Genomic DNA, 57,671 nt, shown 5'->3' with positions numbered 1-57,671 from the left:
ATTTACGTGCAGCAGCAGCGCTTATTCTTGCTGGTTTAGTTGCAGATGGCTATACACAAGTAACTGAGTTAAAATACCTTGATCGTGGCTATAATAATTTCCACGGCAAACTACAAGCGCTTGGTGCTGATGTGGAACGTGTAGATGATTCCAAAATCGATGTAACAAACTTAGCGTCTTTATTCTAAATTTAAATGTTAAAAACCGTATCTTCTTGATGCGGTTTTTTTATTTGTCATGAAAAATTCCGCATTGCTATAAAATATACATTTCAGCCGCACATAAATTATGCTATAATTCAGAATGAGATGTAAAATTAGGTGTACACCACGAAAGGAGTTAAAATGTAAATGGCAAAAGATGTTGGTATCGATTTAGGTACAGCCAATGTATTAATTCATGTTAAAGGAAGAGGAATCGTCGTTAATGAACCTGCAGTTGTCGCTATTAACAATAAAACTGGACAAGTTTTAGCCGTTGGGACTGAAGCAAGAGATATGGTTGGTAGAACTCCAGGAGACATTACGGCAATTAAACCTATGAAAGATGGGGTTATTGCTGACTTTGATATTGTGCAAGAAATGTTGCGTTTCTTCATACAAAAGTTAAATTTAAAAACTTTTTTTTCACGGCCACGTATTTTAATTTGTTGTCCAACAAATATAACTTCTGTCGAACAAAAAGCAATTCGCGAAGTTGCTGAAAAAAGTGGTGGAAAACAAGTGTTCTTAGAAGAAGAACCTAAAGTTGCTGCTATTGGAGCGGGTATGGAGATTTTTGAGCCTTCCGGTAATATGATTATTGATATTGGTGGAGGTACTGCGGATGTTGCTGTATTGTCTATGGGTGATATTGTAACTAGTCAATCAGTAAAAGTCGCTGGAAACAAATGGGACGCAGATATTTTAAATTATGTTAAACGTAAATATAACTTACTTATTGGTGAAAGAACGGCTGAAAATATTAAAGTAACAATCGGTACTGCATGTCAAGGAGCGAAAGAAGAGAAAATGGAAATTCGTGGTAGAGATTTAGTGAGTGGCTTACCGAAAACAATTTCTATTACAAGTTCTGAAGTGGAGGAAGCGATTCACGATTCATTACACCTAATGGTCCTAGCTGCTAAACAAGTGTTGGAACAAACACCTCCAGAGCTTTCAGCGGATATTATTGATAGAGGAATCATCATGACTGGTGGTGGATCTTTATTACATGGTTTAGATGAATTAATGTCCGAACAGCTAAAGGTCCCAGTTTTAATTACTGAGAATCCTTTAGATGTAGTGGCACTTGGTACCGGCATTTTACTTGACTCACTTACAAATAAAAAGCGTAATAGATTCTAAATGTGAATTTTGGGGGATGTATATGTTAGATATTAAGAAAATCAAAGAGATTTTGCCTCATCGTTATCCATTTTTGTTAGTAGATAGAGTTATTTCTGTTGAAGAAGGCAAAAAAGTTACCGCTATTAAGAATGTAACAGCAAATGAAGAATTTTTTAACGGGCACTTTCCTGAGTATCCTGTAATGCCAGGAGTTTTAATAGTGGAAGCTCTAGCGCAAACTAGTGGAATTGCAATGATGCAGAGTGAAGCAAATAAAGGTAAAATTGGTTTATTTGCTGGAATTGATGGTTGCCGATTTAAACGTCAAGTTGTTCCGGGGGACCAACTCTTGCTTGAGGCTGAAATAACTCGGATGAGGGGCGCGATTGCAAAAGCAAAAGTCAAAGCAACTGTAGAAGGCGATTTGGTTTGTGAAGCTGAAATTATGTTTGCCTTATCAGACCTACCTAAATAAAAAGATTAGCACTGAGGTCCAAATGGGTTTTAGTGCTTTTTTCATGTTCTCAGAATAACATTGGTTAAAAATTTTTTCAAAGTACTAAAATGATGCTTTGGATGTCATTAACTACATAAAATGATGTTTTTCTTTTAGAGGAAATAATCTTTTGGAAGGTTTCTACCTAGTGAAAATACAGTTTTAGCTATTTTACAATAAACTTTTTATCTAATACAATCGCTTTACATCAAAAGAAAGAGGCGATTATATGATTAATCAAGTAACTTTAGTAGGCAGATTAACTAAGGAACCAGAATTGAAATGGACCGCGGAAGACAGGGCTGTTTTGAATTTAACCTTGGCTTTAAATCGGTTTGGTAAAAATAAAAGAGTTGATAATGATGCTGACTTTATTCAATGTGTTATTTGGGGTAAAAGAGCAGAGGCCACTGCAGAGTTCTGTGCTAAAGGACAATTAGTAGGAGTAGTTGGCGAACTACAATCTCGGAATTATTTAAATAAAGAAGAACAGAAAATTTATATTACGGAAGTTTTAGTTCATCAGATTCGGTATTTATCAAGTCGAAATAAAGATGAAAGAGTAGTTAATATACCTCAAGAAGAGGATGAATGATGTAATACTTTGTTATAAAGAGCCATATTTCATAATGAATTTTAAAAATCCCACCCCAAAAAACAACAAAATCAATAAATTATCAGCTCAATTTGTAATGGAAAAATTTTCCAATTTTAGTTACTTCGCACATTTAATTCATTAAGTGAACAATCAGGAAACCTTTTATTAATTGACTAAATCCCCACGGCGAGTTAGGCTAGATTGATTTTCACAGAAAATACAACCAGTAGCAATAGAAATCAGACAATAAAGGCAATTTACAAATATTGCAGGAAAACGGATACTATTTGAAAGTGTGTCATACATGCTTAATTTTTCAGTAACCAAGCTGATAGTTTCGTATGGTACGATTATCCTCGAAAGTTATCAAGGAGGGAAAATAATTACATGAAGAAGACAGTAGTAGCCATTGCGGCTGGTTTAATTATTGCAGGATCTGGTTCAACTCAAGCTTTTGCAGCTGAGTATAAAGTGCAAGATGGTGATTCACTATGGAAAATATCAAATGAAAATAATGTCTCTATAAAACAATTGAAAGAAGATAACAATTTGAGTTCTGACATTATTTTTCCGAACCAAACATTGCAAGTAAATAGTAGTGAGAAAAAATCCACTACTAATAACAATTCTGAATACACAGTTGTTGCAGGAGATACACTTGGACATATCGCTGTTGATAAAGGTGTAACAGTTAATCAACTTAAATCGTGGAATAATCTTTCTTCAGATTTAATATTAGTAGGTCAAAAATTATCTATTGGTAATAAAGCTTCAGCAAGTGAAAGTAATGCTTCAGAAAACAATTCAACAGCAAATAATTCAGCCAATAATAAAGTAACAGAACAACCGAAAGAAGAAAAGGCGGCTCCAACAACTCAAAAATCAACTTCTTCTAATGAAGCATCTTCAAACAGTTCTTCAGCACAAGGTAATGTTTCAAAAGAGTTAACGGTAACTGCGACAGCATATAGTAAAGCTGAACCTGGCATGGGCCACATGACAGCGACAGGGATTGATTTAAATGATAATTCAAGAGTAATTGCAGTTGATCCATCTGTTATTCCTTTAGGTTCAAAAGTTTATGTTGAAGGATACGGACAAGCAATTGCAGCTGATACTGGTGGTGCAATTAAAGGTAATAAAATTGATGTACATTTAAACTCAGTACAAGAAGCTAACAACTGGGGCGTAAAACAAGTTAAAGTACAAATTTTAGATTAATTCATTCCATATAGAAAGACTGTGAATGGCGTAATGCTATTTGCAGTCTTTTTTATAGATTAAAAATAGGAAGCATCCTTGTTTTATGATAAACTTATACATAATAAAGTTTTTTAGGAGATACATATGAAAAAGAAGGAAATTTCAATTTTAAATATACCTTTCTATAATACGACGCAAGCAGGATTTGTGGAGGAGCTATACATGGCCGCGAAGAACGGGGAGCGTCGGTTTGTTGTAACGGCTAATCCAGAAATTGTTATGCATGCTCGTACTGATAAGGAGTTCGAAGCAATATTAGGGCAAGCTGATTATATTGTACCCGATGGTATTGGGATTATAATGGCTTCAGAAAAACTTGGAGAGCCTTTAAAAGAACGGGTTACTGGTTATGACACGATGGTTGGTCTATTAAATAAGCCACTAAGTTGTTATTTTTTAGGAGCAAAACCGGAAATTAGTGAGGTTGTAGAGGCCAAAGTGCGGGAAAAATTTCCACAGGCAGTTGTTTGTGGTGTTCATCATGGTTACTTTGATGTATTAGAAAGTGAAGCAATTGCTAAGGAAATACTCGTAGCACAACCAGATGTGATTTTTGTCGCTCTAGGTTCACCTGCTCAAGAAAAATGGATTTTGTCTCAGATTGCTAATTTTACTAAAGGCATTTTTATTGGTGTAGGTGGAAGTTTTGATGTCTTAACAGATAGTGTAAAGCGCGCGCCAAAAATATGGATAAAATTAAGGTTAGAATGGGTATACAGGCTCCTTTCTAATCCTTCAAGATGGAGACGTTTTTTTGCAATACCTCAATTTATGCTTGTTATTAGAAAAGAGCGCAAGCGTTTGAAAAAGGGTGAGTAAATGTATTTTCAAGAAGCGAGACTAATTCATGCAGAACTTCCTCTTATTGCACCATTTAAAACAAGTTATGGTGAGCTAAACAGTAAAGATTTTTATATTATTGAGTTAGTGAATGAGGAGGGTATACGTGGTTATGGAGAGTTGGAAGCTTTTCCGTTACCTGACTATACAGAAGAGACTTTGGGCACTGCTATTTCTATTATTAAACAGCATTTGTTGCCAATCCTTGCGCAGAAAGAAATACGAACTCCTGAAGAGGTTAACCAGATGTTTAGCTGGATTCAAGGAAATGAAATGGCGAAAGCGGCTGTGGAGCTTGCTGTTTGGGATGCTTTTGCAAAAAATGAGAAGCTCTCATTAGCTAAAATGATTGGCGCAAAGAAGGACTCGATTGCGGTTGGCGTGAGCATTGGTGTGCAGCATAGTGCGGAAGCGTTAGTCCAGTTAGTTAGTCAATATATGGATGAAGGCTACGAAAGAGTGAAGTTGAAAATCGCACCTAAGAAAGATATTCAATTTGTTAAAGCTGTTCGAGAAAAATTTCCTAATCTAAGCTTGATGGCTGATGCGAATTCAGCGTATAATAGAGAAGATTTCTTGTTGTTAAAAGAATTAGATCACTTTAATTTAGAAATGATTGAGCAACCATTTGGAACTAAGGATTTTGTGGAGCATGCTTGGTTGCAAAAAAAATTAAAAACGCGTATTTGTTTGGACGAGAATATTAGGTCATTAGATGATTTGAAACAGGCTCATATGTTAGGAAGTTGTCAGGCAGTTAATTTAAAATTAGCGCGCGTTGGTGGTATGTCTGAGGCTCTTAAGATAGCGAGGTATTGTAGCGATAATAATTTGCTTGTCTGGTGTGGCGGCATGCTTGAAGCTGGTATAGGTAGGGCTCACAATATTGCACTTGCTGCTAGAGCGGAATTTACTTTCCCAGGAGATATTTCTGCATCAAATCGTTATTTTAATGAAGATATTGTTTCGCCAGCATTTGTATTAAATCAAGGAAAACTCACTGTGCCAACTGGTCAAGGGGTTGGAGTTGCTTTAGATTTAGATGTGCTACAAAAATATACTAAATCAACAGAAAGAATTTTGCTAAATAAAGGATGGAGCTGAAAAAATATTGCTAATATGGAGTATATTGATTAGCTTTGCAGTTGGTATCATTATGGTGCCGATAATTAGGAAGTTTGCTTTCCGAATTAATGCGGTTGATACACCGCGTGAAAGACACAAACATACAAAAACTACAGCCACTTTAGGTGGATTAGCTATTTTTATAAGTTTTTCGGTAGGGATGATCTTAGCCCCAATAGATAAATCAGGTTTCTTGCCAATTTATTTCGGAGCATTAATTATTATTGCGACAGGCTTTATAGATGATATATTTGATTTATCACCAAAATGGAAAATGTTAGGACAGATTTTAGCTGCTCTTTGCGTAACTGTCTGGGGAGACATTACTATTAACTTTATTAACGTCCCATTCTACGGACAAGTAGATTTTGGGTATTTTGCGATTCCATTATCGATTATTTGGATTGTTGCAATTGTGAATGCGTTAAACTTAATTGATGGATTAGATGGTCTCGCTGGTGGTATTTCTATTATTGCTTTAATGACCATTGCAGGTATGGCTTTGCTTTTGAAAGATGTTTTTGTTGCGCCGGTTGCGTTAATTCTTGTAGCAGCAGTTGCGGCTTTCTTGATTTATAATTTCCCGCCTGCTAGTATTTTTATGGGAGACACTGGAGCGTTATTCCTTGGTTATATGATTGCTGTTTTATCACTTATGGGTTTTAAAAACGTTACTTTCATCTCATTGTTAGTACCACTTATTATTTTAGGTGTACCTTTGTCAGATACTTTTTTTGCTATTGTAAGAAGACTAAAAGAGCGGATACCGATATCTTCAGCGGATAGATCTCATATTCACCATAGGCTGATGGCGCTAGGATTTACAGAGAAACAGACGGTGTTACTAATCTATTGTATGGCATTACTATTCTCCATGACGGGCTTCGTATTTTCGTTTTCCACTACTTGGGGAGCAATGTTATTACTGTTATTATTAATTTTTAGTATTGAGATTATTGTTGAATTTATTGGGTTAATTGGTGAGGATTACCGACCAATCTTAAATTTACTTCAAAAAATACATCGAAAACGAAAATAAAAAGACCAACAACTATTTATTAGTTGTTGGTCTTTTTTTAATTAGAAGTGCTAGTTGTGTTAGAACTTTCGTCTGAATACGGTGCTGCACCAGGGAATGGTTGTTTAATTCCAAGTTCATCAGCAAATTCATTCGAAATACTTTGCACAGAGCTTTCATCAAGTTTGTAGTAATAAATACCGTCCATTGGGTTGCTATCCCCTTTTAAGTTAAGGGATTTAATATCAATTTTATTTGTCATTCCATATTTTGCGATAGAAAGCATTTGATTGAAAGTTAAGTTGGTTTTCATGTTATCTCCAACAACTTCAATGATATCGGAATATTTGCTTACAGAAGAAATGGATGTTGCTTCGCTTACAATAGATTTAATGATTAGTTGTTGACGTTTGCCACGTTCGATATCACTATCGATGTGTCGTGTACGAGCTAGTGCTAAAGCTTGCTCAGCGTTAAGGTGTTGAGGACCTTTTTTTAGAGTGATTGCACCGGCGTTGTCTTTAGAATCTTGCTCAGTGAAGTCCACTGGAACATCTACATCAATTCCGTCTAAAGCATCCACAATTTTTAAGAATGCATCAAAGTCAAAACGAACATAATAATCAATTGGAATCTTAAATTCTTCTTCTACGGTTTTCATTGTAAGTTCTGGACCACCGTAAGCATGAGCTGCGTTAATTTTCGTGTATTTATCAATGTCTTTGGCGGAATCTTCAATATGAACATAAGAATCACGCGGAATACTAGTCATCTCTATGCGTGAATCTTTGACATTAAATGTTGCTAAGATTAGTGAATCGCTTCGAGGGTTACCATTTTCGGCCCGTGTAGAGCTGGTATCAACACCAATAATTAAAATAGAAAAACTATCTTTTATAGGTTCAATGTCATTTGTTCGAAGTGTAGAGGCTTTTCCGTTCCTTACATTATCATAAGAGTTATCTGCTGCGAGTTTTGTTTTACTAAAAAGATAAGTGCCGTATCCGACACCTGCAAGTACTAAGCACATTACAGGAATTAGAATCCAGAATAAAATTTTTCTTCTACGTTTGTATTTCTTGCTGCTTCTTCGGCTATCATCAGTGCCTTTACTCATATATTAATTCTCCTTATAGTCACTTTTCTAAGTTTTATTGTATCATTTGTTGCATTAAAGAATGTTACGCCCGATTTACGGTTTCTTTAATTTTTAAACTTTGATGTTATTATACAGAAATTACTCGAAAAAAAATACAAAAAAGATGATATCTTTCAAAAATGTAATATTTGTCCTATTTCAGTAGCATTCGATAATTACTGATTTCACAAATCCTACCAGAATGTAAATCTAGTTCTTGCCCAGTTGTGGTAAGCTCAAAACCAAGCTTTTTCAGTAGTTTGATTGAAGCTACATTATCTGGTAGAACTTTTGCTGTAAGCACTTTATAGGGAAGATAGGGCTTTACAGTGGTTAAAAATGTTGTCAAAATTTCAAACATAAAACCTTGGCGCCAATGACTTTTTGCTAGTTCATAGCCAATTTCGATTGTCTGGTTCGTTTTGTTAATATCATTAATTCCAAGCGAACCAATTGCATGTAAAGAATCATCAGTTGTGAAAATGGTGTATCTGCAAGCATTTGGTTCATTTTCAATTGCTTGAATCATTTCTTCTGCTTGAAGAATAGTAGAGAATTTTTCGATGTTCATAAACTGAGCTACCTCATCATCAGACCAAATATCAAATAATGTAGTAGCATCTGCAATAGAGGTTTTTTTTAATATAGTTCGTTTAGTAAGAATAGTATCTGGTAATTGGATAAATACGTTTGTGGACATACTAAGTGACATCCTTTTCTCTATATTTTTGTGGTCCTTCTTTATATTCAAGTTGTCCATTTGAAATCTCAGTGATCCAGTTGAAAAAATCTTGCAGTTCGTCGTTATCAACAAAAATATGAAGTACTACTTTTTCAGTGAACTCTTTTTTGTCGATTTGATATGCTTTTAGTTCAAGCGCATTTTCGATTTTTCCTAAAAGTGGATAAGCAAAAGAGCATTCAACAATAGTGGCTAGTTTGCATTCGACAATACCGATTGCTTGAATAGCTTCACTAACAGCATTACCATATGCGCGGACTAGGCCGCCTGCACCTAGTTTTGTTCCTCCAAAATAACGAGTAACTACAACAGCAACATTTTTTAAAGACTTCTTTTTTAAGACCTCTAGCATTGGAACGCCAGCTGTTCCACTTGGTTCTCCGTCGTCATGCGCTTTTTGATATTGGTCATTTTCTCCTATAATATAAGCAGAACAATTATGGGTAGCATCACGATGCTCTTTTTTGATTTCTTGAATAAAGGTTTGTGCTTCAGTTTCTGTTGTAGCTCGCTTAATGTGGCAGATAAAGCGGGACTTTTCAATAATTATTTCGTGTTTTCCATCGCTATGGATGGTTAAATAATGATCCAACATAAGGAACCTCCATAAGTTGATGCATTTAGCCTGCTTTTATTTTATCCGAAAGCAAAGCGATTGTATAGATATTTTTCTAAGTGCAGTGGGTGAAGTGACGGCAAATTCGTGTTATAATAAAAACTACTATTACTTTAGACTGGTTTTCAATTACATTTTATAGGCATATAGGAGTAATTTTCTTGGGCTATACAGTATAATCAAGGTATAGTTTGTGTTGAAAATAGGTAAGTTTGAGTAAATAGTACTTAAAAGAGAAATGTTTAATTGCCAATTTTATGGCAGGGATTATAAGGTTAAGCGGTTTTGCTACTTAAAAAGGATGATGTTTTCGATTGCAAAGAGGCTTGGTGAAATTAGATAAGTGAAGGAGGAGTAGTCATTATGGCACTCAAAATCATGATTGTAGATGATCATCAGTTGTTTCGCGAAGGTATCAAGCGAATTTTAGAGTTGGAAGATTCTTTTGAGGTCGTAGCGGAAGCTGAAAATGGTAAAAATATCGTAGCAAAAGTTCGCGAATATAAACCAGATATTGTTTTAATGGATATTAATATGCCAACTGTCAACGGACTAGATGCAACTGAAATGCTAGTACGTCAATTTCCTAGCATCAAAGTAATCGTCTTGACTATTCATGATACAGATGAATATGTAACAGAAGCGCTTAGAGCTGGAGCAGTCGGTTATTTATTAAAAGAAATGGATGCCCATGAACTTGTAGAAGCTGTAAAAATTGTTGATAATGGAGGCGCGTATATTCATCCACGTGTAGCGATTAAATTAATTCGTGAATACCGCCATTTAGCAAGCACTAACACTTCTCAAGGTGTTTATGGCTACCAACAACCTGAAGTCAAAATGCCACTACACATCTTAACGCATAGAGAGTGCGAGGTATTGCAACTTCTTACCGATGGAAAAAGTAACCGCGGAATTGGGGAGACACTTTTCATTAGTGAAAAAACAGTAAAAAACCATGTAAGTAGTATTTTACAAAAAATGAAAGTGAATGATAGGACTCAAGCGGTGGTAACGGCAATCAAGCACGGCTGGGTATATATTCGCTAAAGAAATATCAGGGGGACTATATGAACGAAAAAATAGCAGTGGTTACTGACAGCACAACTTATTTGCCAAATGAAGTGAAAGAGCAGCTACGAATTAATGTCGTGCCACTTTCTGTAATAATTGACGGAAAATCTTATCGTGAAGGTGAGGAGTTATCTGCGGCTGATTTTTACAGAAAAGTAAAAGAAGCTGAGAATTTCCCAACTTCCTCTCAACCTGCCCCAGGAGATTTCATTCACTTGTTCGAACAGCTGAAAGAACAAGGTTTTGATACTGTAATTAGTATTCATCTATCAAGCGGTATTAGTGGAACGTTTCAGAATGCGGCTTCAGCAGGAGAGTTAATTGAGGGGCTAAATGTCGTCGCTTATGATTCTGAGCTTTCTTGCATGGCGCAAGGAATGTTTGTAGTTAAAGCAGCTGAAATGGCTTTGGCAAATGAGCCGCTGGACCAGATTATCCAAAAACTAGATAAAATAAAACAGGCACAAGATGCTTATTTTATGGTAGATGATTTAAATAATTTACAGCGTGGCGGCCGTTTGAATGGAGCACAAGCCCTTGTTGGTAGCTTGCTTCAAATTAAACCGATTCTTCATTTTAATGATAAACAAATTGTCCTCTTTGAAAAGGTTAGAACGCAAAAAAAGGCATTGAAACGAATTGAAGATATTCTTCAAAAAGCCGTTCAAAACAAAACGGCAGAAAAAGCTTATGTCATTCATGGCAATGATCTAGCGAAGGGTGAAGCATGGCTTGCACAACTAGAAGCGAAATTCCCAGAAGTAACATTTGAATTAAGTTATTTTGGTCCAGTCATTGGAACTCACTTGGGTGAAGGTGCGCTTGGCTTAACTTGGTCAATAAAATAAAAAATCTCCAGCTAAAAGCTGGAGATTTTTTTCATGGAGACTAAATTTGTTTTTTCAGTAGTTTTGGATGGCAAAAATACTCGTTTTCGTCTAAAAGAAATACTTGTTTTGTTTATAAGTATGCGGTCGAAAACAAGGATTTCGTTTCTGCAATAAAAAAAGAAAAAGTGTATAACTAAGGGGAGGTGAATACAGATGGACATCTTCCCGGGAAGGCTTTATCAAGAACGTGAAATAGAGAGTAAAGAGGGCTTAAGAGAAGTAGTAGCAATAGAATCAAACAAATGCTTTCGATGTGGAAATACGGATGTGCAGTTATTTGGCAAAATGTCCTGTGCATTATGTAAGAGAGAGGATTGTATTTATTGCAGAAATTGCATTGTGATGGGACGAGTAAATAGTTGCCAAAAATTATACTATCAACATGCTAGGTTATTACTAGAGACAAAGGAAGTATTATTGAGGTGGGAAGGAGCTTTGTCAGCGGGACAGCGAAAAGCATCCAACGCGATAGTCGTTAATTTAAAAGCAAAAACGGATATGTTGCTATGGGCAGTTGCCGGATCTGGAAAAACGGAGATGATGTTTGAAGGAATGGACTGGGCTTTGCGACAAGGCTTTAGAATTTGTGTTGCTTCTCCGAGAGTGGATGTTTGTTTAGAGCTTCTTCCACGTTTAAAAGAAGCTTTCCCTAGCATAGATATTGTTTGTCTATATGGAGACTCAAAAGATAACTACCAAGGAGAGCAGTTCGTGATAGCGACGACCCATCAGCTTATTCGCTTTTATGAAGCGTTTCAAGTTATTTTTATTGATGAAGTAGATGCATTTCCTTATGCGAAAGATCCTTTTTTAGAATATGCCGTTATGAAAGCCAGAACAAAAGAAGGTTCAACAATAATAATCACAGCAACCCCAGAGAAAAAGTGGCAAGAAGAGTGTGTAAGAGGAAAACGTAATTTTGTGAAAATTCCCGGACGATATCACCGAAAGAAACTGCCTGTGCCGAGAACGTGCTGGATTGGCCCGTGGAAAAAGAATCTAGCTAAAGGGAAAATAACTCCTAAGCTTATCCAGTGGATGAATGATGTGAAGAAGAAAGATCAGCCGGCTTTAATTTTCTTTCCAGAAATTGATGCTATGAATAAATTTGCAAATGCACTTGAAAATAAAGGCTATGCCAGCCCAGTGACAGTTCATTCAGCCGATGAATTGCGTAAAGAGAAAGTGGAATGGCTACGAAAAGGGAAAATCAAGCTGTTATTAACAACTACAATTTTAGAGAGAGGTGTTACTTTTACAGATGTGCAAGTAGCGGTGTTTGGAAGTGAAGCTCGTATTTTTACGGAAGCTGCTTTAGTTCAAATTTCAGGAAGGGCAGGTAGGAAATTATCTCATCCGACTGGAGACGTTTGCTTTTTTCATTACGGTAAAACAATAGAAATGAAGCAAGCTATCTCCCACATTCAAAAAATGAATCAACAAGGAGTGATAGAAGGGATGCTAGATGACTAATTGCTTACTTTGTTTTCAACCAGTTAGGCAAAGCGCCAGTTGGGAAATAAGTTGGTTATTTGAACCTTTGCCAATTTGTTGTGATGCATGCTTAGCGGGATTTGAAAAACTAACTGGCTTACTATGTAAAAATTGTAGTAAAGAATCCTTAGATGATGTCTGCGAGGATTGCCGAAGTAGAACACATTTTTTAGATAGTAATAAATCCATTTATCGTTACAATGATTTCGCCAAAGACTATATGAAGAAGTTTAAATTTCAAGGGGATTATGAAATAGGGGCTATTTTCAAAAAGGAATTAAGGAACTTTCTATCAGAAAAGAAAGAGAAGATTGTACCAATTCCAGTAAGCGAGATGCGGAAAGTAGAACGTGGATTTAATCAAACAACCGCAATATTAAAACAATCTGGCATCCTATATGAAGAGCTTTTAGCCAAAAAGCATACAGAAAAGCAATCTAAAAAAACAAAGAGGGAACGATTAGCATCTGAACAAACATTTTACTTTTCTGGAAAAGAAATTTATGAGTCAACAGAAGTAATATTATTTGATGATATTTACACCACAGGAAGCACACTTAACCTAGCAGCGCAAATCTTAAAAGAAGCCGGAGTGTACAAGGTGAGTGCGCTAACGATATTCAGATAGATGATATTTATCTTCTAAAAGAGGTTTGCGGAAGCGGTATTAGTGGAATAAAATACTAAATAAAGATAAGTGAATGTAAGCTTCTTAGCTCTTTGTGCAAATGTTTGCAAAACACATCGTTTTCACGTAGACTAAGGGTAAGAAGAATACTCTTCTTTATCGTTATTTTGTTTTATTTCAAAGGAGGAATTGCTATGCTTAAGTACAACATTCGTGGAGAAAATATTGAAGTAACAGAACCGATCCGAGATTATGTTGAAAAGAAAATCGATAAATTAGAACGATATTTTACGGAGACTCCAGACGCTAACGTTCATGTTAATTTAAAAGTATATTCCGATAAAAATGCGAAAGTTGAAGTGACCATTCCGCTCCCAAATCTTGTGCTACGTGCAGAAGAAACAAGTGGAGATTTATATGCTAGCATCGACTTAATTGTAGATAAATTAGAAAGACAAATTCGCAAACATAAAACAAAAGTAAACCGCAAGTTCCGTGACAAAGGGGCAGAAAGAGATTATTTTGCTTATTCTGATGTTAACGGCAGCACACCACCAGAAGAAAATGAAGGAGATTTTGATCTTGAAATTGTAAGAACAAAACAATTTTCATTAAAACCGATGGATAGTGAAGAAGCTGTTTTACAAATGAATTTGCTGGGTCATAGTTTCTATGTTTACACTGATGCGGAAACAAACGGTACCAATATTGTTTATTCTCGTAAAGACGGCAAATATGGTTTGATTGAAACAAATTAATTTAAAATAATAATTAACAGATGGGGGCCAATCTTGGTCTCCATTTTTTTACTCTTAGATGAAGAATTTATGGCATTTTGATAATTTTATTGATTAAAAAGAGATAACCAGTTGTATATTTTAGTTAATAAGTGATAGAATTAGTTTGTATATTTAAGTGAAGATAATTCCTGAAAGTTATTATAGATGAAACTGCGCGATGACAGCGAAAACAGTAGAGGAGAATTTAAATGGCTGGACTATTGAAAAAGATTTTTGAATCAGGAAAAAAAGATGTTAAATATTTGGAGAGAAAAGCAGATGAGATTATTGCTTTAGCGGATGAAACTGCTGCTCTTTCGGATGATGCTCTACGTGAAAAAACAGTAGAGTTTAAAGAGCGTGTTCAAAAAGGTGAAACACTGGATGACTTATTGGTAGAAGCATTTGCTGTTGCCAGAGAAGGTGCGAAGCGTGCGCTAGGATTGTATCCATTTAAAGTTCAATTAATGGGTGGGATTGTTCTCCACGAAGGTAACATTGCAGAGATGAAAACTGGTGAAGGTAAAACGTTAACAGCGGCACTACCAGTTTATTTAAACGCGCTTTCTGGTGAAGGTGTGCATGTTGTTACAGTCAACGAATACTTAGCTCATCGTGATGCTGAAGAAATGGGCGTTTTATACAATTTCCTTGGACTTTCTGTAGGGCTAAACCTAAATGCTTTATCGAGCACAGAAAAACGAGAAGCTTATGCATGTGATATTACGTATAGCACAAATAATGAATTAGGATTTGACTATTTACGTGATAATATGGTTGTTTACAAAGAAGAAATGGTACAACGTCCGCTAGCTTTTGCTGTTATCGATGAAGTCGATTCCATTTTGGTCGATGAAGCGAGAACACCATTAATTATTTCTGGTGAAGCAGAAAAATCGACTATTCTATATGTGCGTGCAAATACTTTTGTCCGTACTCTTACAGAAGAGGAAGATTATACAGTTGATATTAAAACAAAATCTGTTCAATTAACCGAAGATGGTATGACAAAAGGAGAAAACTACTTTGATGTAGAGAACCTTTTTGATTTGGAAAATACCGTAATTTTACATCATATTGCTCAAGCGTTAAAAGCTAACTATACAATGAGCCTAGATGTCGATTATGTTGTTCAAGATGATGAAGTATTAATCGTTGACCAATTCACTGGTCGTATTATGAAAGGTCGTCGTTTCAGTGAAGGTTTACACCAAGCGCTTGAAGCAAAAGAAGGCGTAACTATTCAAAACGAATCCAAAACAATGGCGACAATTACATTCCAAAACTATTTCCGTATGTATAAAAAACTTGCAGGGATGACGGGTACTGCAAAAACGGAAGAAGAAGAGTTCCGCGATATTTATAATATGCGCGTTATTGAAATCCCAACTAATAAAGTAATTATTCGTGATGACCGTCCTGATTTAATTTACACAACGATTGAAGCGAAATTTAATGCAGTGGTAGAAGATATTGCCGAACGTCATGCAAAAGGACAACCCGTATTAGTCGGTACAGTTGCGATTGAAACATCCGAACTTATTTCTAGCAAATTAAAACGCAAAGGAATTAAGCATGATGTACTAAACGCGAAGCAACATGAACGTGAAGCTGATATCATTAAACATGCAGGTGAACGTGGCGCGGTAGTAATCGCAACCAACATGGCTGGTCGTGGTACGGATATCAAACTTGGTGAGGGTACGATTGAAGCTGGAGGTTTAGCAGTTATTGGTACAGAACGTCATGAATCACGTCGTATAGATAACCAATTACGTGGTCGTTCTGGACGTCAAGGAGACCCTGGTGTGACTCAATTTTATCTTTCTATGGAAGATGAATTGATGCGTCGTTTCGGTTCAGACAATATGAAATCAATGATGGAACGCTTTGGTATGGCAGAAGATGCTATCCAAAGTAAAATGGTTAGTCGTGCAGTTGAATCCGCACAAAGACGTGTGGAAGGAAATAACTTTGATTCCCGGAAACAAGTTTTACAATATGATGATGTACTTCGCCAACAACGGGAAGTTATCTATAAACAGCGTTATGAAGTAATTAATGCAGAAAACAGTTTGCGTGAAATTATTGAACAAATGATTCAACGAACGGTCAACTTTATCGTTTCTAGTAATGCATCAAGCCATGAACCTGAAGAAGCTTGGAATCTACAAGGAATTATCGACTATGTGGATGCGAACTTACTTCCTGAAGGCACTATCACACTAGAAGATCTACAAAATAGAACAAGCGAAGATATTCAAAATTTAATTTTAGATAAAATCAAAGCGGCTTACGACGAAAAAGAAACACTACTACCTCCAGAAGAATTTAACGAATTCGAAAAAGTAGTATTGCTTCGTGTTGTTGATACTAAATGGGTTGATCATATTGATGCCATGGATCATTTACGTGACGGTATTCATTTACGTGCATACGGTCAAATTGATCCGCTTCGTGAGTATCAATCAGAAGGCTTTGAAATGTTTGAAGCAATGGTATCGTCCATCGATGAAGATGTTGCTCGTTATATTATGAAAGCAGAAATTCGCCAAAACCTTGAACGTGAGCAAGTTGCCAAAGGGGAAGCAATTAATCCTGCTGAAGGTAAACCAGAAGCGAAACGCCAACCAATCCGCAAAGATCAACACATTGGACGTAATGATCCATGCCCATGTGGTAGCGGCAAAAAATATAAAAATTGTCACGGTAAAGAAGCATAGATTGAAACAATTTAAAAAGCGCCTGAAAGACGGCGCTTTTTGCTATGAAAGTTTATAAGTAAATTTAAAAAAGGTGGAATTAGAATGGAATTAGCAGAAATTCGTAATGAATTAGAAAAAACAGCGCAGCAAATCAAAGACTTTAGGGGGTCTCTTTGACTTAGACAGTATGGAAGTTCGAATCGCTGAGCTAGAAGACCAAATGTTAGATCCGAATTTTTGGAATGACCAACAAGCGGCACAGAAAGTAATTAATGAGTCAAACGGATATAAAGAAACATACCAAGCTTTTCATGCGCTAGAAGAAGAACAAGAAAGTATGGAAATTAGTCTAGAATTATTAAAAGAAGAAGCAGATGAAGATTTACAAGAAGAATTAGAAAAAGATATTAAAGCTTACATGGCGACTATTAGTGAGTTTGAATTAAAACTGATGCTAAGTGATCCATATGACAAAAATAATGCTATTTTAGAACTTCATCCAGGTGCTGGTGGTACAGAATCACAAGACTGGGGTTCGATGTTACTTCGTATGTATCAACGTTGGTCTGAGAAGAAAGGCTTTAAAGTAGAGATGCTTGATTACCAAGCAGGGGACGAAGCTGGAATAAAAAGTGTCACGTTACTTATAAAAGGCCACAATGCTTACGGCTATTTAAAAGCGGAAAAAGGGGTGCATCGTCTAGTGCGTATTTCGCCATTTGACTCATCCGGCAGACGTCATACATCATTCGTTTCCGTGGATGTAATGCCTGAATTAGATGATGATATTGAAATTGAAGTACGTACAGAAGACTTGAAAATTGATACGTACCGCGCAACTGGTGCAGGTGGACAACATATCAATACAACTGACTCAGCTGTTAGGATGACACATATTCCATCCGGCATCGTTGTAACGTGCCAATCTGAGCGTTCTCAGCTTAAAAACCGTGAACAGGCAATGAAAATGTTAAAAACAAAATTATACCAAAAAGAACAAGAGGAAAAAGAACGCGAGCTAGCAGAAATTCGAGGAGAACAAAAAGAAATTGGTTGGGGAAGCCAAATTCGTTCCTATGTTTTCCACCCTTACTCCATGGTGAAAGATCATCGCACAAATTACGAAACCGGTAATATTCAAGCGGTAATGGATGGAGACTTAGATGAATTTATCAATGCATATTTGCGTTCTAGGATTGGATAAAAGAGATGGCAAATAAAAGAAAGAAACAACCGTTATCCCCAGTTGTTTCTAAATTAATTGAGTATATTTATGTCATTATAGGTGCAGCTCTCATCGCACTTGCTTTTAATGTTTTACTACTCCCGAATCACGTTGCTTCTGGCGGAGTGAGCGGGATAAGTACGATCATTAACTATTTAACAGGTTGGAATCCTGCTTTTATTCAGTGGGCATTTAATATTCCTTTATTTCTAGCGGGATTATTCTTTTTAGGCTATCAATTCGGGTTGAAAACTTTTGTCGGCACGATGCTTTTACCGTTCTTTGTGTATTTAACGCAAGGCTTGGAGCCATGGACGCATGAACCTCTTGTAGCTGCTTTGTTTGGCGGCGTACTTGTAGGAATGGGACTTGGAATCGTTTTTCGAGGCAAAGCATCTACTGGTGGCACGGATGTCGCTGCACAAATTTTGCATAAGTATTCTCATCTAACATTGGGAATTTGTGTGGCTTTGATTGATGGATTCGTTGTTATTTCGGCAATGTTTGTTTTTGACATTGAATCAGGGCTGTACGCACTTGTCGGATTATTCGCTACAAGTAAAACAATTGATTTGGTACAAGTTGGTTTAAATCAATCCAAAACAGTCTTTATTATTTCTGAAAATCAAGAAGCAATCCGCCAAGCAATTCTGTTTAAAATTGACCGAGGCATTACTCGGCTCTCCGCAAAAGGTGGATATACAGAGGATGACAAGCAAATTTTATTATGTGTGATTGCGCAAAGTGAATTTTCAAGGTTAAAAGAAGTTATAAAAGAAATAGACCCAGAGGCTTTTGTGGTTGTAATGAGCGCAAGTGAAGTAATGGGTGAAGGTTTTACTTCATAAAAAAGTACCATTTCCTAACTTTTTTAGTCAGGAAATGGTACTTTTTTTAAGTTTTCAGGCCCGCTTTTTGACAATTTGATGACAGGCGAGTTTAGCCTAGTTGCAGACCTCGAGCTATTTTAACTAGATTGGTCTATTCCGCTAGCTAGAACTGTAATGATTTTTAATGTACCTGTAATGTTATTTAGGGTAAAAACAAGTTACAATGTTAGCAGTAGAAAAGACCAATGTGGGTTCTTTTTTATTTTGTCTTAATAACACTAGACCGCAGACATATATATAAATTGGAAATCAACGTAATAATCGTATTTCCTATTACAATAATCGAGATATTGTCACACCCTGAAATATAATTGTAATGCAATTAACCTATAGATGAAAAACTGTCATGGTATAATTAAGCTTATGTTGTGAGTTTAAATTCGTACCTACAAACAACTCATCTTCATGGTTACCATGCATTACCTAAAATGTAACTCAGTAGAAAGGCATAGTAAGGTGATAAAATGATATTAATGGAAGATGTTTATAAGAAATACCCTAACGGCATAACAGCTGCCAATGGACTCAACATTAACATTGGCGAAGGGGAATTTGTTTATGTAGTAGGCCCGAGTGGTGCTGGTAAATCTACCTTCATCAAAATGATTTACAGAGAAGAACGAGCGACAAAAGGCAAAATCATCGTAGACAAATTTGATTTGATTAATATGAAAAATCGTGAAATCCCATATCTTCGTCGTAACGTAGGCGTGGTATTCCAAGATTACAAATTACTTCAAAGCAAAACAGTTTATGAAAACATTGCTTATGCGATGGAAGTGGTTGAAACAGAGCCATCCGTAATTAAAGAACGTGTTATGGAAGTACTAGATTTAGTCAACCTTAAGCATAAAGTAAGAATGTTGCCGGATGAACTTTCCGGTGGTGAGCAACAGCGGATATCCATTGCCCGCTCCATTGCAAATATGCCTAAAGTATTAATAGCAGATGAACCGACCGGTAACCTAGATCCTGATACTTCATGGGAAATCATGAATATCCTTGAAGAAATAAGCAATCGCGGAACAACCATCGTGATGGCAACCCACAACAAAGAAATTGTTAACACATTGAAACACCGGGTAGTCGCTATCGAGAATGGAAGAATTGTTCGAGATGAGCAGCAAGGAGAATATGGCTATGAAATTTAGGACTGTAGGAAGACATATAAGAGAAAGTTTTAAGAGCCTTTACCGGAATGGTTGGATGACCTTTGCAGCAGCGAGTGCAGTAACAGTAACACTTATCTTAGTCAGCGTGTTTTTTGCAATATTGATCAACATGAACAAGCTTGCAACGGATGTAGAAAACAATGTACAAATTAACGTACATATTTCTCTAAGCGCAGACAAGAAACAGCAGCAAGAACTTGAGAAAAACATTGAGAAGATTGATGGAGTTGATAGTGTCAGCTTTTCTTCTAAGGATGACGAATTGAAGAAATTAGTTGGTGCGTACGGCAAAAACTTCGAATTGTTTAAACAAGATAATCCACTATACGATGTGTTTGTTGTAGAGGCTAAAGAGCCCACACAAACAAAGACTATTGCTAAAAAAGTAGAAAAATTACAGTACGTAGATAATGTAGAATATGGTGAGAAAACAGTCGATAAATTGTTTGATACCTTGAAATGGGGACGATATGCTGGTATTATACTAAGCATTGGGTTGTTACTAACAGCGATGTTCTTAATATCAAACACAATCAAGATTGCAATTTTCTCCCGTCGAAGAGAAATAGAAATAATGAAATTAGTAGGAGCGACCAACTGGTTCATACGCTGGCCTTTCGTTTTAGAAGGTGCTTGGCTAGGATTAATTGGCTCGATTGTACCAGTTGTGTTAACATTTATAGGCTATGTTAATATTTACAACTTGGTGAATCCGAAGTTAGTGACAAGCTCACTATCACTTCTGCCTCCAACACCATTCGCTTATCAAATTAGTGGCTTGATTATTGCAATCGGCGTACTAATCGGGATTTGGGGAAGCGTAATATCTATCCGCAGATTCTTGAAAGTCTAACTCAGAAAATTACTTAAATCGAAATAAAAATAATTTAAAAGAAAAAGCTAGGGAGCTTTTTAGGAGGTAAACTTTTTGAAAAAGAATACGTTTATTGCGATTTCACTCGCAGCAGTTATCAGTTTGACGCCAGCTTTTACGACTAATGTTTTCGCGGACGTGAATACAGACATTCAAAACCAAGATAAAAAAATTAACGACATCAAGTCTAAAAAAACAGATTTACAATCAGATCTTTCTGGTTTAGTAGCAGACCTTGAGAAAGCTCAAGAAAAAGCTAAATCTCTACAAGGAGAATTTGATAAAACAGGCAAAGAACTAAAAAAACTTAATGAAGATATTAAAAGTATCAATGAACGTATTAAAGAACGCGAAACTGTTTTAAAAGAACGTGCTCGTGCGATGCAAAAAACTTCTAATTCTAATGCTTATCTTGAAGTTATCTTAGATGCAGAAAATCTTTCTGACTTAGTTGGTCGTGTTTCTGCAGTTAACCAATTAGTTGATTCTGATAAATCTATTTTAGAAGATCAACAAAATGATGAAAAAGCTTTAAAAACAAAACAAACTGCTGTTAAGAAAAAACAAGAAGATCAAGCAACAGCAATTCATGAATATGAAGCACAACAAAATAAAATCGAAGCACAAAAAGCTGAAAAAGAAGCAATCGTTGCTCAACTAGCTTCTGATCAAGCAAGTGCTGAAAATGCAAAAGCTGGTCTTGTAAGTGAACGTGATAAAGCAGCTAAAGAAGCTACAGCACGTGCGACAGCTTTACGTGAAGCAACATCTTCAAACGTTGGACAAGAATCAAGTAGTTCAGCTACTTCTACATCAAGTGGAAAATCTAATACAACGAAAAATGTTGCATCAAATGATAACAATTCAGCACCAAGCGCAGCAACACCATCTAGTGGCGGATACTCAGCAATGATTGCTGCAGCTAACGCACAACTTGGAAAACCTTATAGCCTTGGAGCAACTGGACCAAGCGCATTTGACTGTTCAGGATTTACTTCTTATGCTTTCCGTGCAGCTGGTGTTTCTCTTCCAAGAACATCTGGTGGACAATATGCAGCAGCATCTAAAATCAGCGCTAGCCAAGCAAAACCAGGTGACTTAGTATTCTTTAACTATGGTAGCGGAATTGCTCACGTTGGAATTTATGTTGGTGGCGGTCAAATGATTAACGCTCAAAACAATGGCGTTAAATATGACAACATCACTAGCGGTTACTGGGCTAAATATCTTGTAGGATATGGCCGCGTAGCTAACTTCTAATTATTATTGAAAAGTTAAAAAGCACCTTTGTCGTTTTAAACAAAGGTGCTTTTTTATATGGTATGGTAAAGGGAATTATGAAGTTCCTAGTCAAATAGAGAATAGAAAAGGAGCTTAAAATGTTAAAAAAATATGGGGTAGTAACGATTCTTAGCCTATTGGTTATTTCCGCGCCACTAACTGGTGCGCACGCGGATACTATCAATGATATGCAAAAGCGCCAAAATGAAATTGAACAAAAAAAATCAGAACTAGATAAAAATATAGACTCGAAAAACTCGGAATTAAATCATTTAGAAAGTGCTGAAAAAGACGCTGCAAAAGAATTAGAATCACTTATGAAAAGTCTTGATGCCACTAACAAGAAATTAAAAGAGCAGGAAGATAAAGTGAGCTCTGAAAACGAGAAACTAAAGAAATTGCAAAAAGAAATGGAAAAACTGCGCAATGATATTCGCGATCGTCAAAAAGTACTTGATAATCGAGCGCGTGCTATCCAAACAACTGGAACAGCCACTTCTTATTTAGATATGATTTTTGAAGCAGATGATTTTAAAGAACTTGTTGACCGCGTGACAGTTGTATCCGCAATTGTAAAAGCGGACCAAAACATTATGCAAGACCAAAAAGATGATCAAGATAAACTAAAAGTAGCAGAATCTGCTTCTCAGAAAAAACTAGAGAATCTAAAAGTACTTGCAGTGGAATTAGAAGTTTCGAAAAACAATATGGAAAGTCAAAAACAAGAAAAAAATGATTTAGTTATGGCTCTAGCAAACAAAAAAGACTTAACTAAGAGCGAACAAACCCTTTTAGCTAGTGAACAAGGTGCGCTTACTGATGAAGAAAAACGACTTGCTTCTAATATCGCAGGTGAAAAAGCAAAACAAGAGGCTGCAATTAAAGCCGCTGAAGAGAAGCGAATGCAAGAAGCCGCAGCAGCAAGCGCTAAAAGTTCCTCTGTTGTTAAACAACAACCAAGTTCAGATTCAAGTGGAGCTACAGAAACAGTAAGTTCCGGTGGAGGCCAATTTATTAAACCAGCTTCTGGTATATTAACTTCTGGATTTAGCGAACGAACAAATCCCGTGACTGGCAAATACGAATCCCACAAAGGTCAAGATATTGCAGGTGGCGGTACAGTTACTGTTTCAGCTGCAGCATCAGGAACAGTTGTATTTTCAGGGTTTGGCGCATCAGGTAGTGGATTTGGTGGTTATGGTTATGTAGTAAAAATTGACCATGGCAATGGATTCCAGACACTATACGGACATATGCGTGCAGGTAGCTTGAAAGTAGTTACCGGCCAACAAGTTTCCCAAGGCCAACCGATTGGTATTATGGGATCAACAGGTCAATCGACAGGACAACATCTACATTTTGAAATACATAAAAACGGTATTCCAGTCGATCCAGCACCTTATATTTAATTCAAAAACCATTGATGAAAAATCAATGGTTTTTTTCTTGTGTTGAAACGAACTGGAATAGGCTAATTGCAGATTTTATGATATGATACTACTATCAGTTTGTGTAAGAAAAGGGGGAACACAATGGGACTGTTGGCTTATCTGTTAGTGATTTTGCTAATTTTAAATGTATTCTTTGCGGCAGTGACGGTCTTCTTAGAAAGACGCGATACATCCGCCACTTGGGCTTGGTTGCTAGTCTTAACTTTTGTTCCGATATTTGGTTTCATTATCTATTTGATTTTTGGGAGAAAATTATCAGGCAAAAAGATTTTCGATTGGAAGGGACAAGAAAAAATTGGGATACAGGAATCTACTGCCAATCAAATAGAAATGATACGGCAAAAAGAATTTCCATTTAGCGATCCGAATGTGAAAAAGCATCGTGATTTAATCTATTTATTACTCGTAAACGATGGTGCTATTTTAACGCAAGACAATGAAGTGGAACTTTTTGTAGATGGACATGAGAAATTCGATGCGCTAATTGCTGATATTGAAAAAGCGAAAGATCATATACATCTCATCTATTATATTTTTCATTCTGATGAACTAGGCAATCGCTTAATGCGCGTGCTGGAAAGAAAAGCAGCAGAAGGTTTAAATGTGAAAATTATTTATGATGCAATGGGTTCAAGGACAACGAAAAAATCATTTTTCCGTACGTTTCAAAAAAATGGTGGTCTAGTTAGACCTTTTTTTCCGTCTAAATTACCATTGATTAACTTTCGTCTCAACTACCGAAATCACCGGAAATTGGCTATAATCGATGGAGATGTTGGTTATATTGGTGGTTTTAATATTGGTGATGAATATCTTGGGGCATCGAAGAAATTTGGTTACTGGCGTGATACACATTTACGTGTACATGGAAAAGCTGTTTATGCGATGCAAACTCGCTTTATTATGGACTGGAATTCTGCATCATCCACACATAAAATTGATTACAAAGCGCGATACTTCCCGACTTTTCATGGGAAAGGTCATACAAGTATGCAAATTGTTTCGAGTGGTCCTGATTCCGAATGGCAACAAATCAAAAATGGTTACATCAAAATGATCAATGCTGCTAAAAAAACAATTTATTTACAATCACCTTATTTTATTCCAGATGCAAGTTTGCTTGAAGCAATCAAAATCGCAGCACTTTCTGGGGTAGATGTCAGGGTTATGATTCCTAATAAGCCTGACCATGCTTTTGTTTACCGCGCAACTACTAACTACGCCGGTGAATTAATGGAAACGGGAGCGAAAATCTTTATTTATGATAATGGTTTTATCCACGCGAAAACACTCGTTGTAGATGGCGAAATTGCTTCAGTTGGAACCGCGAATATGGATTTCCGGAGTTTCCGACTTAATTTTGAAGTAAATGCTTTTATTTATGAAAAACAAATGGTGCAAAAACTAGAAGATGCCTTTTTGGAAGATATTCTAAAATCGTATCAACTAACACCTGAATTATATGCAAAACGATCTTTATGGATTAAATTTAAAGAAGCGGTAAGCCGACTTTTATCGCCTATATTATAGAAGTATTAGGGAAAGCTGGTGTAGAAAATGGATGTTTTTGTTGAAATACTAAATGGAATAGGGAGACTACTTCTACAACCAGCATTGTATGTAGGAATTCTTTTAGCGATACTGGCTGGTTTTAACCGTGTGAGGTGGGAACGGAAATCATTTAGTATCAGTATTTATTCACCTTGGTTAGAATTGAAAAGTTTCTTTGGTGTGAGTTTGTTATTTGGATTAGCTATTTCTGTTGTTACCTCGCTCATTGGATTTGGTGTGATGATAGAGTGGGTTGCTATTTTTAATGTAGTAGCTTGTTTCTTACTAATTGTAGGGATGTTCCGTTTGAGTTCAACGGCATTTACTATCGGTATTACGAGTTTGATTTTTTATTTCTGCTATTATTTTGATGTGAGTTTAGCACCGTTTACGAATGAGGCATTCACGTATGACTCGATTTTTATTGATAACTTTATGATTTCCATGACATTTCTGCTCGCAGTATTGTTATTTGTAGAAGCTTTCTTAATCCAGTATACAAGCGCAAAAAATCCCTCTCCATCTCTTCGGAAAAGTAAGCGCGGTAAATTAATCGGTTCCTTTCAATTAAGAAAATTATGGTTTGTACCGATTGTTATGTTTTTACCAGGAGATGTGTTTACGAAAATTTTTGAGTGGTGGCCAGTCTTTGCTATTGGTTCGCAGTCGTATTCATTAATCATTTTACCGTTATTCATCGGCTTCCAACAACAAGTACAGACACAACTTCCGGAAGAAGCAAGCCGTAAAATTGCTGTTGAGGTAACAACATTAGCGACAATTATTGCTGTAGCTGGTTTATTAGGAATTGTGATGCCAGTACTGACATTGTTCGCTTTCATGTTCGCTGTAATTGGTCGATTTTGGATTTCTTATCGCCATTATCGTTCCGAAAAATTAGCACCAAAGAAATTTGGTCCTCAGCCAGATGGGCTTGTAGTTCTGGGTGCTCGTGCGGCCACTCCGTCTGCGCGACTAAACTTGAAAGCTGGTGAAAAAATTACAGAAGTAAACAGTCGACCAGTGCGTACTCGCGAGGAACTTTACGAAGCGCTAAACTTAAACCGAGCATTTTGTAAGCTGAAAGTAATTGATAACGCTGGTGAACCACGTTTTGAACAAACAGCACTTTATGAGAATGAATCATTTGAACTTGGTTTGTTATTAGTAGAGCCAAGATAATTTTAGGACACCAGTGTTGTTTGAAAGCAGCATTGGTGTTTTAAGTTTTTGTAAAGATAAGATTAATATAAAGGCATTTCTACCCGAAAAAGGTTAATTCATGCTATATTTTAGATAAAAGTGTTACATAAAGAAGGGATGGGAAGTACGTTGGTAAAAATTCTTGTAGTTGATGATGAAGCTTCTATTGTTACGTTACTGCAATTTAACATTGAAAAAGCTGGGTTTGATGTGGTAACAGCAGAAGACGGCAGAACCGGATACGAACTCGCTTTGTCCGAAAAACCAGATTTAATTGTGCTTGATTTAATGCTTCCTGAGATGGACGGAATCGAAGTAACAAAAAAACTTCGCCAAGATAAAGTAAATGTGCCAATTTTAATGTTAACGGCAAAAGATGAAGAATTAGATAAAATTATCGGACTGGAACTTGGAGCAGATGACTATATGACTAAACCGTTTAGCCCAAGAGAAGTAGTTGCAAGAATTAAAGCAATCTTGCGTCGAACAGAAGGAAAAGCCGAAATAATAGAAGAAATAACCGAAGATTCGGAAGCTACGATATTAATTGGTGATTTGAAAATTTTGCCAGATAGTTATGAAGTGTATTTACAAGATGATTTACTTGATTTAACGCCAAAAGAATTTGAGTTATTGCTATTCTTGGCAAATCATCGTGGCAAAGTTTTCTCTAGAGACCAATTGCTCGATACTGTCTGGAACTATGATTACGTTGGAGAAACCCGAATTGTAGACGTTCATGTCAGCCATTTGCGCGATAAAATCGAACTAGATACAAAACAACCTAAATACATCAAAACAATTCGTGGCTTCGGTTATAAAATGGAGAACGTGAAATAATGAAGAAATTATGGCTGAAAATCGGGTTATCCTTTTTTATCTTATTTTTCGTTGTGATGGTTATTGTTGGCGTTTTTTCCGGGGAACTAATGAAATCAACGTACTTAAATATGAAAGAAAATCAATTAGAAGATGACGCAAAAATTCTGCTTCAAACAACTAATATGGAGAATTTAGATTTAGATAAAGATGCCGCAACTATCCAAAAAAGTCTTGATCCACTTGGCGAGGATATTGATGCACGCATTACGGTGATCGATAGCAAAGGCGACGTGGTAGCTGATACAAAAAAAGACCCAGAAAAACTTGATAACCATATGAATCGCCCCGAAGTAACAGATATTCTGAAAAAAGGGGAAAGCGTTGGTATTTCAATCCGTGAAAGTGATTCACTTGGTTATAGTATGCTTTATGTCGCGGTTCCTGTTAAACATCAAGGCAAAACAGATGGTGTACTGAGAATTTCGATTTCACTTGAATCTGTTGATGCGGCGGTTACTAAACTCTGGGGGAACTTAGCGCTTATTTTCGGTATTGCACTTGTAATTATCGCAGCAATCAGTGTTTTTATTGCTAGAAAAATCACTAGACCAGTTCGCGAAATCATCGAAGTCTCTACAGATTTGGCCAATCATAAATACGATAGTCGCATCCACGGTAAAATAAGCGGAGAACTTCAAGATCTCTCCATCAGTGTAAACACATTAGCAGAAAGCTTGGAAACGCAAATGTTTGAAATTAAGCAAAATGAGCAACGACTTAATGCTATTGTCCAAAACTTAGTAAGTGGCGTAATGCTGATTAATGTCGATAAACAAGTCATCATGACCAACCGCACCATGTATCAAATTTTAGGAGAGACAGAAATCACCGGCAAACCATTTTATGAAGTAATTAAAAGTTTTGCACTGAGCCAGTTGATAGAAGCGACTTTTGAAACAAAAACCATTCAACAAAAAGAAATTATTCTTTATTTCCCGCGCGAAATGATTTTGGATGCAAGTGTTTCTCCAATTTTAGGGGAGAATGGGGAAATTACTGGGATTATTTTATTACTGCATGATATCACTCAAATTCGTCATTTGGAAAATGTTCGTTCTGAATTTGTCACCAACGTTTCTCATGAATTAAAAACACCCGTGACGGCTCTCAAAGGATTCGCGGAAACATTACTTGACGGCGCAATGTACGACGAAGTGCTACTAAAAAAATTCCTAACGATTATTAAAGAAGAAAGTGATCGATTGCACCGTTTGATTATGGATATTCTCGCACTTTCTAGAATTGAACAAAATCCGGTCGCGGAAAACGTTGAGCTGGTTGACGTTGACGAGGTAATTGAACAATCTGCTCGCACTATTTTTGAAATGGCGACCGAAAAAAATATTCGAGTAACCATTCCAGAAAAAACAAGTGCATCCGTTATGATTGAAACAGATCGTGACAAGCTGCAACAGATAGTAATTAACTTGCTTTCTAATGCAATCAACTACACCCCAGTCGATGGAAAAGTAGAAGTTAAATTAATCGAGCAAGAGGCAGAAGTTATAATAGAAGTAACTGATAACGGAATTGGCATCCCGGCTAAAGATATTGACCGCGTGTTTGAACGATTCTACCGAGTGGATAAAGCCCGCAGCAGACACTCAGGAGGCACTGGACTTGGACTTTCCATCGTCAAACATTTAGTTGAAAACTGTGGTGGGCGAATCGAAGTAGAAAGCCAAGAAGAAGTTGGCTCGACCTTCCGCGTCACTTTACCAAAAAAAGCCTAACAAATATCCTGTTTGAAAGAATGTAATCTTTCAGACAGGATATTTTTATTTTATTTACGAAAGAAACAAATTTGGTGTAATAATTTACTAGTTTGCCTTCTGTTTGAAAGATATTCATAAAAAAGTTTACATTTTCGACAAAAAATGTGGTTATTTACAATTACTTAACATTAGCTACACACCACCTTAAATCTCAGACGTTATAGTAATACTTGTAAGGAATAACAATTAAAAAAACAAGGTGGGAATAAGATAATGAAAAAGAAGTATTTGGGAATAGTAGCAATGTTAGCAGCAGTAATGCTTGTCTTCGCAGCATGTGGAAGTGACAGCAGTTCATCAGATAAAGCAAACGGATCAACAAAAGGGGATAAAGAAGTTTCTGGCTCATTAACAGCAGTCGGATCCACTGCACTTCAACCACTCGTTGAAGCAGCTTCCAAAGAATTTATTAACACTAACCCTAAAGCACAAATCAACGTGCAAGGCGGTGGTTCTGGAACTGGTTTAACACAAGTACAACAAGGCGCAGTTGAAATTGGTAACTCGGACGTATTCGCTGAAGAAAAAGATGGCGTAGATGCTTCGAAACTGGTTGACCATCGTGTAGCAGTTGTCGGAATGGCTCCAGTAGTAAACAAAGATGTAGGCGTTAAAAACATTACAAAACAACAATTAATCGATATCTTCACTGGTAAAACTACTAACTGGAAAGACGTTGGCGGTAAAGACGAAAAAATTACAATCATCAACCGTGCGGAAGGAAGCGGAACACGTGCTACTTTCGAAAAATGGGGACTTGATGGTAAAACACCAGTTAAAGCACAAGAACAAGATTCATCCGGTACAGTTCGTAAAATCGTAAGCGAAACTCCAGGAGCAATCAGCTACCTAGCATTCTCTTACATTGACGCTTCCGTAGTTGGACTTTCACTAGATGGCGTTGAACCAACTGAAGATAAAGTTGCAACTAACGACTGGAAAATCTGGTCTTATGAACATATGTATACAAATGGCGAACCAAAAGGCTTAACAAAAACGTTCTTAAAATACATGACTTCTGATGAAGTACAAAATAATATCGTACCACAACTTGGTTACCAATCAATCAAATCCATGAAAGTGGAACGTGATGCATCTGGTAAACTAACTGACGTAAAATAAAAAGAATGAAATGGGCGTCTATCCTAGTAATACCGGGATAGACGTATACCCATGTTAGGAGTAAACATGGGAGGAGAAAGGAGCTTACGTGACTTGGAAGCGATAAAAGAAAAGAAGCTTACACAAACTTCTAAAAAGGCGCATCTAGAAACTAGAGGCAAAATTATTACATTCATCTGTATTTCAATCATGGTTATTGCCGCAGCGTCTATTTTGTTTTTTGTTATATCGAAAGGTTTAGCAACATTTACAGTTAATAAAGTGTCTTTTGTTGATTTTATAACTGGAACAGACTGGAATCCTTCGCAAAAAGATGCAAACGGAAATCCTCTAGTTGGCGCTTTGCCAATGATTATTGGTTCTTTTGCAGTAACGCTTTTTGCCGCTTGTATTGCAGGACCACTTGCAATCGGTGCAGCCATTTTTATGGTGGAAATCTCACCTAAGTTTGGGAAAAAGATTTTGCAACCAGTTATGGAACTTTTAGTTGGTATTCCATCTGTTGTTTATGGATTCATTGGACTAAGTGTTGTCGTTCCATTTATTCGTGACCATATTTCGGGAAGTGGCTTTGGTATTGCCGCTGCGACCGTAGTTTTAACAGTAATGATTTTGCCGACTGTTACTTCACTCAGCGTAGATGCGATTAAATCTGTTCCACGTCACTACCGAGAAGCTTCGTTGGCACTTGGCGCAACACGTTTCCAGACGATTTGGAAAGTAGTGCTTCGTAGCTCGCGTTCAGGAATTTTGACAGCGATTGTATTCGGGATGGCTCGTGCATTCGGTGAAGCTCTTGCTGTACAAATGGTTATTGGGAACTCTGCTGTTATTCCAACCTCATTATTTGAGCCAGCTTCTACATTAACTAGTATTTTAACAATGGGTATGGGAAATACAGTTATGGGGACGCTTGATAATAATATCCTTTGGTCACTTGCAATGGTGTTACTCGCAATGTCACTATTTTTCATCATTGTGATCCGCTTCATCGGACGTAGGAGGAAAGTCAAATGAATGTAAAAACAAAAGATAAAATCGCGACAGGCGTTTTCTATGCTATTGCTGTATTAATTGTCATTATTTTAGCTGGCTTACTTGGCTATATTTTAGTAAAAGGTGTTCCGCAACTTAGCTGGAAGTTTTTGACGACCCCACCACAGTCGTTCCAAGCTGGCGGCGGAATCGGTCCTGAAATCTGGAATTCATTTTATATGCTCGTTATTACGATGATTATTTCTGTTCCTATCTCGCTCGGTGCGGGAATTTATATGGCAGAATATGCGCGTAAAAATTGGATTACAGATTTAATTCGCACAACGATTGAAGTGCTTTCCTCACTTCCATCTATTGTCGTAGGGCTATTCGGTTTCCTTGTTTTTGTTATTCAAATGGGGTGGAGCTTCTCGGTTATTTCCGGGGCGCTTACACTAACGATTTTCAATTTACCACTATTAATTCGTGTTGTCGAAGAGGCACTTAATGCTATTCCAAACACGCAGCGTGAAGCAGGGCTTGCTCTAGGTTTATCCAGATGGGAAACAATCACGCGAGTACTTGTTCCAGCCGCACTCCCGGCAATTATTACCGGAGTTATCTTAGCAGCAGGACGGGTATTTGGTGAAGCAGCGGCGCTTATTTTCACAGCCGGTCAAAGTACACCTATTCTTGATTTCACTGACTGGAATCCGGTCAATCCAGCTTCACCACTAAATATTTTCCGCCCAGCAGAAACATTAGCTGTTCATATTTGGAAAATTAATGGTGAGGGAATTATGCCAGATGCACAAGCCGTTTCTGACGGAGCTTCTGCGGTATTAATTCTTTCCGTATTACTTTTCAACGTCTTAGCTCGCCTGCTTGGAAAATTTGTTTATAAACGCATGACCTCGTCTTAAAAAGCCAGGAAAAGGAGATTTTAAATGATGTTAACGAAGAAACCTGAAATTAATACAATTTTACAAGCAACACCAGATCCTCATTCACTTCCTGCTGCAATGGCGACCGAGGATTTGCACGTATATTATGGCGATAATCACGCAATTAAAGGTGTTGATTTAACCTTCCCGGAAAATAAAGTGACAGCTTTGATTGGACCATCTGGTTGCGGTAAATCCACATATTTAAGAGCATTAAACCGAATGAACGATGAAATTGATGGTTGCCGCATGGAAGGTCAAATTTTATACGATGGGATTAATATTAATCGTAAAGAAGTTGATTTATACAATGTTCGCAAAGAAATAGGCATGGTATTCCAAAAACCAAATCCATTCACGAAATCTATCTATGAAAATGTTGCTTTTGGCCTCAAACGTCATGGCATGAAGAATAAAAAAGAAATTATGGAGCGTGTGGAGAAAAGTTTGCGCCGAGCAGCTCTTTGGGACGAAGTAAAAGACGATTTAGGAAAAAGCGCACTATCCCTTTCTGGTGGGCAGCAACAACGTCTTTGTATTGCTAGAGCTGTCGCAATGCAGCCAAAAGTATTGTTACTTGATGAGCCAGCATCTGCACTTGATCCAATTTCGACAAGCAAAATTGAAGATTTAATTAATGAGTTGAAAAATAAATATACTATTATAATCGTGACGCATAATATGCAACAAGCGGCTCGTGTATCCGACTACACTTCTTTCTTCTATCTGGGGGAAGTCGTGGAATTCTCAGGAACATCCGAACTTTTCACGAATCCGCAACAAAAACAAACTGAAGACTATATTTCTGGTAACTTTGGCTAGAAAGGAGCTTTTTTATGACAACTGAAACTGCTGAAAAAGTAGAGTATATCATTGAAACAAAAGATGTAGATTTATTTTATGGTTCCAAACAAGCACTACAAAAAATCGCTTTAAACATTAAGAAAAATCAAGTGACCGCTCTAATTGGTCCGTCGGGGTGTGGGAAATCAACTTTTCTGCGTACGCTTAACCGAATGAATGATTTAATTCCCAATGTGAAAACGACTGGAGAAATCCATATTGGCGGTGAAAATGTACAAGATCCTAAAATTGATATGGTTAACTTACGAAAAAAAGTGGGTATGGTTTTCCAACAAGCAAACCCATTCCCGTTTTCGATTTATGATAATGTCGCTTATGGTCCGCGGATGCATGGTATAAAAGACAAAAAAGTACTTGATGAGATTGTAGAGAGAAGTTTGCGTCAAGCGGCTCTTTGGGAAGAAGTGCATGATAGGCTGGATCGTTCGGCGATTGGGATGTCAGGTGGACAACAACAGCGGCTTTGCATCGCACGAGTTCTAGCTGTTAAACCGGATGTTATTTTGATGGATGAGCCAACTTCTGCACTGGACCCAATTTCGACAGCAAAAGTAGAAGATTTGATTTTAGAATTAAAGAAAGACTATACGATTGTTATTGTGACGCATAATATGCAACAAGCATCCCGGATTTCCGATGAAACTGCCTTTTTCTTAAATGGTCGCATCGTGGAGTTCGCGGATACGACGAGTATTTTTACCAACCCAGCAGAAAAGGAAACAGAAGACTATATTTCAGGAAGATTTGGATAAAGGAGTGTTATTATGGTAGTCAGAAAAATTTTTACGGAACAGTTAAACGACTTGCACCAACATCTAATGGAAATGGGAATGCTTGCGAATGAAGCGATTTTTAAAGCAGTCAAGTCACTTGTACACCGCGATACCGAGCTTGCTAAACAAGTAGTTGCAGAAGATAAAGCAATCAATAACATGGAGCTTTCACTGGAACAACGCTCTTTTGAGTTGATCGCTTTGCAACAGCCAGTTGGTATGGATTTGCGAAAAATCGTCACAGTACTAAAAACAAGTTCGGATTTAGAACGGATTGGTGACCACGCAGTAAGTATTGCCAAAACGGCTATTTTAATTGGTGAAAGTAAGGTTTTAAAGCCGATTCCCGAAATACCAGAAATGGGCGAAATTGTAAAAGCAATGCTACAAGACGTATTAAAAGCTTACCTTGCAGAAGATGAAGTTGCTGCTCGCAAAATTGCTGAGCGCGATAATGAAGTCGATAAGCTTCATAAAATCGTTTATCAAAAATGTATTCATTTTATGCAAGAAGAGCCAGAGCATATAGAAGATGTTTCACAACTACTCTTAGTTTCCCAGTATATCGAACGTATTGGTGATTATGTAACAAATGTGTGCGAATGGATTGTTTACTTGAAGAGTGGCGAAATTGAAGATTTAAACAGATAAAAAAAGCCCGATTTTCCTTTCCACAGGTTAATCGGGCTTTTTTTGGTGTGTTAGGCGGTTTAAATAACTTCTCAATATTTAAAACCCTTTTATTCCCCAGCTCTCCTTTCTTAATGATAAAAAAATTGTATCATTGAAACAGAGAAAATCTTGTTTTTGCTCATATTTAATCATTTTTTAATAGATGTGTTGTTAAACTTGCGGAATCATTCCTATTTAAGTATCATATGAGTATATGAACATATATGGAAAATGGAGTGATATTTAATGGAAAACGCAAAACAATCTTTAGATGAAGAAACGCTATTTAGTGTTACGCAGATATTTAAGGCGCTTTCTGATCCAACGCGTGTGCAGATTTTAAATTTGCTTCAAGACCGCGAATACTCTGTGAATGAAATTGCGCGAACACTTGCGTTTAACCAGACAACTGTTTCTCACCAGCTGCGTTTTTTAAAAAACTTAAGACTTGTGAAATCAAGACGTGAAGGCACGACGATTTATTATATGCAAGATGATAATCACGTATTAGAATTACTCACACAAGCAATTCGCCACGTGCACCATCATTAAGTAAGAACGCTCAGAAAACCTTTTAGGAATGATGGGTGTTTTTTATCCCAAATAAACAGAGATTATGGTAAAGTAAGTAACAAATAAAAGCTTGGAGGAAGTATTTTGAAGAAATTATCACCAATGCAGAAGTTCATTGTTATTATAGGGATTATTGTGATGATTATTATTGCGATTTTAGCAGTTGTTTGGAATAGTAATCTCACAGCAGTTATTGGTTTATCTGTTGTGCAATTTATTATCATTCAGTTCGTTTGTTATGTTGGTATTTATTCGCATATGAAAGTCGGAACGGCGCGCGGAACAAAGTTGTTTAGCTGGGGAATACTGACGACACTTTTATTTTCAGCAATTATTTTTATTTTTGCTACCGATAATTTTAGAACTTACTCAGCCGCAATGATTGCTTTAATTGGTTATGCTGCGGCGCTGATGATGCGTGAAATCGAAAACACTAATCCGGCCAATAAAAAACAAAAACGTGAAGAATAAAACGAAGGATGGAGGGATAATATGGGAATTCATCAATATTTCCAAAGTTTATCAGATTTAGAAAACATTTATCGTTGCCCAGGAAAATTTAAATATCAAGAGCACTCTGTTGCAGAACATTCATATAAAGTTACATCCATTGCTCAATTTTTCGGCGCTGTAGAGGAAGAAGCTGGGAATGAAGTGAATTGGCGTGCACTATACGAAAAAGCGCTAAACCACGATTATTCAGAGCTTTTCATCGGGGATATTAAAACGCCTGTGAAATATGCAACGACAGAACTCCGCGAAATGCTTTCAGAAGTAGAAGAAAGCATGACAAAAAATTTTATTGAACGAGAAATCCCAGAAACGTATCAACCAATTTATCGTCATTTGCTAAAAGAAGGTAAAGACAGTACGTTGGAAGGGAAAATCCTCGCAATTTCTGATAAAGTAGACCTGTTATATGAATCCTTTGGTGAAATTCAAAAAGGAAATCCAGAAAATATTTTTGTGGAGATTTATAGTGAAGCACTTGCAACCATTTATCAGTACCGAGAAATGGCTAGCGTGAAGTATTTTTTAAAAGAAATTTTACCAGATATGCTTGCTGAAAAAGGTATCGAAAAAACAGAATTACCACAGCTTACAACGGAAATAACGACCAAAGCATTGCGAGACGCGTAAAAAAGGGGGAGGAAAGTAAGATGGATCAAATTATATCTGCGCTTATTTTCCCTTGTCTCCTTGTTATTCTTTTTGCGAGAATCACCTATAATCGTTATGTCGCTTTGCTTTTGATGGTAATTTTGATCGTCGCTTCTGCCAAGTTAGGTTATACAAATTCTATGTGGCTTATTATTATTGATGCTTTTTCGATGACCATTGGTTTTGTGCTTGCAACATATATGCTGCGACGTTTAAAGAAGAGTGGCAGTGATTTTTAACAAAGCAAATATATAGGTAGAAAAGCGTAAAAGTGATAAAATAAAGAAAAGCGTAATCCACAGGTTGCGTTTTTTATTTTTCAACAAATACGAAAATATGTTCGGTTTTTGCTAGGCTAATTAAAATATTTATGATAAAATAGAAACATTAACGGATCTGAAAAATCCGCTTTTTGCTTTGCTGGACTTTTCACAAATAAAGCTTTTCAGATACCAGAATCGGACCGATAAAGAATAGGGGGAATCCGAGTTGAAGGATAAATTTGAGTTAGTTTCTAAGTATAGCCCACAAGGAGACCAACCTAGAGCGATAGAACAATTAGTTGCGGGATTAAAAAAAGGCTTGAAACACCAAACTTTACTTGGTGCAACCGGTACAGGGAAAACTTTTACCGTATCCAACGTGATTCAGGAAGTAAATAAGCCAACACTTGTCATGGCCCACAATAAGACGTTAGCAGGACAGCTGTATAGCGAGTTTAAAGAATTTTTCCCAAATAACGCTGTAGAATATTTTGTCAGTTACTATGATTACTATCAACCAGAAGCCTATGTTCCGCAAAGCGACACATACATCGAAAAAGATGCAAGTATCAATGATGAAATAGATAAGCTTCGTCACTCTGCTACTGCTGCGCTTTTTGAACGTCGTGATGTAATTATCATTGCGAGTGTATCGTGTATTTATGGCTTAGGTTCGCCGATTGAATATGGAGAGATGCTCGTTTCGCTTCGTGTTGGTATGGAAATTAGCCGTGATCAGCTACTGCGTAAATTAGTAGACATTCAATATGATCGAAATGATATAGATTTTCAACGTGGACGCTTCCGTGTTCGCGGTGATGTTGTCGAAATTTTCCCGGCATCAAGAGACGAGCACTGCATGAGGATTGAATTTTTCGGTGATGAAATTGAACGTATTAGAGAGGTAGATGCACTTACTGGCGAAATTATTGGAGAAAGAGAACATGTTTCCATTTTCCCGGCATCTCACTTTGTTACCAGACCTGATATTATGAAAAAAGCAATTGTTAATATAAAAGCGGAACTCGAAGACCGCCTCCAAGTTTTACGTGCAGATAATAAATTACTCGAAGCTCAGCGCCTTGAACAACGGACGAATTATGATTTAGAAATGATGGAAGAAATGGGTTATTGCTCTGGTATTGAGAACTATTCTAGACATTTATCCCTTCGTCCAGCGGGAGTTACACCATACACGTTACTCGATTACTTCCCAGACGATTTCCAAATGGTAATTGATGAGTCACACGTTACGATGCCACAAATCCGTGGTATGTTTAACGGTGACCAAGCCAGAAAACAAATGCTAGTTGATCATGGTTTTAGACTACCAAGTGCTTTAGATAACCGTCCGCTAAGATTAGAAGAATTTGAAAAACATATCAATCAAATTATGTTCATTTCCGCCACACCAGGCCCTTATGAACTAGAAAAAAATCCGGATGTCATTGAACAAATCATCCGACCAACCGGCTTGCTAGATCCAATCGTAGAAATTCGCCCGATTCAAGGACAAATCGATGACTTAATGGATGAGATTAATGATCGTGTCGAGAAAAACGAACGTGTTTTAATCACCACTTTAACGAAAAAAATGTCAGAGGATTTGACCAATTATCTCAAAGAAGCTGGTGTTAAAGTACAATATCTCCACTCGGAAGTGAAGACGTTAGAGCGAATCGAAATCATTCGCGACCTCCGACTTGGTGTGTATGATGTTATCGTTGGAATTAATTTACTTCGCGAAGGAATCGATTTACCTGAAGTATCTCTTGTCGCTATTTTAGATGCGGACAAAGAAGGATTCCTTCGTTCCGAGCGTTCCTTAATTCAAACAATGGGTCGAGCCGCTCGTAATGAAAACGGTCGAGTAATCATGTATGCTGATAAAATGACCGATTCGATGCGCAATTCTATTGGCGAAACAGAACGCCGTCGTAAAATCCAAATTGAATATAATGAAAAACATGGCATTACGCCAAAAACAATCAAAAAAGAAATTCGTGGTATCATCGCAGCGACTTCTGCCGCAGATGAAAGAGAAGCAGTGAAGCAACATGATTTAAGCAAAATGTCTAAGAAAGAACGCGATGTGTTCATTGAAGGTATGGAACATGAAATGAAAGAAGCAGCCAAAGCACTTGATTTCGAACGTGCTGCTGAACTTCGCGATGCTTTACTGGAAATAAAAGCGGAAGGATGAAGCGAAATTGGATAAAGAGAAAATAGTAATTCAGGGTGCAAGAGCCCATAACTTAAAAAACATTGATGTAGAGATTCCTAGAGACAAATTAGTAGTTATGACTGGACTTTCAGGTTCAGGTAAATCTTCGCTTGCTTTTGATACGATTTACGCAGAAGGACAAAGACGTTATGTAGAGTCTTTGTCCGCATATGCGCGCCAATTTTTAGGCCAAATGGATAAACCAGATGTAGATTTAATTGAAGGATTAAGCCCTGCCATTTCGATTGATCAAAAAACAACAAGCCGTAATCCACGTTCAACTGTTGGTACTGTCACAGAAATCCATGACTATTTGCGCTTACTTTATGCTCGTGTTGGGCATCCAGTTTGTCCAAATCACGGTATTGAAATCACTTCCCAAACAATCGAACAAATGGTGGATCGCGTTCTAGAATATCCAGAAAAAACACGTATTCAAATAATGGCTCCAATCGTTTCTGGTAAAAAAGGAACCCATAAGAAAACTATTGAGGAAATAAAAAAAGAAGGCTATGTTCGAATTCGTGTTGATGGAGAAATTTATGATATCAATGACGAAATTGAAATCGAGAAGAATAAAAAGCATTCTATTGAAATCATTATTGATCGCATTGTGATTAAAGAAGGTATCAATACTCGTTTGTATGACTCCATTGAAGCGGCTCTTCGTTTAGCTGATGGTTATGCGGTTGTTGATATAATGGGCGATAAAGAATTATTATTTAGTGAACACTATGCGTGCCCTTATTGTGGGTTTTCCGTTGGTGAATTAGAACCAAGAATGTTCTCTTTCAATAGCCCATTTGGCGCTTGTCCAACATGTGATGGACTTGGCACTAAACTTGAAGTCGATGTCGACACAGTTATTCCAGATAGAAGTCTGTCTCTAAATGAAGGTGCTATTATTCCTTGGCGCCCAATTAGCTCGCAATACTATCCACAAATGCTAGCTTCGGCTTGTAAAGAGTTCGGAATAGATATGGATACACCTTTGGAGAAACTAACGAAAGAAGAATTAGATATTATTTTAAATGGATCAAAAGACAAAGAATTCTACTTCGAATACAAAAATGATTTTGGAATGACACGCGAAACGTGGATTCCTTTTGAAGGGATACTTCCAAATATCGAACGCCGCTATCGTGAGACAAATTCCGACTTTACGCGTGATCAAATGGCGCAATATATGACTGATTTACCATGTCCATCTTGTAAAGGTTATCGTCTAAAAGAAGAAACACTTTCTGTTAAAGTAAACAATCATCATATTGGCCAAATCAGTGAGTTTTCTATTAATGAAGCACTAGATTTCTTTGATGGCTTAGAACTCTCTGAAAAAGAAACACAAATTGCAGCGCCGATTTTCAAAGAAGTTCGTGCTAGACTAGGCTTCTTAAAAAATGTTGGGCTCGACTATCTAACAATGAGCCGTGCAGCTGGGACGCTATCTGGTGGTGAGGCGCAGCGAATTCGACTTGCTACACAAATCGGTCAGACTTACTGGGGTACTTTATATTCTAGATGAACCTTCCATCGGTCTTCATCAACGAGATAATGACCGTTTAATCAGCACACTCCAAAGTATGCGTGACATTGGAAACACGCTTATTGTCGTTGAGCATGACGAAGATACGATGATGGCCGCAGATTATCTTATTGATATTGGTCCAGGTGCAGGGGAACACGGTGGACGAATTGTTGCAGCCGGAACTCCAGAAGAAGTTGCCAAAAATAAAAATTCCATCACTGGTGACTATCTTTCAGGTAAAAAATTTATTCCAGTTCCTGCTAAACGTAGAAAAGGTAACGGACTAGAATTAGAAATTATTGGTGCTAAAGCAAATAATCTCAAAAACGTAAATGCAAAAATTCCACTAGCTACTTTTTCTTGTGTAACTGGAGTTTCAGGTTCAGGTAAAAGTTCGCTAGTGAATGAAGTATTACGAAAAGCATTAGCGAGAAAACTAAATAGAAACCACGCAAAACCAGGTGAACATAAAGAAATAAAAGGTATCGAAAACCTAGAAAAAATCATCAATATAGATCAATCACAATCGGAAGAACACCGAGATCGAATCCAGCTACTTATACAGGGGCTTTCGATGATATTCGTGACCTTTTTGCAAGCACAAATGAAGCCAAAGTTCGCGGTTATAAAAAAGGTCGCTTTAGTTTTAACGTAAAAGGTGACGTTGTGAGGCGTGTAAAGGCGACGGAATCATCAAAATTGAAATGCATTTCTTGCCCGATGTATATGTACCCTGTGAAGTTTGTCATGGAAAACGATACAATGGCGAAACGTTAGATATTCGTTACAAAGGCAAAATATTGCTGAAGTATTAGAGATGACTGTAGAAGAAGGCCTAGAATATTTCACTAACCAACCGAGAATTGCACGTAAACTGCAAACGATTGTGGATGTTGGACTTGGTTATATTCGACTTGGGCAACCTGCTACGACTCTTTCTGGTGGTGAAGCACAGCGTGTTAAGCTAGCTTCGGAACTTCACAAGCGTAGTAACGGAAAATCTTTCTATATTCTTGATGAACCAACCACTGGTCTCCACGCAGATGATATTGGTCGTTTACTCAAAGTATTACAAGACTTGTAGAAGAAAATGGCGACACAGTACTTGTTATTGAGCATAACCTTGACGTAATTAAACAAGCGGATTACTTGATTGATTTAGGACCAGAAGGCGGCGATGGTGGCGGTCAAATTATTGCAACCGGCACACCTGAAAAAATCGCTCGCTCGAAAAAATCATATACAGGTAAATACTTGAAACCAATTTTAGAACGCGATAAAGAACGCACAAAGAACGAATCGCAACAGCCAAGAAAAAATAATCAAAACCCCGCTTATGCAAAACATAAGCGGGGTTTTTAATAGTCCTTAAGAACAAACCACCCAAAGTCCAAACAAATAATCATCCTCTGGTTGTATGACAGAAATTATATTTTCCTTCATAATAGAGTCATAGATAAAACAGATATGTCACTTGCATGTGAAAGCAAGCCTAAAATAGTTTAGCCTAAATTATAGGAGGAAATGAAAATGGAAAATGAACGTAAACGTATTCTCGAATTAGTAAAACAAGGTATTATATCCACTGAAGAAGCCCTTACTCTACTTGAAAATATTTCCAAAAAAGAAGGTAAAACAGCAGCAAAAGAAAATATTCGTCGGTCTGCGGCTCCGAGAGAAGAAGAACAGTCGAAGAAGAAACAAAAGAAGAACCATCATACGATTACAGTAAAGGTTGGAACAATCAAGGAAACCCTTATACACCTCCAAAAAGTCGTAAAAGACGCCCAGAACCGACTCCAGAAAATCATGAAAGAGACGAAGAAGAGGGGCGGCGAAAATTCTCTAAAGATCGTGAAGACTCCATGCGCAATATGGTTAATGATTTATCCCAAGCGGGTGAAAAAATCGGTTCTTTCCTAAATAGTGCATTTAAACAAGTGAAAGATATGCCATTCCCGTTCTTAACTTCAACGAAAATCGAACGTGATTTCATTTATCATGACACAACACTTTCTATTTTAGAATTTGAAATTGCTAATGGTAATATTGAATTTAAACCATCTGATTCGAACGATATCAAAGTTCACGCGATGATTAAACTATTCAAAGAATATCCAGAAGATGAAGCACTTAAAATCTTCTTTGATAAAACAACTTTACGTGTAGATGAAGAAACTTTACGTTTTGAGTCTAAATCAAAACAAATCGTTACAAACTTAACTGTATACTTGCCTCGTCGTGAGTACGATTATGTTTCCGTTAAAATGCTTAATGGTAACTTCCATATGGATGAATTATCCGGTCGTGATTTATTTGTGAAAACAACCAATGGTAATATTAGTATTGGTACTTTAAATGCTACTTTGGCAGAAATTGAGTCAATTAATGGTAATGTTCGTATCCAAAATGGTGAAATTCGTGATGTTGCACTGAAAACATTCAACGGTAACGTAGCAGTAAAAGGTAATTATTACTCCACCAATTTACAAACTAAAAATGGTAATGTAAATTATCAACTAACTGGAAATGAAGCTACTTTCTTAAAAGCAAAAACTGGTGCAGGTAATATCGATGTGGTTGTACCCGCAGCAATTGGTGTAGATGGCCGTTTCCACACAAACTTAGGTAAATTACTTTTAGATTTAAAAGATGCCGAAATTCTTGAATCTAAAACAGAGTCCGTAAGTAAATCAATTATTTTCACTAAACTACCAGATGCAGCTGATTCTTCCTTGAAAATCGAAGCAGAAGCAACTACTGGCTCCGTAAAAATTCGCGATGTAAAATAATTAAACGAAATCTAGCGCCGGAATGCGCGCTAGATTTTACATAGATATAAGAAAGGAAGAGCTAACATGGATAAAAAATTAAGAAGATCAAGAGTGGACCGGAAAGTCGGCGGTGTGTTTGGTGGACTAGCTGAGTTTCTAGGGATAGATGCCACACTTCTGCGACTAATTTATATTATCATCACCATTATTACGATGAAAACCGGTATTGCGATTATCGCTTATATAGTAGCCTTGTTTGTGATTCCTTCTTCCGATACAAGTAATGAAGAAGTACTTGAACGGCATCGTCGCCGCGTGGAGGAAAAAAGAAATCGTCACCTAGGACGTAATCAAGCTAGACAGGAAGTGCGAGAAGCAATGAGAAATAGTCATCATCATAGAAGACCAAGACCAGAAAATGCTGAACCAATTCATCACGGCGCAAGGAAGAAAGAAGCTCGCCCTCGTCCAGTACGAGAATTCAATTTTGATAATGCGACTTTCCGTTCCTTTACTATTAGAGTGGCGACCGGGGACGTTATTATCCGTTCTTGGGACAAAGAACAAATGAAAATCCGTGCAGTACTAGCTGTACATGAAAAAGCGCGATCTATTCGTCAATTAAGCGAAGAAAAACTATGGGATTACTTCTTTAGTCAAACGATGCTTGATATTTCTCCGGACAATTTCACTTTCGAATCAAAAAATGAACTTTTAAAAACCGATTTAGTTGTTACTATTCCAAAACGTTTATACGAGCAAGTGAAAATTCAGCTCTTAAATGGTAATTTGAAATATGACGATACAGCTGCTGAAGATGCTATTATTAAAACACGTCACGGTGATATTCGCTCATCAGGAGCTAGTGGTAAATTTTTGAGCACAGAATCAGCGGATGGAGAAATTTTCTTCAAACGTAGCACAGTAGAGAATGTAGATATGTCTACTGCTAAAGGAGATATTGCGCTTCAAGGTAGCTTTCTTACAACGATTGCTAAAGCTGCACAAGGGGACGTTGAGTATATACTCGAAAATGATACTTCCTCGGCCTCAGATTTAGAAGCACCAAATGGCGATATTCGAATTCAAATTCCGCCAACATGGAATGTCGATGGAACACTTGGAACTAAAAAAGAAAAAATCTATTTTGACTTAAAAAATGCAAAAATTTGGGATGACGCAGAAAGAACTTTTGTCTTCACTCAAAACGCAGAAGAAATAAGCATGGCGACACTTCAAGCAAAAGTAGGAAATGGAATTATTAAAGTTTCTGAACTGGAAACAAAGAACGTTTAATAAAATGAAAGGAAGGGAAAACAATGAAAAAGTTATATAAATCTTCTTCACAAAAAATGATTGCTGGTGTCTGTGGTGGACTTGCAGAATACTTTGGCATTGAAGTAACCATCATTCGTTTACTTTGGGCTGGAGCAGTTCTATTCTTTGGTACTGGGATTTTACTGTATATTCTAGCTGCGATTATTATGCCAACAGCAACACCTGAATCAGAATGGGAGTGAACTAAAACATGCGTTGGATTATAGGCGTAATTATTAACTCGGTGCTTTTCGTAGCTTTATCAGGATTCTTTACAAGTTTTCATGTAGATGGATTCACGACAGCGCTACTAGCGAGTTTTATATTAGCAATTCTAAATATGCTAATTAGACCTATTTTACTCCTTTTAACATTACCAATTAATATTTTCACACTTGGACTTTTCACCTTTGTTGTGAATGCAATTATGCTTGAAATGACTACCTTCTTTATTGGAGATTCTTTCCAAATTGATGGTTTTGGAACAGCGTTAATTCTCGCAGCAATTATGGCATTCGCAAACATGATTATTAATTCCGTTTTATGGGGTAACAAAGAAAAATAAACATTCCAGCTACATTTTGAGGCTAAAAATAGTCTTTTAAATGTAGCTGGTTTTGCTATGTAGAGCCATTTGAGTAGAAAGAGGTAGCTTGATTCCTTCTAAAGTGCTAAAATGAGAAGGAGCTTTCTAAATAATATTTTGTAGCGAACAGTAATGGACTTTTATAATTCATTTGGAGGTACTTGCATGACAAAATCGGTTACGGTAAAGGATTTAAAGGAACGACTTAATTTAGAGTTAATTTGTTCGGAAACGGGACTTGAACGGCCAATTTCAACAAGTGACTTATCTCGGCCGGGGCTGGAACTTACTGGGTTTTTCTCTTATTATCCAGAAGATCGTGTGCAACTTTTTGGCATGACTGAAATATCGTTTTCTGAAGGAATGGAACCTGAAGAACGTCTCAAAAGATATAAACAAATGTGTACGAAGCGGACGCCTGCTTTTGTGATTTCTAGAAATTTAGAAGTGCCGAAAGAATTAGTAGCAGCAGCGAAAGAAGCTGATATTCCGGTATTACGTTCACGACTTAAAACGACACGTTTATCTGTTTATATTACGAATTACTTAGAAAGCAGACTTGCGCCAGTTATTTCGATGCATGGTGTTCTAGTGGATATATATGGTTTAGGTGTGTTGATTACGGGGAGCAGTGGTGTTGGTAAAAGTGAAACAGCACTGGAGCTTGTAAAACGCGGGCATAGACTCGTAGCAGATGATAATGTGGAAATTCGCCAAGAGGATGAAATGACGTTAATCGGTTCTTCTCCAGCGATTATTGAACATTTACTCGAGATTCGCGGGTTGGGGATTATTAATGTAATGACTTTATTTGGAGCAGGCGCTGTTCGTTCTAGTAAAAAAATTACTATCGTTGTGCACCTTGAAAATTGGGATCCTGATAAGCATTATGATCGTGTCGGATTAGACCAAGAAAAGACAAAAATCTTTGATATGGATATTCCGAAAATTACGGTGCCTGTTCGACCGGGACGAAATTTATCTGTTATTATTGAGGTAGCGGCAATGAATTTCCGATTAAAGAATATGGGGTACAAACGCGGCAGAGCAATTTACACAAGACCTGAATAATTTAATAGGTCATAACAGCAGTATGAATGATTAAATAAATAGTGAAAGCATCTCCGCAGCCAAACTTTACAAAAATGCTTGTTTGGTTGCGGAGTTGTCTTTTTGAAAGTAGGGGAATTATGGGTAATGGTGTTCAGCCACTTGATCCGGTGGCGATTCAAATTGGTAGTATATCTGTGAAATGGTACGGAGTTATTATTGCTTCGGCTGTTGTCATCGCGTTACTTCTTGCTTTAAGTGAAGCAAACAAGCGCAAAATGGATAAAGAAATTATTGTGGATTTGCTGATTTGGGCAATTCCGATTTCAATTATTAGTGCTCGAATTTACTATGTTATTTTTGAGTGGGATTTCTATAAGAATAATTTAGGCGAAATAGTGAAAATCTGGCACGGAGGTATTGCTATTTATGGCGCGCTAATTGGTGCAGTTTTAACGGCAATTATTTTCTCGCGGATTAAGAAAATTTCGTTCTGGCAACTTGCGGATGTCGTTGCGCCAAGTTTGATTATTGCGCAGGCAATCGGGCGTTGGGGAAACTTCATGAACCAAGAAGCTCATGGTGCAGAAACAACGCGTTCTTTTCTGGAAAGCCTTCATTTACCAGATTTTATTATCAACCAGATGTACATAGATGGTGCTTATTATCAACCGACTTTCTTATATGAGAGTTTATGGAATGTGCTTGGATTTATTGTTCTATTAATTATTCGTCGCACAAAAATTCGTCGTGGGGAGTTGTTCCTCGGCTATGTAATTTGGTATTCATTTGGAAGATTCTTTATTGAAGGAATGCGGACAGATAGCTTAATGTGGGGGGACTTTAGAGTTTCGCAAGTGCTATCTTTACTTCTTATTGTTTTGTCTATTGGTATTATTATTTATCGTCGTATGAAAATGAATCCACCATATTATATGGAAGATAAATTTGGTAAAGTAGTTAAAAAGAAATAAAAAAGTTGGAGATTTTCGAGTTTGATTAAGAAAGGAAGAAATTATGACTGGGAAAATTACTACATTGTTGTTTGACTTAGATGGTACGCTTATAAATACGAATGAATTGATTATCAAAACATTTCAAGTGACATTTCAAGAATTCATGCCGGACCGGGTTTTTACTAGAGAGGACATTTTACCGTTTATCGGGCCTTCTTTAATGGAGACTTTCCGGGAAATAAATCCAGCGCATGCAGATGAGATGCGCGCTTTTTACCGAGAGTATAATTTGAAGCATCATGATGATTTAATTTTAGAATATGATGGAGTTTATGAAGCAATTCGTGCTTTATATGAAGAAGATTATAAACTTGGAATTGTATCGACGAAAATGTATGATACGATTATGCGAGGTCTCAAGGTAACTGGCTTGGATAAATTTTTCCAAGTGGTGATTGGGTTAGATCAAGTGTCTAATGCTAAACCAGATCCTGAAGGTATTGAGATGGCTCTTTCTTTATTAAATGCGACAAAAGAAGAAGCGATTATGATTGGCGATAATTATCATGATATTGAAGCTGGAAAAAATGCGGAAACCCTAACTGCGGGTGTAGCTTGGGCGATTAAAGGACCAGAACATTTGGCGCAGTTTCAGCCAGATTTCATGTTAGAAAAAATGAGCGATTTACTCGCAATTGTTAGGGACGAGGAATAGAATTTGAGGCGGCTGGATAGGTTTAAGGCACCCGATGATACAGTCAACACCCTTTTTCAAGTGTATAAAACGATTTCTTTTTGGAAGGTTTTGAAGAATACGCTAGTAATAGAACTTGGTCGTTTTTTTCCATGGATGGGCGGTAAGCGTGCAATTTATCGCGCATGTCTTGGAATGGAAATTGGCGAGAAGACTGCCATTGCCTATAAAGTTATGCCGGATTTATTTTTTCCGGAAAAGATTATGATTGGCGAAAACTCGATTATTGGTTATCATACAACTATCTTGACGCATGAATATTTACTTTCGGAGTACCGTGTTGGGGAAGTTGTGATTGGTCGGGATGTGATGGTTGGCGCGAATGTCACCATTCTTCCGGGCACAGTAATTGGAGACGGGGCTGTGATTGCTGCTGGGGCGGTTGTCTCGGTGGATGTCCCGGCTGGTAGTTTTGCTTATGGAAATCCATTAATAATAAAAGAAAAAGCTACTCTGACGTAAAAGTCAAAGTAGCTTTTTTTGTCGCCCAAAGTCATAAATTCTATGTTATACTCATTAGGATAAAGGTATCTTGGAGGTGGAAAAATGGAAAAAGACAAAAAAACACCCGCAAAAATCTATCCATTTTATCCAAATGGTCAGTTTTATTTTGAACGCGGTGTCGAAGCGTTTCGTGATCAAAGAATTAAAGAAGCAATCAGGTATTTAGTGCGGGCATCCGAACTGGAGCCAGGAGAAGCTGTTATTCTTTGTCAGCTGGCGATATGTTATACAGAAATTGGTCAATTCCATAAATCGAATCAGCTACTTAGAGAAGTTTTAGAACAGCGTAATGGGAACATGGAATACTGTTATTATTTTATTGCTAATAATTTTGCGTATATGAAAGATTATCGGAGAGCGTTACAATATGCTAATCGTTATTTGGATAGTTCAACTGATGGTGAATATACCGAGGAAGCTAAAGATTTAATTGAAGTTTTATTAGAAGAAACGCCTTTTGGTGAGACAATTGAAAATGGCTTTTCTAAATTAGAACAAGAATTCTATTCTTATAAAAAAGAAATTAATCGTTATTTAGCAGAAGAAGATAGTGCAGCTGCTTGCGATATTTTAAGAAAAGTCATTGATGAAAAACCGAATTTTTGGCCTGCTTATAATCAACTCGCTTCGCTTTATTTTGAGCAACTGAAAGAAGAAGAGGGAGTCAGAGTTTTAAGTGATTTATTATCGAGAAATCCAGGTAATCTCTTGGGTATTTGTGATTTATTTATTTATCACTTTTATAAGGGGAATCGTAAAGAGGCGGATGAGCTTTATCTGGAACTTCGGGATGTCCTACCGGTTCTAGCGCATCATAAAGAGAAGCTTGGTCTGATTCATGCGATGATGGGTGAATACGAGGAAGCGGATGATTTGCTTGAACAAGTGGCTGACTTGGAAGTGACTGAGCGTAGTAAGTATTATTATTTCCGTGCGAAATCTTCCTATTATTTAGGGGATGTGGAAGGGGCAAAAATGTTTTGGCATTCCTTTTTAGAGTGTGATTTGTATGAAGATGTTCGGTTTCCGTGGGAGCAAGAGGCGGATTTAACGAATGACACGCGACTGGTGCTTGAGATGCTTCAAGAGGAAGATGATTTGACTCATATGCTAGGTGTTTATGCATTAACTATTTCTGGAAATCGTCCGGAGTTAGTATTATTTCACCCGTTACTTGATATGAGCGATTGGTCTTACATGGAGCATTTAATGTTTACTAATTTTGATTATTTTCCGGATGGGGCTATTGAACAAAATGGTTATCTGATTGCAAAAGCGATGATTATTTTAAAAGAAAATGGTGTTTTGTTAAATGAAGAAAATATGGCGTTATATAAGCAGATGTTTTCGTTAGTTTTAATAGATGCTGGGAAAGATTTAATACTTGGTCGTTATACGATAGAAACTGTGGCTAGTGCGATTGCTAAGCTGTTTTTACCTCATTTGAAGCTTGAATTAGTAGAAGAATTTGAATGTAGTAAATGTGCGCGAGATATTGAGCGAGTTCTGAGCAGATAAATAGACCTTTTTGCTATTCCGTATTAGGATTAATTTAGGCTAACTATTGTATACACATAAACGAGGAGGGCAAAAAGAATGGCTAGTGAAGAAAAAATTTATGATGTGATTATTATTGGAGCGGGACCAGCTGGAATGACAGCTGCTTTATATACTTCCCGTGCAGATTTAGATACGTTAATGATTGAACGCGGAGTACCTGGTGGACAAATGGTTAACACAGCTGAGGTTGAAAATTACCCTGGATTTGATAGTATTTTAGGACCAGATTTATCCGATAAGATGCTTAGCGGTGCGAAACAATTTGGCGCTGAGTATGCTTATGGGGACATTAAAGAAGTCGTTGATGGCAAAGAATTTAAAACTGTAACGGCTGGATCGAAAACCTATAAAGCTCGGGCGATTATTATTGCGACTGGTGCTGAACACCGGAAACTTGGTGCAGCTGGCGAAGAAGAGCTTAGTGGACGCGGCGTTTCTTATTGTGCTGTTTGTGATGGAGCGTTCTTCAAAAATCGCGAATTAATCGTGGTTGGCGGCGGAGACTCTGCAGTGGAAGAAGGAACTTATTTGACTCGTTATGCAGATAAAGTAACGATAGTACACCGTCGTGATAAATTGCGCGCACAACAAATTTTACAAGATCGTGCTTTCAAAGATGAAAAAGTTGATTTCATTTGGAATAGTACAGTAGAAGAAATTGTTGGCGATGGCAAAAAAGTAACTGGAGCAAAACTTGTTTCCACAGTGGATGGTTCCGAATCTATTATGCCAGTGGATGGTGTTTTCATCTATGTTGGACTTGTTCCACTTACGAAAGCATTCTTAAATTTAGGTATTACAGATGATGAAGGATACATCGTAACGGACGAGGAAATGCGTACAAACCTTCCTGGTATTTTTGCAGCTGGTGATGTTCGTGCGAAAAGCTTACGCCAAATTGTAACAGCAACAGGCGATGGCGGACTTGCTGGACAAAACGCTCAAAAATATGTAGAAGAATTAAAAGAGTCGCTAGAAGCAGAGGCAGCTAAATAACAGTAAAGAAAACTCGAATGGGTCTGAGATTATTTATCTTAGACCCATTTTTGCGTGACTATATAGACTTGAGTAGTGTAAAATGGAAGACAAAGACTATTGTTAGGAGAGAGATAATAATGAGTATTGTTGTACTTGGTGGCGCTGGCTATATCGGTTCACATGCAGTAGATGAGTTAATTACTCGCGGATATGAAGTAGTAGTTATTGATAATTTAAGAACAGGGCACAAGGAATCCATTCATACAAAGGCAAAATTTTATGAAGGAGATATTCGAGATAAGGCATTTTTAAGTTCAGTTTTTGAAAAAGAAAAGGTAGATGGTGTGATTCACTTTGCTGCTAGTTCACTTGTAGGAGAATCGATGGAAGTACCGCTTGTTTATTTAAATAATAATGTTTATGGTACGCAAATTGTCTTAGAAGTGATGGAGCAATTTGGTGTGAAGCATATTGTCTTTTCTTCTAGCGCTGCAACATATGGTGAGCCAGAACGAGTACCGATTACGGAAGATATGCCAACAAATCCGGAAAGTACTTACGGCGAAACGAAGCTAATCATGGAAAAAATGATGAAATGGTGCGATAAAGCGTATGATATGAAATATGTTGCACTCCGGTATTTTAATGTTGCTGGCGCCAAAGCGGATGGTTCAATTGGGGAAGATCACAAACCAGAATCACACTTAGTCCCAATTATTTTACAAGTTGCGCTTGGTCAACGAGAAAAATTAGCGATTTACGGTGACGACTACAATACGCCTGATGGTACTTGTATTCGTGATTATGTACAAGTAGAAGATTTAATTGACGCGCATATTAAAGCGCTAGAATACTTGAAAAATGGCGGGGAAAGTAATATTTTCAACCTTGGTAGCAGTAACGGTTTTTCAGTGAAAGAAATGCTTGAAGCAGCTCGTACTGTAACAGGTAAAGAAATTCCAGCTGAAGTTGTACCACGCCGTGCAGGAGATCCAGGAACGTTAATTGCTTCAAGTGATAAAGCGCGTGAAATTCTTGGTTGGGAGCCAACTTATACAGACGTAAAAGATATTATCGCCACTGCTTGGAAATGGCACGTATCTCATCCAAATGGCTATTAATAACTTATGAAGGAATGTGATTTTTATCGAAGTAATGAAGGAGCGATTTGGGGAGTTTGAGGGAGAAACTGTTTGGAAGTGGACGATGGTAAATGATCATGGTATGCGCATGAGTGTTTTAAATTACGGAGCGATTGTTACTTCCCTTGAAACAAAAGATAAATTTGGTGATTTTGCGAATATTAGTCTTGGTTTTACAAATTTAGATGATTATTTGGCACACTCCCCATACTTCGGCGCGACACTTGGCCCTGTTGCTGGACGCATTACAAATGGGCAATTTAGTTTGGACGGTAAACAATTTCAACTGATTCAAAATGAAGGAGCTAACCATCGTCACGGTGGGAAATTCAATTTTAGTAAGAAGCTTTGGGATGTTTCAGTAGAAAAAAGTCTTGATCAAATTGTGATGACTTTTGAATACTGCTGGGCGGATGGAGAAAATGGCTATCCAGGAAATATTGATGCAAAAATGACATATACGTTAAATAATAAAAATGAATGGCTGCTTGATTATGAAGCGAAAAGCGATCAGCCGACTATATATAACCCGAGCAATCATATTTATTTTAATCTAAGCGGAGAAGCTGGTTCAACGGTTTTACAACATCAGCTTTGGGTTAATAGTGACAGCTTCCTACCAATTGATGAAGAGTTTCTCCCAATTGGGGAAAAGCGGTTAGCGGAAAATACTATCTTTGATTTGCGTGCAGGTCGTGAAGTAGCGGAGATTACACAAAGTCAGGACCAGCAAGTAAAATTAGTTGGTGCGGGGCTGGATCATGCATTCATTTTAAAACATGAAAATAGTCGTCCAGATGCAGTTTTGTTTGATCCAAAGTCAGGACGGCGCTTGGAAATGGAAACCAAAGCTGACTCGGTATTAATTTATACGGCGAATAGTTTGGATGGCTCTTTTGAGATTGGCGAGCGAACTGTGCCAAAATATGCTGGCATAACAATGGAAACACAGGGTTTAGTAGATGCGATTAACCATGACGGATTTGGTGATATTGTACTTCGACCAGAAAAACCTTTTACATCTAGAACAGCTTTTCGTTTCACAGTGGAGAGCTGATAAATTTTAATTAAAGAGTTCTAAATGAAGGAGTGTAGAGAATGAATTGGCAAGAAGAATATCAAAAATGGGTTGCTAATGACAAATTAGATAGCACATTAAGAAAACAATTAACGAATATGGAAGCAAATGAAAAAGAACTTGAGGATAGTTTTTATCGTAATATGGAATTTGGAACGGCTGGGATGCGTGGTGTACTAGGCGCTGGAACAAACCGCATGAATATCTATACTATTCGTAAGGCTTCTCTAGGTTTGGCGCAATTTGTGGCGGAGAACGGGGAAGAGGCTAAAAAACGTGGGATAGTTATTGCGTATGATCCTCGTCATATGTCGCGTGAATTTGCTTTTGAATCGGCGGCGGTATTAGGGCATCATGGTGTGAAAAGCTATGTTTTTGATGCGCTTCGACCAACACCCGAACTTTCCTTTGCAGTACGTCATTTAAATGCGTTTGGTGGGATTGTTATTACAGCTAGCCATAACCCACCAGAATACAATGGCTACAAGATTTATGGTGAAGATGGCGGACAAATGCCTCCAACAGGGGCAAGTGCTGTAATTGAATACATAAACGCGGTAGAGGATATTTTTTCTGTAGAAGTAGCGAACCAAGAGCTATTAATTGAAAATGGTTTACTTGAGGTAATCAGTGAAAAAGTAGACCGTCCATATTTGGAAAAATTAAAAGAGGTTATTGTCAATAAAGAGCTTGTTCAAGAACGAGGGGAGGATTTGAAAATTGTTTTCACGCCCCTTCATGGTACTGGCGGAATTCTTGGCGTTCCTGCGCTTGAAAGTGTTGGCTTTACGAATATTGTTAAGGTTGACGAGCAATTTGTGAATGATCCCGATTTTGGAACGGTAAAATCGCCTAACCCGGAAAACCGCGAAGCCTTTTTACTTGCGATTGAATATGGTAAGAAGTTTGGTGGCGACATTTTAGTCGGAACAGATCCGGATGCTGACCGTTTAGGCGTGGCAGTTCGTAATCTTGACGGCGAATATGAAGTGTTATCTGGAAACCAAATTGGCGCGATTATTTTACATTATTTATTAAAACAAAAGAAAGCGCAAAATGAATTGCCAGCTAATGCAGCGGTATTAAAATCTATTGTAACAAGTAATCTTGGAACAGAAATCGCGAAACATTACGGTGCGGAAATGATTGAAGTATTAACTGGTTTCAAATTTATTGCAGAACAAATTAAGCACTTTGAAGAAACTGGCAAGCATACGTTTGAATTTGGTTATGAAGAAAGTAATGGTTATATGGTTAAGCCGTTTACGCGTGATAAAGATGCGATTCAAGCGGTGCTTGCGATTGCGGAAGTGGCGCTCGTTAGCAAAGTAGAAGGTGGAAGTTTACTAGAAGATTTAGAGCAAATTTATGCTGAGTTTGGCTATTACAAAGAAGATCTAGTTTCCTTAACTTTAAGCGGTAAGGATGGTTCTCGGCGCATCAAAGAAATTACAAGTAATTTTCGCGAGCAACTACCAACAAGTATGGGTGGATTCCCCGTGGAACGTGCGGAAGATTATTTAAGAAGCGAAACAACTTGGATTGCTACCGGAAAAACGGAAGCGATTCATTTGCCAACAGCAGATGTCATTAAATGTTATTTTGAAGATGGTTCATGGTTCTGTTTACGTCCATCCGGCACAGAACCGAAAATCAAATTCTACTTTAGTATTCGTGGTGAAAGTAAAGAAGAAAGTGCAACAAAATTAGAAAAAGTGAAAGCTGATTTGATGCAACATATCGAAGCTTAAAAAGAAAAATCCCGGAAACTCGCTTTAGAGACTTTTCCGGGATTTTCTAGTGAGAAGTGTGCTAAAATGGAAGATAGATATTATTTGTGCGAAAGGATGAGGCAGATATGGCTTCTAAACAATTAAAATTAGTAATCATTACTGGGATGTCTGGAGCAGGAAAAACAGTCGCAATGCAGTCTTTAGAAGATCTCGGTTATTTTTGTGTAGATAATTTACCGCCAAGTTTACTTCCAAAGTTCTGGGAGCTAATGAAAGAAAGCGATAAAATGGATAAAATCGCGCTCGTAATGGATCTTCGCGGCCGTGAGTTTTTCGATTCCATTGAACCAGCGCTAGATGAGCTAGATAATACCAATTTTATAACAACGAAAATCCTCTTTTTAGAGGCTGATGATAAGGTACTTGTTTCGCGTTATAAAGAAACGCGCCGCCACCATCCACTGGAGCCTAATGGGTCTGTGCTAGACGGGATTAATGCAGAGCGCGAACTGCTTAGTGATTTAAAAGGCCGTTCGCAGTTAGTTATTAATACATCGAATATGGCGCCACGTGAGTTACGCGAGCGAATTAACAATGAATTCCAAACCGAAGATAAAGATATATTCAATGTGCAATTGATGTCATTTGGTTTCAAATACGGCATTCCGATTGATGCTGATTTAGTGTTTGATGTGCGCTTTTTACCGAATCCGCATTACATTGACAAAATGCGTCCGTTGACAGGACTTGATGAAGATGTGTATGAATATGTGATGAAATGGCCAGAAACGCAGACCTTTTTAGATAAGTTAGTAGATCTATTAATGTTTACACTTCCTTTTTACAAACGAGAAGGAAAAACACAATTAGTTATTGCCATTGGATGTACTGGAGGACAGCATCGTTCAGTAGCTTTGACAGAGTTCGTTGGTAAGGCAATTCAACAAAAATATGAAACAACGATTTCACACCGAGATATGAAACGTAGAAAGGGCCGTTAATATGAAAAAGGAAATGAAACCTAAAGTAGTAGTAATCGGTGGCGGGACCGGTCTTCCAGTCATTTTAAAAGGGCTTAAAAAGAAGGATATTCATTTAACGGCCATTGTGACCGTAGCGGACGATGGTGGTAGTTCTGGTAAAATTCGCGAGCAAATGGATGTGCTTCCCCCAGGTGATATACGCAATGTCATGCTAGCTTTATCCAATGTTGATCCACGGGTTGTCGATTTATTTCAATATCGTTTTGCGGTAGATGGTGATTTATCGGGGCATGTTATTGGAAATTTGATTTTAACGGCTTTATCGCAATTGAATGATAGTTATGTTGATGCGATTAATGTGCTAGCAACGGTGCTGAAAATCCGCGGCAAAGTTATTCCAGCAACGGATCAACCACTCATCTTAAATGCCGAAATGGAAGATGGTTCTATTGTGCACGGTGAATCGCTTATCCCGTTACAAGGAAAGCATATTAATCGTGTGTATATCGAACCAGAAAATGTAAAACCATATCCGACAGCAGTCGAAGCAGTGAAAGAGGCTGATTTGATTGTTATTGGTCCAGGAAGTTTATACACAAGTATTTTACCAAATCTATTACTTACGGAATTAGCCGATGAAATTATAGCAAGTAAGGCTCCGAAAGTATACATTACGAACATTTTAACGCAAATTGGCGAAACCGACTTTTTCTCAGATGCGGATCATATTAAAGTTATCCATGAGCATGTGGGAAAATCTTTTATAGATAAAACGTTAATTAATACGACGACTGTTCCGAAAGAACTTTTATTCCCAGAGGATGTTGCGCAAGTAGAGCATAATGCCAAAGGAATGGAAGAGCTTGGCGTAGAAGCCATTTATCAAGATTTTCTTTCTACAGAGGATGGCCTTGTGCGCCATGCTGCTGAAAAGGTGGCGGACGCGGTTTTAGCGATGTTACCTAACCAAACTATTGAAAAGGAGTGAGTAAGCCATGTCATTTGCATCGGAAACCAAGAAAGAATTAACCCATATGGACGTAAGTGATAGCGATGCAAAAGTGGAACTCGCAGCTTTTATTCGAATGAATGGTGCCATCTCGTTTTCGAATCAATTAGTGATAATGGATGTCCAAACCGAGAATGCAGCCATAGCTAGACGAATGTATCAATTACTGAAAGACTTATACGAAGTGCCAATAGAACTTCTTGTACGTCGCAAAATGAAGTTGAAAAAAAATAATGTTTATATAGTTCGCTTGAAGTCAGGTACACGGGGGATTTTGGAAGATTTACGGATACTAGAGCCACCGATGACGTTTACGAAATCGATTGATAGGGGATTTGTTAAGAAGAGGAGCGCCAAACGTGCTTATTTACGTGGAGCCTTTTTGGCAAGTGGGTCAGTTAATAATCCGGAAACTTCTTCTTATCATTTAGAAATTTTCTCTGTTTATGAGGAGCACAATGAGGCGATTTGCGCTTTGATGAATCAATTCGATCTCAATGCGCGAACGCTTGAACGGAAAAATGGTTTTATTACCTATTTGAAAGAAGCGGAAAAAATCACGGAATTCTTGAGTATTATCGGAGCAACTAGCGCGCTTCTTCATTTTGAGGATGTTCGGATTATGCGTGATATGCGGAATTCGGTGAACAGGCTAGTGAACTGTGAAACGGCGAATCTCAACAAGACAATTAATGCGGCTGTTAGGCAAATCGATAATATCAAGTATATCCAATCAACCGTTGGGCTAGAAGCTTTACCAGAACGACTGCGTGAGATTGCAGCGCTTCGTATAGCTAATGAAGATGTTACCTTAAAAGAGCTAGGCGAAATGCTGACAACAGGTCAAGTAAGTAAATCAGGTATTAATCATCGTCTCCGGAAACTAGATCAGATTGCAGAGCGCCTTAGAAGTGGGGAAACACCAGCACAAGTAGGACTGAAAATCAGTAATAGTTAATTAAAAAGAAAAGGATGCGAATTAGAATGTCCAAATTATTTTCAGAATATAAATTAAAAGATGTAACGCTAAAAAACAGAATTGTTATGTCACCAATGTGTATGTATTCAGTAGAAAATAAAGACGGGATTGCAACAGACTTTCATTTTGCA

At 37.4% G+C, this 57,671-nt stretch carries 53 protein-coding genes and 3 pseudogenes (2 of these 56 only partly in view); 53 read left to right on the top strand and 3 right to left on the bottom strand.

Annotated features, from left to right (window positions below; all coding sequences use genetic code 11):
* The 8 genes from murA to GL301_RS12725 form a co-directional block, all read left to right on the top strand.
* On the top strand, window positions 1-188 hold the 3' end of the coding sequence (murA, locus tag GL301_RS12760) for a UDP-N-acetylglucosamine 1-carboxyvinyltransferase (RefSeq protein WP_003727894.1). It extends 1,105 nt beyond the left edge of the window; only the last 188 of its 1,293 coding nucleotides appear in the window; its start codon lies off the left edge, out of view; the stop codon is at window positions 186-188.
* Between the two features lie 162 nt (window positions 189-350).
* Complete coding sequence (mreB, locus tag GL301_RS12755) at window positions 351-1,346, top strand: rod shape-determining protein MreB (protein WP_003723458.1); 996 nt, start codon at window positions 351-353, stop codon at window positions 1,344-1,346.
* Between the two features lie 22 nt (window positions 1,347-1,368).
* Complete coding sequence (fabZ, locus tag GL301_RS12750) at window positions 1,369-1,803, top strand: 3-hydroxyacyl-ACP dehydratase FabZ (protein ID WP_003723457.1); 435 nt, start codon at window positions 1,369-1,371, stop codon at window positions 1,801-1,803.
* Between the two features lie 250 nt (window positions 1,804-2,053).
* On the top strand, window positions 2,054-2,419 hold the full coding sequence (locus GL301_RS12745) for a single-stranded DNA-binding protein (RefSeq protein WP_003727895.1): 366 nt from the start codon (window positions 2,054-2,056) through the stop codon (window positions 2,417-2,419).
* Between the two features lie 390 nt (window positions 2,420-2,809).
* Entirely contained in the window at window positions 2,810-3,643 is an 834-nt protein-coding gene (locus tag GL301_RS12740; RefSeq protein WP_003726763.1) for a resuscitation-promoting factor, read from the top strand.
* 126 nt (window positions 3,644-3,769) lie between these two features.
* Window positions 3,770-4,504 (top strand): WecB/TagA/CpsF family glycosyltransferase, encoded by a 735-nt coding sequence (locus GL301_RS12735; RefSeq protein WP_003726762.1) that lies wholly within the window; start codon window positions 3,770-3,772, stop codon window positions 4,502-4,504.
* Window positions 4,505-5,629, top strand: coding sequence for an o-succinylbenzoate synthase (gene menC / locus GL301_RS12730; protein WP_003727896.1), 1,125 nt, complete (start codon window positions 4,505-4,507; stop codon window positions 5,627-5,629).
* Window positions 5,630-5,636: 7 nt separating this feature from the next.
* Window positions 5,637-6,689: a glycosyltransferase family 4 protein gene (locus GL301_RS12725; protein ID WP_003727897.1), complete on the top strand. Its 1,053-nt coding sequence runs from the start codon at window positions 5,637-5,639 to the stop codon at window positions 6,687-6,689.
* 37 nt (window positions 6,690-6,726) lie between these two features.
* Here GL301_RS12725 and GL301_RS12720 read toward each other — a convergent pair whose 3' ends face one another.
* The 3 genes from GL301_RS12720 to GL301_RS12710 form a co-directional block, all read right to left on the bottom strand.
* A complete protein-coding gene (locus GL301_RS12720) occupies window positions 6,727-7,785 on the bottom strand; it encodes an LCP family protein (RefSeq protein ID WP_003726230.1) in 1,059 nt (352 codons plus the stop codon).
* 175 nt (window positions 7,786-7,960) lie between these two features.
* Window positions 7,961-8,506 (bottom strand): GNAT family N-acetyltransferase, encoded by a 546-nt coding sequence (locus tag GL301_RS12715; protein WP_003742943.1) that lies wholly within the window; start codon window positions 8,504-8,506, stop codon window positions 7,961-7,963.
* A gap of 1 nt (window position 8,507) precedes the next feature.
* On the bottom strand, window positions 8,508-9,143 hold the full coding sequence (locus tag GL301_RS12710; protein ID WP_003727898.1) for a YigZ family protein: 636 nt from the start codon (window positions 9,141-9,143) through the stop codon (window positions 8,508-8,510).
* A gap of 384 nt (window positions 9,144-9,527) precedes the next feature.
* Here GL301_RS12710 and degU point away from each other — a divergent pair, with 384 nt between their 5' ends.
* From degU to namA, 45 genes and pseudogenes are all read left to right on the top strand, one after another.
* Window positions 9,528-10,214 (top strand): two-component system response regulator DegU, encoded by a 687-nt coding sequence (gene degU / locus GL301_RS12705; RefSeq protein WP_003722647.1) that lies wholly within the window; start codon window positions 9,528-9,530, stop codon window positions 10,212-10,214.
* A gap of 20 nt (window positions 10,215-10,234) precedes the next feature.
* Window positions 10,235-11,086: a DegV family protein gene (locus GL301_RS12700; protein ID WP_003726227.1), complete on the top strand. Its 852-nt coding sequence runs from the start codon at window positions 10,235-10,237 to the stop codon at window positions 11,084-11,086.
* Window positions 11,087-11,281: 195 nt separating this feature from the next.
* Window positions 11,282-12,601 (top strand): ATP-dependent helicase ComFA, encoded by a 1,320-nt coding sequence (locus tag GL301_RS12695; RefSeq protein WP_003726226.1) that lies wholly within the window; start codon window positions 11,282-11,284, stop codon window positions 12,599-12,601.
* Window positions 12,594-13,250 carry a ComF family protein gene (locus GL301_RS12690; RefSeq protein ID WP_003726225.1) on the top strand — a complete coding sequence of 219 codons (657 nt, stop codon included), beginning with the start codon at window positions 12,594-12,596 and terminating at the stop codon, window positions 13,248-13,250. The genes GL301_RS12695 and GL301_RS12690 overlap by 8 nt, the downstream gene beginning before the upstream one ends.
* A gap of 194 nt (window positions 13,251-13,444) precedes the next feature.
* Window positions 13,445-14,008: a ribosome hibernation-promoting factor, HPF/YfiA family gene (gene hpf / locus GL301_RS12685; protein ID WP_003722643.1), complete on the top strand. Its 564-nt coding sequence runs from the start codon at window positions 13,445-13,447 to the stop codon at window positions 14,006-14,008.
* Between the two features lie 230 nt (window positions 14,009-14,238).
* Window positions 14,239-16,752: a preprotein translocase subunit SecA gene (gene secA, locus GL301_RS12680; RefSeq protein ID WP_274758810.1), complete on the top strand. Its 2,514-nt coding sequence runs from the start codon at window positions 14,239-14,241 to the stop codon at window positions 16,750-16,752.
* A gap of 84 nt (window positions 16,753-16,836) precedes the next feature.
* A protein-coding gene (prfB, locus tag GL301_RS12675) for a peptide chain release factor 2 (RefSeq protein ID WP_010959056.1) occupies window positions 16,837-17,938 on the top strand; the annotation gives its coding sequence in 2 pieces (ribosomal slippage) (window positions 16,837-16,908 and window positions 16,910-17,938; 1,101 coding nt in all).
* A gap of 5 nt (window positions 17,939-17,943) precedes the next feature.
* Window positions 17,944-18,807, top strand: a complete 864-nt coding sequence (locus GL301_RS12670) for a YitT family protein (protein WP_003726223.1) — start codon at window positions 17,944-17,946, stop codon at window positions 18,805-18,807.
* A 506-nt stretch (window positions 18,808-19,313) separates the two neighbouring features.
* Window positions 19,314-20,000 (top strand): cell division ATP-binding protein FtsE, encoded by a 687-nt coding sequence (ftsE, locus tag GL301_RS12665; protein WP_003726222.1) that lies wholly within the window; start codon window positions 19,314-19,316, stop codon window positions 19,998-20,000.
* Window positions 19,990-20,874 (top strand): permease-like cell division protein FtsX, encoded by an 885-nt coding sequence (ftsX, locus tag GL301_RS12660; RefSeq protein ID WP_003722639.1) that lies wholly within the window; start codon window positions 19,990-19,992, stop codon window positions 20,872-20,874. The genes ftsE and ftsX overlap by 11 nt, the downstream gene beginning before the upstream one ends.
* 75 nt (window positions 20,875-20,949) lie before the next feature.
* Entirely contained in the window at window positions 20,950-22,155 is a 1,206-nt protein-coding gene (locus GL301_RS12655) for an NlpC/P60 family protein (RefSeq protein ID WP_003727902.1), read from the top strand.
* Window positions 22,156-22,274: 119 nt separating this feature from the next.
* Complete coding sequence (locus GL301_RS12650) at window positions 22,275-23,585, top strand: murein hydrolase activator EnvC family protein (protein WP_003727903.1); 1,311 nt, start codon at window positions 22,275-22,277, stop codon at window positions 23,583-23,585.
* Window positions 23,586-23,708: 123 nt separating this feature from the next.
* Window positions 23,709-25,157, top strand: coding sequence for a cardiolipin synthase (gene cls, locus GL301_RS12645; protein WP_003722636.1), 1,449 nt, complete (start codon window positions 23,709-23,711; stop codon window positions 25,155-25,157).
* 27 nt (window positions 25,158-25,184) lie between these two features.
* Window positions 25,185-26,360, top strand: a complete 1,176-nt coding sequence (locus tag GL301_RS12640) for a PDZ domain-containing protein (protein ID WP_003734491.1) — start codon at window positions 25,185-25,187, stop codon at window positions 26,358-26,360.
* Between the two features lie 150 nt (window positions 26,361-26,510).
* Window positions 26,511-27,221: a response regulator transcription factor gene (locus GL301_RS12635; protein WP_003741169.1), complete on the top strand. Its 711-nt coding sequence runs from the start codon at window positions 26,511-26,513 to the stop codon at window positions 27,219-27,221.
* Window positions 27,221-28,996, top strand: a complete 1,776-nt coding sequence (gene pnpS, locus GL301_RS12630; protein WP_070298258.1) for a two-component system histidine kinase PnpS — start codon at window positions 27,221-27,223, stop codon at window positions 28,994-28,996. Before GL301_RS12635 ends, pnpS begins: the two co-directional genes overlap by 1 nt.
* 255 nt (window positions 28,997-29,251) lie before the next feature.
* Window positions 29,252-30,160, top strand: a complete 909-nt coding sequence (locus GL301_RS12625) for a phosphate ABC transporter substrate-binding protein (protein WP_003725429.1) — start codon at window positions 29,252-29,254, stop codon at window positions 30,158-30,160.
* A gap of 93 nt (window positions 30,161-30,253) precedes the next feature.
* On the top strand, window positions 30,254-31,177 hold the full coding sequence (pstC, locus tag GL301_RS12620) for a phosphate ABC transporter permease subunit PstC (protein ID WP_003741167.1): 924 nt from the start codon (window positions 30,254-30,256) through the stop codon (window positions 31,175-31,177).
* On the top strand, window positions 31,174-32,058 hold the full coding sequence (pstA, locus tag GL301_RS12615; RefSeq protein ID WP_003722630.1) for a phosphate ABC transporter permease PstA: 885 nt from the start codon (window positions 31,174-31,176) through the stop codon (window positions 32,056-32,058). Before pstC ends, pstA begins: the two co-directional genes overlap by 4 nt.
* Before the next feature lie 27 nt (window positions 32,059-32,085).
* Window positions 32,086-32,901: a phosphate ABC transporter ATP-binding protein PstB gene (gene pstB, locus GL301_RS12610; RefSeq protein WP_003725427.1), complete on the top strand. Its 816-nt coding sequence runs from the start codon at window positions 32,086-32,088 to the stop codon at window positions 32,899-32,901.
* Between the two features lie 14 nt (window positions 32,902-32,915).
* Window positions 32,916-33,695 (top strand): phosphate ABC transporter ATP-binding protein PstB, encoded by a 780-nt coding sequence (gene pstB, locus GL301_RS12605; protein WP_003722628.1) that lies wholly within the window; start codon window positions 32,916-32,918, stop codon window positions 33,693-33,695.
* Between the two features lie 12 nt (window positions 33,696-33,707).
* Window positions 33,708-34,367, top strand: coding sequence for a phosphate signaling complex protein PhoU (phoU, locus tag GL301_RS12600; protein WP_003725426.1), 660 nt, complete (start codon window positions 33,708-33,710; stop codon window positions 34,365-34,367).
* 267 nt (window positions 34,368-34,634) lie between these two features.
* Entirely contained in the window at window positions 34,635-34,940 is a 306-nt protein-coding gene (locus GL301_RS12595) for an ArsR/SmtB family transcription factor (RefSeq protein WP_003725425.1), read from the top strand.
* Window positions 34,941-35,045: 105 nt separating this feature from the next.
* Complete coding sequence (locus GL301_RS12590; protein ID WP_003727904.1) at window positions 35,046-35,432, top strand: hypothetical protein; 387 nt, start codon at window positions 35,046-35,048, stop codon at window positions 35,430-35,432.
* Window positions 35,433-35,453: 21 nt separating this feature from the next.
* Window positions 35,454-36,101: an HD domain-containing protein gene (locus GL301_RS12585; protein WP_003725423.1), complete on the top strand. Its 648-nt coding sequence runs from the start codon at window positions 35,454-35,456 to the stop codon at window positions 36,099-36,101.
* A 20-nt stretch (window positions 36,102-36,121) separates the two neighbouring features.
* Window positions 36,122-36,361, top strand: coding sequence for a CsbA family protein (locus GL301_RS12580; protein ID WP_003725422.1), 240 nt, complete (start codon window positions 36,122-36,124; stop codon window positions 36,359-36,361).
* Window positions 36,362-36,611: 250 nt separating this feature from the next.
* Window positions 36,612-38,588 (top strand): excinuclease ABC subunit UvrB, encoded by a 1,977-nt coding sequence (uvrB, locus tag GL301_RS12575; protein ID WP_003725421.1) that lies wholly within the window; start codon window positions 36,612-36,614, stop codon window positions 38,586-38,588.
* A gap of 7 nt (window positions 38,589-38,595) precedes the next feature.
* Window positions 38,596-41,459: pseudogene (gene uvrA / locus GL301_RS12570) on the top strand (excinuclease ABC subunit UvrA).
* 208 nt (window positions 41,460-41,667) lie between these two features.
* Window positions 41,668-42,929, top strand: a pseudogene (locus tag GL301_RS12565) (DUF4097 family beta strand repeat-containing protein).
* A gap of 66 nt (window positions 42,930-42,995) precedes the next feature.
* A complete protein-coding gene (locus tag GL301_RS12560; RefSeq protein ID WP_003725418.1) occupies window positions 42,996-44,207 on the top strand; it encodes a DUF4097 family beta strand repeat-containing protein in 1,212 nt (403 codons plus the stop codon).
* 23 nt (window positions 44,208-44,230) lie between these two features.
* Window positions 44,231-44,431 (top strand): PspC domain-containing protein, encoded by a 201-nt coding sequence (locus GL301_RS12555; RefSeq protein ID WP_003725417.1) that lies wholly within the window; start codon window positions 44,231-44,233, stop codon window positions 44,429-44,431.
* An 8-nt stretch (window positions 44,432-44,439) separates the two neighbouring features.
* Window positions 44,440-44,793 (top strand): phage holin family protein, encoded by a 354-nt coding sequence (locus GL301_RS12550; protein WP_003725416.1) that lies wholly within the window; start codon window positions 44,440-44,442, stop codon window positions 44,791-44,793.
* A gap of 186 nt (window positions 44,794-44,979) precedes the next feature.
* A pseudogene (gene hprK / locus GL301_RS12545) lies at window positions 44,980-45,919 on the top strand (HPr(Ser) kinase/phosphatase).
* A gap of 85 nt (window positions 45,920-46,004) precedes the next feature.
* Window positions 46,005-46,838 carry a prolipoprotein diacylglyceryl transferase gene (lgt, locus tag GL301_RS12540; RefSeq protein ID WP_003725415.1) on the top strand — a complete coding sequence of 278 codons (834 nt, stop codon included), beginning with the start codon at window positions 46,005-46,007 and terminating at the stop codon, window positions 46,836-46,838.
* Window positions 46,839-46,881: 43 nt separating this feature from the next.
* The gene (gene ppaX / locus GL301_RS12535) at window positions 46,882-47,535 is read left to right on the top strand and encodes a pyrophosphatase PpaX (protein ID WP_003725414.1); all 654 of its coding nucleotides are present in this window, start codon (window positions 46,882-46,884) and stop codon (window positions 47,533-47,535) included.
* A 3-nt stretch (window positions 47,536-47,538) separates the two neighbouring features.
* Window positions 47,539-48,036 carry an acyltransferase gene (locus GL301_RS12530; protein ID WP_003725413.1) on the top strand — a complete coding sequence of 166 codons (498 nt, stop codon included), beginning with the start codon at window positions 47,539-47,541 and terminating at the stop codon, window positions 48,034-48,036.
* Window positions 48,037-48,120: 84 nt separating this feature from the next.
* On the top strand, window positions 48,121-49,596 hold the full coding sequence (locus GL301_RS12525; RefSeq protein ID WP_003725412.1) for a tetratricopeptide repeat protein: 1,476 nt from the start codon (window positions 48,121-48,123) through the stop codon (window positions 49,594-49,596).
* A gap of 78 nt (window positions 49,597-49,674) precedes the next feature.
* A complete protein-coding gene (gene trxB / locus GL301_RS12520) occupies window positions 49,675-50,634 on the top strand; it encodes a thioredoxin-disulfide reductase (protein WP_003722610.1) in 960 nt (319 codons plus the stop codon).
* Between the two features lie 119 nt (window positions 50,635-50,753).
* On the top strand, window positions 50,754-51,737 hold the full coding sequence (gene galE / locus GL301_RS12515) for a UDP-glucose 4-epimerase GalE (RefSeq protein ID WP_003725411.1): 984 nt from the start codon (window positions 50,754-50,756) through the stop codon (window positions 51,735-51,737).
* Window positions 51,738-51,753: 16 nt separating this feature from the next.
* Window positions 51,754-52,815, top strand: a complete 1,062-nt coding sequence (locus tag GL301_RS12510) for an aldose epimerase family protein (protein WP_003741152.1) — start codon at window positions 51,754-51,756, stop codon at window positions 52,813-52,815.
* Between the two features lie 41 nt (window positions 52,816-52,856).
* Window positions 52,857-54,587, top strand: coding sequence for a phospho-sugar mutase (locus GL301_RS12505; protein ID WP_003734494.1), 1,731 nt, complete (start codon window positions 52,857-52,859; stop codon window positions 54,585-54,587).
* A 107-nt stretch (window positions 54,588-54,694) separates the two neighbouring features.
* Window positions 54,695-55,570, top strand: coding sequence for an RNase adapter RapZ (gene rapZ / locus GL301_RS12500; protein ID WP_003722606.1), 876 nt, complete (start codon window positions 54,695-54,697; stop codon window positions 55,568-55,570).
* 1 nt (window position 55,571) lies between these two features.
* The gene (locus tag GL301_RS12495) at window positions 55,572-56,540 is read left to right on the top strand and encodes a YvcK family protein (protein ID WP_003725408.1); all 969 of its coding nucleotides are present in this window, start codon (window positions 55,572-55,574) and stop codon (window positions 56,538-56,540) included.
* A gap of 7 nt (window positions 56,541-56,547) precedes the next feature.
* Window positions 56,548-57,519, top strand: coding sequence for a DNA-binding protein WhiA (gene whiA, locus GL301_RS12490; protein WP_003725407.1), 972 nt, complete (start codon window positions 56,548-56,550; stop codon window positions 57,517-57,519).
* Between the two features lie 26 nt (window positions 57,520-57,545).
* Window positions 57,546-57,671, top strand: the start of a protein-coding gene (namA, locus tag GL301_RS12485) for an NADPH dehydrogenase NamA (protein ID WP_003725406.1). The gene runs 891 nt beyond the window's last position; 126 of the gene's 1,017 nt are visible here — the first part of the coding sequence; the start codon lies at window positions 57,546-57,548; the stop codon falls past the right edge of the window.

Origin of the sequence: Listeria sp. LM90SB2, from assembly GCF_028867355.1 — a bacterium.
In the GTDB taxonomy this organism is placed as follows: domain Bacteria; phylum Bacillota; class Bacilli; order Lactobacillales; family Listeriaceae; genus Listeria; species Listeria monocytogenes_B.
Note: the sequence above shows the minus strand (reverse complement) of the source record. Positions and strands in the feature narration are given on the sequence as shown.

Bases quoted from the DNA above. Each gene is read 5' to 3' on its own strand.
- trxB (WP_003722610.1), top strand. From the start codon at position 49,675: ATGGCTAGTGAAGAAAAAATTTATGATGTGATTATTATTGGAGCGGGA.
- GL301_RS12495 (WP_003725408.1), top strand. From the start codon at position 55,572: ATGAAAAAGGAAATGAAACCTAAAGTAGTAGTAATCGGTGGCGGGACC.
- GL301_RS12555 (WP_003725417.1), top strand. From the start codon at position 44,231: ATGAAAAAGTTATATAAATCTTCTTCACAAAAAATGATTGCTGGTGTC.
- fabZ (WP_003723457.1), top strand. From the start codon at position 1,369: ATGTTAGATATTAAGAAAATCAAAGAGATTTTGCCTCATCGTTATCCA.
- galE (WP_003725411.1), top strand. From the start codon at position 50,754: ATGAGTATTGTTGTACTTGGTGGCGCTGGCTATATCGGTTCACATGCA.
- GL301_RS12640 (WP_003734491.1), top strand. From the start codon at position 25,185: ATGGATGTTTTTGTTGAAATACTAAATGGAATAGGGAGACTACTTCTA.
- GL301_RS12740 (WP_003726763.1), top strand. From the start codon at position 2,810: ATGAAGAAGACAGTAGTAGCCATTGCGGCTGGTTTAATTATTGCAGGA.
- GL301_RS12550 (WP_003725416.1), top strand. From the start codon at position 44,440: ATGCGTTGGATTATAGGCGTAATTATTAACTCGGTGCTTTTCGTAGCT.
- lgt (WP_003725415.1), top strand. From the start codon at position 46,005: ATGGGTAATGGTGTTCAGCCACTTGATCCGGTGGCGATTCAAATTGGT.
- cls (WP_003722636.1), top strand. From the start codon at position 23,709: ATGGGACTGTTGGCTTATCTGTTAGTGATTTTGCTAATTTTAAATGTA.
- rapZ (WP_003722606.1), top strand. From the start codon at position 54,695: ATGGCTTCTAAACAATTAAAATTAGTAATCATTACTGGGATGTCTGGA.
- GL301_RS12525 (WP_003725412.1), top strand. From the start codon at position 48,121: ATGGAAAAAGACAAAAAAACACCCGCAAAAATCTATCCATTTTATCCA.
- GL301_RS12580 (WP_003725422.1), top strand. From the start codon at position 36,122: ATGGATCAAATTATATCTGCGCTTATTTTCCCTTGTCTCCTTGTTATT.
- GL301_RS12650 (WP_003727903.1), top strand. From the start codon at position 22,275: ATGTTAAAAAAATATGGGGTAGTAACGATTCTTAGCCTATTGGTTATT.
- mreB (WP_003723458.1), top strand. From the start codon at position 351: ATGGCAAAAGATGTTGGTATCGATTTAGGTACAGCCAATGTATTAATT.
- GL301_RS12735 (WP_003726762.1), top strand. From the start codon at position 3,770: ATGAAAAAGAAGGAAATTTCAATTTTAAATATACCTTTCTATAATACG.
- ppaX (WP_003725414.1), top strand. From the start codon at position 46,882: ATGACTGGGAAAATTACTACATTGTTGTTTGACTTAGATGGTACGCTT.
- GL301_RS12560 (WP_003725418.1), top strand. From the start codon at position 42,996: ATGGATAAAAAATTAAGAAGATCAAGAGTGGACCGGAAAGTCGGCGGT.
- GL301_RS12625 (WP_003725429.1), top strand. From the start codon at position 29,252: ATGAAAAAGAAGTATTTGGGAATAGTAGCAATGTTAGCAGCAGTAATG.
- GL301_RS12695 (WP_003726226.1), top strand. From the start codon at position 11,282: ATGGACATCTTCCCGGGAAGGCTTTATCAAGAACGTGAAATAGAGAGT.
- GL301_RS12710 (WP_003727898.1), bottom strand. From the start codon at position 9,143: ATGTTGGATCATTATTTAACCATCCATAGCGATGGAAAACACGAAATA.
- GL301_RS12720 (WP_003726230.1), bottom strand. From the start codon at position 7,785: ATGAGTAAAGGCACTGATGATAGCCGAAGAAGCAGCAAGAAATACAAA.
- GL301_RS12585 (WP_003725423.1), top strand. From the start codon at position 35,454: ATGGGAATTCATCAATATTTCCAAAGTTTATCAGATTTAGAAAACATT.
- degU (WP_003722647.1), top strand. From the start codon at position 9,528: ATGGCACTCAAAATCATGATTGTAGATGATCATCAGTTGTTTCGCGAA.
- GL301_RS12745 (WP_003727895.1), top strand. From the start codon at position 2,054: ATGATTAATCAAGTAACTTTAGTAGGCAGATTAACTAAGGAACCAGAA.
- pstB (WP_003725427.1), top strand. From the start codon at position 32,086: ATGTTAACGAAGAAACCTGAAATTAATACAATTTTACAAGCAACACCA.
- GL301_RS12595 (WP_003725425.1), top strand. From the start codon at position 34,635: ATGGAAAACGCAAAACAATCTTTAGATGAAGAAACGCTATTTAGTGTT.
- phoU (WP_003725426.1), top strand. From the start codon at position 33,708: ATGGTAGTCAGAAAAATTTTTACGGAACAGTTAAACGACTTGCACCAA.
- GL301_RS12690 (WP_003726225.1), top strand. From the start codon at position 12,594: ATGACTAATTGCTTACTTTGTTTTCAACCAGTTAGGCAAAGCGCCAGT.
- whiA (WP_003725407.1), top strand. From the start codon at position 56,548: ATGTCATTTGCATCGGAAACCAAGAAAGAATTAACCCATATGGACGTA.
- pnpS (WP_070298258.1), top strand. From the start codon at position 27,221: ATGAAGAAATTATGGCTGAAAATCGGGTTATCCTTTTTTATCTTATTT.
- secA (WP_274758810.1), top strand. From the start codon at position 14,239: ATGGCTGGACTATTGAAAAAGATTTTTGAATCAGGAAAAAAAGATGTT.
- GL301_RS12670 (WP_003726223.1), top strand. From the start codon at position 17,944: ATGGCAAATAAAAGAAAGAAACAACCGTTATCCCCAGTTGTTTCTAAA.
- pstA (WP_003722630.1), top strand. From the start codon at position 31,174: ATGAATGTAAAAACAAAAGATAAAATCGCGACAGGCGTTTTCTATGCT.
- GL301_RS12505 (WP_003734494.1), top strand. From the start codon at position 52,857: ATGAATTGGCAAGAAGAATATCAAAAATGGGTTGCTAATGACAAATTA.
- ftsX (WP_003722639.1), top strand. From the start codon at position 19,990: ATGAAATTTAGGACTGTAGGAAGACATATAAGAGAAAGTTTTAAGAGC.
- GL301_RS12700 (WP_003726227.1), top strand. From the start codon at position 10,235: ATGAACGAAAAAATAGCAGTGGTTACTGACAGCACAACTTATTTGCCA.
- GL301_RS12715 (WP_003742943.1), bottom strand. From the start codon at position 8,506: ATGTCCACAAACGTATTTATCCAATTACCAGATACTATTCTTACTAAA.
- menC (WP_003727896.1), top strand. From the start codon at position 4,505: ATGTATTTTCAAGAAGCGAGACTAATTCATGCAGAACTTCCTCTTATT.
- ftsE (WP_003726222.1), top strand. From the start codon at position 19,314: ATGATATTAATGGAAGATGTTTATAAGAAATACCCTAACGGCATAACA.
- pstB (WP_003722628.1), top strand. From the start codon at position 32,916: ATGACAACTGAAACTGCTGAAAAAGTAGAGTATATCATTGAAACAAAA.
- hpf (WP_003722643.1), top strand. From the start codon at position 13,445: ATGCTTAAGTACAACATTCGTGGAGAAAATATTGAAGTAACAGAACCG.